Source organism: Arthrobacter woluwensis (assembly GCF_900105345.1).
GTDB classification, from domain to species: Bacteria; Actinomycetota; Actinomycetes; order Actinomycetales; family Micrococcaceae; genus Arthrobacter_E; species Arthrobacter_E woluwensis.
This window is the reverse complement of the sequence record NZ_FNSN01000003.1, coordinates 170,705-228,375: the sequence shown is the minus strand read 5'-3', so window position 1 is coordinate 228,375 and position 57,671 is coordinate 170,705. Positions and strand designations below refer to the sequence as shown.

Below are 57,671 nucleotides of genomic sequence, written 5' to 3'. Positions count from 1 at the left end.
TAGGTGATGCACCCCATAAGAGTAGGACATTTAGCATAGAAATGCCTGATCGGACAGTAAATGTGGCTGGTGCTCGAGGCAATGTTCATGCTCAGGGAAATTCGCAAGTTGTGCTGATTGGCACCTCGACAAGTAAGGGCTGTCCATTGGCGCGGACAAAGATCCGCCGAGCGTTCGCGGCCGCCTTTTGCGCCCGCCTGGCGCCTTCCTTCATCCCCGTCAATCCTCGCCGCCGGGCGGGTGGCCGACCGTGATGCGGTGTGCGGTGACAAGACATTCGATGCGGACCTTACAAATGTCCTACATGTGCTGGTAGCTTAACCGCTGAGGGCCTCTCGACAGGATGTGACAGGGGGATCCGCGCGTCGCGGCTCGCGGCGCGATTGATGGCCCGGACGGAAGGTCGCTTTCTCAGGGAAAGCGGCGTGCGGAAGGGAGACCAAATGGGCCGGATCTTCGGCCAGCGCCTTCGTGCGCAACGCATCAGTAAAGGGCTTACTCAGGAAGAGCTGGGCGGGTCCGAGTGTTCGCACAGCTACATATCTCTTCTTGAACGGGGAGCCCGAGAACCGTCCTCCGACATCGTTCTCGGGCTTGCGCGGCGTCTGGGAATGGCTGCCGAAGACCTGGAACAGTGGATGATTCAGCCCACGGTCCAGGACCAGGAGTACTCGCTCGCGGCCCTTCACGCGTGGTGCGCGTGGGACGCGCGCGACTACGAGATGGCGGCGCACCATGCTTTGGTGGCAGCGCAGTTCGCACGGGAAAGCCACCGTGACGCAACGGTGTGCGAGATGAACCTGCTGAGAGCGGAATGTCTGGCACGGCTGGGCCGCTACGAGCAGGGGCGGAATCTTGTGGAGATGCTTCTCGCTGACGGACTCGTGGCGAGCAACGTGGGGTTGCGATCCGAAGTATTACAGCTTTCGGCGCGGATGGCCCTGGCTCAGGAAGAGTTTCACGAAGCGGTGGCACATGCCCAGGAAGGCGCGTCGGGGAGTGCCGCATTGCCGGACGACTCCATGGTTCGGCACGCTGCGTGTCATCTCCACATCCGTGCATTGCTCAGCGAGGGCCATAAAGAAGCCGCCTGGCGCGGATGTGAAGTGGCGTCCCGGTCTCATTCGGCCGGCGTCCCGTCGCACGAGCGAGGGCGTTTGGCCTGGGTGATGGGAGATGTCGCGTTTGCGCGGGGATGCCCGGAGCGAGGAATCGAGCACCATGAGCAGGCGGCCAGGTTGCTGTTGCCCCAGGTCGATCTGGAGGAGTGGGTCGCCTTCAACATCAGTTCGGCCCGGGCCCGGCTCGAGGCGGGCATTGCGGACGAGGCCACCCGCGTCTGTCTCGACCGTGCAGTGGCGGCCCAGGAGGTCCTTGGATTGGGCCAGGAAAACGACCGGGAGTTCGCCTTTCTAGACGGTTTGTGGATGTATACCCGGCGCTGCTACGACCAGGCGTTGGAAGCCCTCGCCGTCTTCACGCAGCACCCTCGACGCATGAGTCGTCTCTCCACCGAAGCACTCTTTCTCCGCGGGCGTATACAGCTGAGCCTTGCTTTACCCCAGCAGGCCCTGACGGATCTGGCTCTTGCGCAGGAGGGCTATTTCCGTCAGCGCGACCTCCGGGGAGCCCAAACGGTCGCCGATCTGATCCTGGAGATCTCCCGCACACGGTACGAGGACGCGCCCCCGGTTCTCGCTCACAGCGCGGCGAGCTGACACCCGGCGGTTCTGAGGTCAGGGCCGCCGGGCGTCACAGGCCGCCGGGCCTCACGGGTTGAGAGTGCCGCCGGTCTCCTGGAGGTAGCAGCTGCCGCACAGGGACTCGTACTGGACCTCTTCGCCGTCGATGGCGACCTGGCCGCCGTCGAACACGAAGTGACCACCGACGATCCGGGTGTTGAAGACCGCCTTGCGCCCGCAGCGGCAGATGGTCTTGAGCTCTTCGAGCGAGTGGGCGATCTCGAGGAGCCGCGCGGCGCCCGGGAAGGCCTGGGTGCGGAAGTCCGTCCGGATGCCGTACGCCAGCACGGGGATGTCGTCCAGGACGGCGATCCGGAAGAGGCCGTCCGCCTGCTCGGGGGTGAGGAACTGCGCTTCATCCACCAGGAGGCAGGCCACCGGGGCCATGTCGACGTGCTCCAGAAGCGCCTCGGGGTCGTCGCCGGCAGCATGCTGGCGGACCAGGGAGCGGACGTCGGCGTCGTGCGGGATCAGGAAGTCGACCTCCCGCTCCACGCCGAGGCGGGAGACGATCGAGGTGTCGCCCTTCGTGTCGATCCCCGGCTTGGCCAGCAGGACCCGCTGCCCGCGCTCCTCGTAATTGAAGGCCACCTGCAGCAGGGCGGTGGACTTCCCCGAATTCATGGCGCCGTAGCGGAAGTAGAGCTTGGCCACTGTCAGCGGCCCTCGGTCCGGGGCGCGGCGGACGCGCGGCAAGAGAAGGACATGGTTGATAAGTCTAGTGCCGCCGGAAGCCCGGTGACTCAGGCGCTGACGTACACCTTGCGCAGGGTCTCGTGCACGGTCCAGACGGTGCGCTGGCCCTCCCTCAGGCGCACGAGGTCTCCGGGCGCGACGTCCAGCGTGTGCGTGACCGTGCCGTCCTCGTCCTGGAAGTCGATGCGCGCCGAACCGCTGAGGACCACGAACACCTCTTCGGCTTCCACATCCGTGGCGATACCGGGGGTCATCTCCCAGATGCCCACCCCCGAGTCGCCGAGGTCCTCGAGTTCCAGGACCGCCGCCGTCGGTGAGCCGCTCAGGACCTGCTCGGCCGGCAGGGGTTCGTGGGCGAGCCCGGCGGTGGGGACGTGGCGCAGCGCTGCTGCGGGGGATGTGGTTCCCATGGTTCTCCTGCTCGGGTGACGTGCGATGACTGTCCGCATACTATACCGAGCGGTCCAGTATGCGGAAGGGCCTCCGTCGGGCGGCGGGGGGTGCCGGAGGCGGGCCGCGGGTGCAGAATAGCGGAAGGGTCGCCGGCTGGGGGATCCTGCGACGCGGCAAGGAGGCAGGCATGAGGATCGCGATCGCCGGAGGCGGCGGCACCGTGGGCGAGCGTGTCACGCGGGCCGTGCGGAAGCGGGGGCACGAGGCCGTGGTGCTGTCGCGCACGGCCGGCGTGGACGTCCGTGACCCCGGCGCCGTCCGCCGGGCGCTGGAGGGGGTGGACGCCGTCGTCGACGTACTGAACATCAGCACCTTGAACACCGACCGCGCCACGGAGTTCTTCACCGCCGCCACTACGGCGTTGCTGGATGCGGAGAGGACCGCCGGCGTCGGGCACCATGTGGCGCTGTCGATCGTCGGGGTGGACCGCGCGCCGCACGGGTATTACGCGGCCAAGCTGGCCCAGGAGCGTCTGGTGGAGTCCGGCGGCGTCCCGTGGAGCATCCAGCGCGCCACGCAGTTCCACGACTTCGCCCGGCAGATGTACGACGGCGCTCGGCTGGGTCCGCTGCACCTGGCGCCCCGCGGGCGGGTCCAGCCCGTGGGCGCCGAGGAGGTCGCGCACCGTCTGGTGGATCTCGCCGAAGCCGGTCCCGCCGGGCGGGTGGCTGACCTCGCCGGACCGCAGGAAGAGAGTCTGGATCGGATGGTGCGGGCCTATGCACGTGCACAGGGTGCGGGTGGCTGGATCCCCGCCATCTCATTGCCCGGCGGGCTCGGCCGGGCGCAGCGGGACGGGTTGCTGCTGCCCGGTCCCGAAGCGATCCTCGGCCGCCAGACCTTCGACGCGTGGCTGAGCGGGAGTGATCCGGATTGATGCCCCGTGGAGTATGTGATGAACAACACATACTCTTCTCGGGATGTCTATGCACCGGCGGCGAGTACAGAGATTCCAACGATCGTTGTTCATCTGCACATGGGATGCGTGTGACCTGTTTTCTAGGCTTGAAGACAAGCTTTCAGAGAACTAGCAAGACAACGAGGGGTTTCAACGATGAAGCGCATCGCCTTGGTCCACGAACGTGCCGTCTCCACCGCGGAGACCGGCGCTCACTGCCCGGCCTCGGGCCACTGGTTCCCGGAGGGCGATCCCTCCAAGGAGCAGTTCATCCCCGAAGGGCACGTGCTTCCCATGGTGGATGGCCGCCCCGCCGTGTGGGTGCGGCGTTCGAGCCGCGCCGCCCAGATGGCCTGACATCGCGGACTCGAGGGAATTCCCTCCGCATCGCCCGATGCACTCGCAGGATGCCGCCGGACCGAGAGTCCGGCGGCATCCTGCGTTTCTCAGGGTCTCCGGGGAGGTCAGCTCCGCGGGGTGTCCAGATCACTCAGCCTGAGTTCCTTCGTCTCACGAGCGCAGGCCACCGCGATGATCGAGATGACCCCGCCGCGCGAGATGACAGTTGGCGCCCTCATCCGGCTCGGGTGAGGGCGCCAACTGTCATCTCGCGGAGAGGGGGTGGCTCAGTGCCAGAACCCCAGGGAGAACTCGGCGATCAGGGTCGCGAACAGGAAGGACGCCGTGATGGCCACGAGGCCCACCGGAATGATCCGCCAGCCGATCTTGCGCAGCAGTCCGATGTCCTTGCCGAGGGACAAGCCGGCGAGCGTCAGCACGATCGTGGTGATGGAGAGGAAGTCCACCGCGCCGACCGTGCTGTGCATGAAGGCGGCCAGCGGAGGGATGAGCGGGCTCGACGCCAGGGCTCCCAGGGTGGTCAGCCAGATGACGGCCTGCACCTTGTTGCGGGTGAGCTTGGCCAGGCCGTACGCGGCGAGGAGCATGGCGATGATGACCAGGTAGCCCACGACCGTCAGGACGCTGAAACCCTTGCCGGCGGCGAGATCCGCCATGGTGGCCGTGACGAGCCCCAGTCCTCCGACGATCGGCAGCGCGACCCGGGAGGGGACGGCGGTGTGAGCCGTCGCGTCGGCGACCTCGCTGCGGAAAGTGGCGTTGCCGGCGTCGTCGGTCACGGGAGTGGTGACGGGGGAGGCTGCGACGGCGGCAGGGGTGCGGGTGAGCAGGCGGTAGACGCGGTCCGCGAGCGGCAGTGCGATGTACATGCCGACGTAGACGCCGAGCAGGCTCGTGATCATGTTGGACACGGCCGCCATGCCGAGGATGGCCGTCTTGTCATCCGGGTAGGCGCCGATGATGCTCGCCGCCGAGGCCGCCATCATGGAGCCGGATCCCACGCCCGCTCCCATGGCGAGGGCCAGCGGGTCGAAGATCTTCCAGTTCGCCACGAGGGACGAGATCAGGCTGATGTAGACGGCGCCGAACACCGTGCCGAAGACGTACATGGCCAGCACGCCGCGGTACTCGTCCGAGTTGGGCCCGAAGCGCTCGGAGACCATGGCGAACGCGGGCTCGCGGTCCAGGGAGAACGTGGCGCCCACGGTCGCGCGGCCCATCTTGAGCAGCACGGCGAGCGGCAGCGCCAGCATGATGGTCCCGAGCAGGTGTCCTACCTCCTGCAGGAGCAGCGCCGGTCCGGCCTTCAGCATGGTGGGGATGTTGGGCCCGATGTCCACGGACAGGCGGGCACAGAGCACCAGGACGGCGACGCCGGACAGCGCGGCCGCGAGGCGCTGGTACTTGACGGGCAGCGGCTTGATCTTCTGCACGGAGATGACCAGGCCCATGAGCAGGCCCCACACCATGGGGAAGATCAGGAGCGCGCCGACGCCGATGCTGACCTTGAGCGGGCCGATGAGCTGTGCCGTGATGGCGACGGCGAGGGCCATGGCCGCGAGGGGGAGGGCCTTGGTCCGGGTGGTCTGGGGAGAGGTGGTGGTGGTCATGCGATGGCCTCAGTCGTGACGGGGTGGTAGGCGGCCGCGGTGAAGCGCGCCTTCTGCTCGGGGTCCGACGCCGCGGCGGCCACGGTGGAGGCCATCGCATAGGCGGCGTCGAACATGGCCTCGTAGGCCTGGGGGGTGTTCGCGGCGGCGGTGAAGCCGGCGGAGTGGATCGGGGAGCTCGCCCCGGGAATGGAGAACATGGGGTGGATGCTGGGGATCACCTGGCTGATGTTGCCCATGTCCGTGGAGCCGCCGCCGGAGGAGTCCTTGGCGGGGGTGACGTCGTGCCCGCGGGAGCCGAACGCTTCGCTCCAGTGGGCGGAGAGCTGGGGGTCCTGGAACAGCGGCTCGTAGAGCGGTTCGATGTCCTCGATGCTCAGATCCGTGCCCGTCGCCAGGGCCGCGCCCTCGAAGCAGTTCTGCACGCGGGAGACGAGCGATTCGTACTCGGGGAGCGTGAAGGCGCGGCACTCGAAGTCGACGACCGCGTGGTCCGGGATGATGTTGGTGGCCACGCCGGCCTCGCGGACGAAGAGCGCCACCCGGTGGTCGTCGGGAAGCTGCTGACGCAGGAGGCCGATGGCCACCTGGCTCAGCACCGCGCCGTCGGCGGCGTTGATGCCACGGTGCGGCATTGCGGCGGCGTGCGCGGCCTGGCCGGTGAAGGTGGCGCGGAAGCGGCCCACGGCCTGGGAGCTGGTGCCGAGCGGGTTGGCGGTGCGGCCCTCCGGTCCGGGATGGGCCATGAGCGAGAGGCCTACGCCGTCGAACGCGCCGGCGTCCAGCAGGAGGGACTTGCCGCCGCCGTGCTCCTCGGCCGGGGTGCCGATGGCCTTGAGCGTGATGCCCAGCTCGTCGACGAAGGGCGCGAGGGCCAGGGCCGCGCCGACGGTGGAACCCGCGATCAGGTTGTGGCCGCAGGCGTGGCCGACCTCCGGGAGGCAGTCGTACTCGACGCAGATGGCCACGACGAGGTCGCCGGAGCCGAGGGTGGCGCTGAACGCGGTGTCGAGACCGCCCGTGCCTCGTTCGACGTCGAAGCCGGCGTTTTCCAGCACCTCGGTGATGGCGGCGGCGGCCTGGAACTCCTCGAAGGAGAGTTCCGGATGGGCGTGGATGAACCGGGCCATCTCCAGGACGGCGGGGCGTGCGGCGCTGAGGGCCTGGTCGATTTTTTCGCTGAAGGGGGCTGCGGAAGGCATGGTGCTCCTGAGGCAGGGGGTATGGAGGGGTCACCCGGGTACGGGTCGGAGGCCGGGGGCGTGAGCGCGGGGCCGGCGGTGAAGGCGGGGAAGTGAAGTGTCGTGCGGGAAAGGGCTGGGCGGGGACGCCGGACTCAGGTGGTGTAGAGGTCCAGGTCCTGCCAGAACTGCGAGGTTCTTTCGATGCCGGCTTTGACGCGCTCGGGTTCGCGCGCTTCCATGCCGGCGAGCAGGCCGTACGCCACGGATGTGGAGGCGGTGGCCGACTGGAAGGCATAGACGCCTTCGGACGGGACGAGCAGCAGGTGGTGGCTCGCCTTGGCAAGATCGGTGGACTTGAGGTCCGTGACGGCCACCACCGTGGCGCCCGCCTGATGGGCGAGCTGGGCGGCGACCGTGAGGTGCTTGAGGGGGCGCCACAGGTGGAACACCACCAGGACGTCCCCGGGTCCGAGCGAGCTGACGAGCGAGGCCAGGTGCACTCCGGCGCGGCCTTCGAACGTCACGGGATAGCCCATGGTCGCGGCCAGGTGGGAGAACACGACGGCGGCTCCCGAGTAGGAGCCCTGCGCGACGACGGCGATGCGGCGGGCGCCGCAGAGGGCGGCCACGGCGTCGTCGGCGGCCTGGGGGTCCACGCTCTCCATGGCGAGCCGGAGGTTCTCCGCGTCGTGGGCCAGCGAATCGTGGATGGGTGAGCGGACCTCCACGCGGTGCGACAGCGGCGCGGTGTTGGCGATGTGCACGAGGTACCGGGCGCGGAGTTCGCGCTGGAGATCCGGCCAGCCGCGGTAGCCGAGCGCCTGGGCGGTCCGGACCACGCTGGAGCTGTTGACTCCGGCGCGGTTGGCCACCTCGGTGACGTCGCCGTAGGACGCGAGTTTCGGGTTGACCGTCAGCGCGTCCACCACGCGGGCCTGGGCCTTGGTGAGCTTGAGGGGCGGGATGGCGTCGCCGAGCCATTGCTGTCCGACGACGGCGGTGGCGTCCTCGGATTCCGGGGTGCCGGTGGGCTGGGTCTGAGTCATCGCCACCTCCTTCGCGCTTGTGATGCTCGTCTCATTTGCAATTGTATGTGCAGATTGCCGCTTCTGCACAAGTTTTTGCAGAACAAGATGGACGGCTTGTTTCGAGGCGGCAGAGAGTGGCGGTGAAGGGCCGCCGGGTCTCAGGATCCGGACAGATCGTGCCAGAGCAGTGCGACCGTGAGGGAGGCCCGCGATTCCGGGTCGTCCAGAGGAAGTCCGAGGAGACTCTGCAGGCTTTTCACGTGAGCGTACAGGGCCTGGCGGCTCACGTTCCGCGCCTTGGCCAGGGACGTCATGTTGCCGCTGTGCGCCAGGTAGTCCCGCAGCAGCCGGAGGGTGTGCGCTTGCCCAGGGTCCAGTAAGGGTCCGAGTTCCGCCTGAGCGAAGGATTTCACCCGGGAGTCGTCCTGGAGGAGGGCGAGGAGGCCGCGGAGCCGGATGTCCGCGAACCGATAGAAGGGCAGATGGCGCGAGCCCAGGGTGGCCGCCGTCTCGGCCACCTGATCGGCGGCATCCAGGCCGCGGGCCGCGGCGACCAGGGACCGTTCCGCCCGGCCTGCTCCCAGCGTCCAGCGGAAACCCGCGAGCTGGGGCGCCGCGGCCAGCCGGTGCAGCGCGGAGTCCTCCAGTTCCAGGGCCGCGAGCGGGAGGAGGATCGCCACGGACCCGGCGTGCAGACTCGACGCGAGCACCGACTGCCGCGTGCTCTGCGCCCAGGCCTGGAGAGCGTCGAGGAAGGCGCGCTCGCGGAGCTGCACCTCCGTGGCGTCGGGGGTGTCCGGGGCCGACGCCGCCTCCGCGGTCGCGGCGCGCGTCCCGCTTGTCCCGTCCGTTCCGGCCTTCCCCTCGGCCTCCAGGCGGGCGACCAGCGGCACGTAGGCCGCTCCCCGGGACAGCCCGAGGGCGGAGGCCCGTGCCAGCGCTTCCTGCTCGTCCGGCGGCGTCGCCTGGCGGAGGTCCTGGATGAGGCCTGAGCGTGCCTGGAAGAGCACCTCCCGTCGATCTCGGCCGGCCATGCGGGCCATGGTGAGCGCCTGGCCGGCTCGTTCGAGGACCTGGAAGGCGTCGGCGAAGTCCCGGCCCGAGCCGTCCCCGTCCGGGCCGCCCGCTTCCTCCGACGCGGAGTCCGGGACGAGCTCGGGCGCCACGAGCCGGCCCCAGCGCTGCCCCGTGAGGCCCACCGGCGTCTGCAGCCAGCGGTCCCCGCCCGTGCCGAATCCCGTCTGGTTGCGGTACCCGACGAAACGGGACCGCTCGGCCCAGCCGTCCAGCAGCCGTGCCGGGTCGCGGTCGCGTGCCGAGTAGCTGAGCACCAGGTGGGCCGGATCCTCGAAGACCACGGGACTGTCCAGGAGGGCCGCGGTGGCTTCCACGATCCTGCTCTCGCCGGCGTTCTCCAGGCTCAGGGCCGTGAACACCTCATGGACGTGGCGGGCTCGTTCGAGGCGCCGGACCTGGTGGTCCATCAGGGCGCGGTGAGCCTCCTCGGTCACCTGGACGAAGCGCACGCGGCGGGTGAGGAGGATCAGCGGGCAGTTCACGGCTTCGGCGGCGGCGCGGAGGTGCGCCGCCGCGCGCGAGTCGGGGGCGCCGTCGTCGTCCACCAGTTCGACCGCGACGGCGGCCGCCCCCGCCGCCTGGTACCGCTCCAGGAAGGTGCGGGTCAGGTCCGCCGAACGACGGAAGGCGAGGCCGGTGGTGAGCACGAGCTCGCCGCCCTCGAGCAGTGAGCTGGCCTCCGCCTCCTCGGCGATGTGCACCCAGCGGACCGGGGAGTCGAGGCCCGCCTCGCCCGCCAGCACCTCCGGCGCGCCGGCCTGCAGGGCATCCAGGTCCAGGGCGTCCCGCACGGTGAGGGGCCGCTGAAAAGGGAAGGAGGCCGGGATCATGGACACAGTGTATGTTTTTCCGCTGAATGCGCGACAGTATGTCTCGTGTGCGAGGTGGGTTCCCGGCGCAGGATGATCCCAGGACATTCCCTGAAAGGACCACCATGCAGAACATCACGCACTGGATCAACGGCAAGCCGGTCGAGGTCGACGGCAGCCGCTTCGGCGACGTCACCAACCCCGCCACGGGCAAGATCACCGGCCGCGTCGCGCTCGCGAGCAAGGCCACCACCGACGAGGCCGTGGCCGCCGCGGCCGCCGCCTTCCCGGGCTGGCGCGACACCTCCCTGGCCCGCCGTGTACAGGTGCTCTTCGCCTTCCGCGAGCTCCTGAACGCCCGCAAGTCCGAACTGGCCGCGATCATCACGGCCGAGCACGGCAAGGTCCTCGAGGACGCCCTGGGGGAGATCGCCCGAGGCCAGGAAGTCGTGGAGTTTGCCTGCGGCATCCCGCACCTGCTCAAGGGCGGCTACACCGAGAGCGCCTCCACCAAGGTGGACGTCCACTCCCTGCGGCAGCCCCTGGGTGTCGCCGCGATCATCTCCCCCTTCAACTTCCCGGCGATGGTGCCCATGTGGTTCTTCCCGGTCGCGATCGCCGCCGGCAACACCGTGGTGATCAAGCCCAGCGAGAAGGATCCGACCGCCGCCAACTGGCTCGCCTCCCTCTGGAAGGAAGCCGGGCTTCCGGACGGCGTGTTCAACGTCCTGCACGGTGACAAGGAAGCTGTCGATGCCCTGCTGGACTCCCCGGAGGTCTCGGCCGTCTCCTTCGTCGGCTCCACCCCGATCGCCCGCTACGTCTACGAGCGCGGCACCGCCACCGGCAAGCGCGTCCAGGCCCTCGGCGGCGCGAAGAACCACATGCTCGTCCTGCCGGACGCCGATCTGAACCTCGCCGCCGACGCCGCGGTGAACGCCGGCTTCGGCGCCGCCGGTGAACGCTGCATGGCCATCTCCGCCGTGGTCGCCGTGGACGCGATCGCGGACGAACTCGTGGCCAAGATCGCCGAGCGCACCCGTACCCTGCGGATCGGCGACGGCACCCGCGGCTGCGACATGGGACCGCTCATCACCGCGGCCCACCGCGACAAGGTGGCCGGCTACATCGACGCCGGCATCGAACAGGGCGCCACCGTGGTCCTGGACGGCCGCCACCCCAGCCCCGACGCGGAGGGCGACGGCTTCTTCCTCAACCCGACCCTCTTCGACAACGTCACCCCGGACATGACCATCTACCAGGATGAGATCTTCGGCCCCGTCCTGTCCGTAGTCCGCGTCCCCGGCTTCGACGAGGGCCTGGACCTCATCAACTCCAACCCCTACGGCAACGGCACGGCCATCTTCACCAACGACGGCGGGGCGGCGCGCCGCTTCGAGAACGAGGTCACCGTGGGCATGGTCGGCATCAACGTGCCGATCCCCGTGCCGATGGCCTACTACTCCTTCGGCGGCTGGAAGAACTCCCTCTTCGGTGACACCCACGCCTACGGGGCCGACGGCGTGCACTTCTTCACCCGCGGCAAGGTGGTGACCACGCGCTGGCAGGACCCCAGCCACGGCGGGCTCAACCTCGGTTTCCCCACCAACTCCTGAGCCGTCCCGGGCTCCCCGCGGCTGCGGGGAGCCCGGCGGCCGGGTGGCGGCCCGCCCGGGTGGGCGCGCCGTCGTCGTGCATTCCCTTCAGATTCACCCTCACACGCAAAGGACCCTCTCATGAGCCTCGAGACGCTCCCCGGCACGGAGACCATCCCACCCACCGCCGAAGAGATCGAAGCCGGACGCCGCGCCCACGAACTGGACCGCGCACACGTCTTCCACTCCTGGTCCGCCCAGGACACCCTCAACCCCCTGACGATCCTCAAGGCGGCGGGCTCCGAGATCTGGGACGGGGAGGGCAGGCGCCTGATCGACCTCTCCAGCCAGCTGGTCAACACGAACATCGGGCATCAGCACCCCCGCGTGGTGGCCGCCATCCACGCCCAGGCCGGCAAGCTCTGCACCATCGCGCCGCAGCACGTGAACGAAGCCCGTTCCGAGGCGGCCCGGCTCGTCACCGAGCTGGCGCCCGAGGGTCTGAACCACGTGTTCTTCACCAACGGCGGTGCGGACGCCAATGAACACGCCATCCGCATGGCCCGCCTGCACACCGGCCGCCGCAAGGTGTTCTCGGCCTACCGCAGCTACCACGGCGGCACGGAGCTGGCCGTCAACGTCACCGGCGACCCGCGCCGTTTCCCCAACGACGCCGGCGACTCGGGCGTGGTGCACTTCCTCCCCGCCTACCTCTACCGCTCCTACTTCGGCTCCACGACCGAGGCCGAGGAGACCGAGCGCGCACTCCGGCACCTGGAGGACATGATCCTTCTGGAAGGCGCCGCGAATGTCGCCGCCGTCATCCTGGAGTCAGTCCCCGGCACGGCGGGCATCTACGGGCCGCCCGCGGGATATCTGGAAGGCGTGCGGGAACTGACCCGCAAGCACGGGATCCTGTTCATCGCGGATGAGGTCATGGCCGGATTCGGCCGCACCGGGGAATGGTTCGCGATCGACCGCTGGGGCATCACCCCGGACCTCATCACCTTCGCCAAGGGCGTCAACTCGGGCTACGTTCCGCTCGGTGGCGTGATCATCTCCGACGAGGTGTTCGGCACCTTCCGCCAGCGCGTGTACCCGGGCGGCCTGACCTACTCCGGTCACCCCCTGGCCTGCGCCGCGGCCGTGGCGACCATCGAGACCATGCGGGAAGAGGGCATGGTGGAGAACGCCCGTCGTCTGGGCGAGGAGATCATCGGCCCGGCTCTGGAAGCGTTCAAGGAGAAGCACCCGAGCGTGGGCGACGTCCGTGGCTCCGGCGTCTTCTGGGCGATCGAGCTGGTGTGGGACCGCGAGACCCGTGAGCCTCTGGCGGCCTACGGTGGATCCAGCCCCGAGATGAACGCCGTGATCGCGGAGATCAAGGCCGGGGGCGTGCTGCCCTTCGCCAACTTCAACCGCATCCACGTGGTCCCCGCGCTCAACATCCCGGACGAGCAGCTGCGGGAGGCGCTCGCCGTCATCGACCGCGCGCTGGACGTCGCCGATGCCGCGGTGGCCGCCCGCGCGTGACCGCCGGGTCTCCCACGCGCCTCCGGGCCTGCTGAGTAGGCTGGAGCCGAACGTTCGACGGCGCGCGGGAGCCGATGCGGCCCCCGACGGGAAGGGATGGACCGCATGAGGATTCTGCTGGTGGGTGCCGGTGGGCACGTGGGACGTGCGGCTCTGGAGGCGCTCCAGGGCCGGCATGAGGTGCTGGAGGCGTCCCGGAAGGGCGACATCCCCGTGGATCTGCGGGATGAGTCGTCCATCCGCGCGATGTACGAGAAAGCGGGAACGGTCGATGCCGTGATCTGCTGCACGGGCTCGGTGCCCTTCAAGCCGCTGGGGGAGCTGTCCGCCGAGGACTTCCGGTCAGGCTTCGAGGACAAGGTGCTCGGGCAGGTCAATGTCGTCCGTCTGGGGATGGACCGCGTGGCAGACCGCGGTTCCTTCACCCTCACTAGCGGTGTTCTGGCCCGCGAGGCGATCCTCACGGGCGCCGCGGCGTCCCTCGCCAACGGGGCCCTGGAGTCGTTCGTCCTGGCGGCCGCTCCGGAACTGCCCCGTGGCCTGCGCATCAATGCGGTGAGTCCGAGTGTCCTGGAGGCTGCTCCGGGGTACTTCGACTCCTTCCCCGGTTTCACCCGGATCCCGTCCGACGTACTGGGTCAGGCGTATGTGAAGTCCGTGGAAGGGATTCAGACGGGGCAGGTGTACGAACTCGGCTGAGCCGGGGACCGTCGACGACGGCGGGCGGCCCGGCGGCCGGTCCCCCGGGTGCTCCAGCGGTCGCCCCGCTCGGGGTCTCCGGGTCGGCTGCTGACTCCGGCGCCTCTGACTCGGCCCCCTCAGACCCCTCTGACTCCGCCCCCTCTGAGTCCGTGGCCGCGTCGTCGTGCGGGGCAGCCTCCGCGGCGCCGTCGACGGGCGACCCGGTGACCAGCCCGTCGTCGTGGACCTCGAGCCCGTCCCCGAGGGGCAGCGCCAGCTGACCGCTGACCCCGGCGCGGGAGGTTCCGGCCGGGCGAGCGCCGAGTTCCTGCAGGGTGCGGACCAGCGCCGCGCGCGCATCCTGGCCGCTGTCGGGGCCGCACAGGGCATCGAGCGCTCCGGCTTCGGCGAGCTTCCTGACGGTCGCGCGGGAGAGGCCGGCCCGGGTGAACAGTTCGTCCACCGTGCGGTAGGGCCGGGCATCCATCAGGCGTTTCCGCTCGGCGGCCGACACCCCCGGCACGTCACGCAGGCCCGGGCGCAGCCCGCTGCCGCCTGGTCCGCTGGTCCCGGGTGCGAATCCGTCGGATGTCGCCCGGTCACCCTCCACCTCGCACTCCTCGGAACTCCGGTTCACATCGAGGGGCAGCACGGGAATCCCCAGGCGTCTGGCTTCGGCTCGGAGCAGGTGACGCGGTGCTCCGTCCGTCGGAGAGTCCCAGCACGCGGCGATGAACGCCGCAGGATGGCGGGTCCTGAGCCAGGCCACGTGGTGCGCGGCCATCGCCCCCGCGGGATCGGTGAAAGGAGTCGTCCCCTGCTCGGCTCCGGTGACTGCAAAGGCCGTCTCCCCGGGTTCCATCTGTTCCGCGGTGAGACCGGCCGAGGTCTCCTCGGTCCGAAGTTCCTGGGATGCCGGTTCCCGGTGCGTCAGTTTCCGGAGGGTTCGGGCGATGACGGTCTGCGTCGCCGATTCCCGCAGCGTGACCCGCAGCGCTCCCCAGTGGGCCAGGTCATCGGGTGCGTACTGGCTGAGTGGCAAGCCCGAGCCGCCCGGCTGGGTCGGGATGCGGTGCAGGAGCGACGGGTCTCCGAAGAGCAGCCCGGAGCTCCGCCGGGAGAGTCCGCCGGGAAGCGTGCCGGAGGGGTCGGAACTCCCGAGCAGCGACTCCACCGCGTCTCCGGGCAGTACGGGGGTGTGGGGCAGCGCGGGGGCCCCGGGCAGCGCCCTGGCCTCGGACTGCGCCCTGGCCTCGGACTGCGCCTTCGCGGCGGGCGCAGAGCCCAGGAGGCACACACGGCCCTTGCCGAAGCGCCGCGCCAAGGCCCGGTGAACCTCCCGCAGCCTGCCCGATTCCAGATCCAGCTCGATCCCCGGGAAGGGCGGGAGCTGCTCGGCGCCGTCGGAGCCCGCGCTCGCGTCGAGGAAGTCGGCACACGCCATTCCGTGGTCGAGTGGATTGACGGGCGTGATGCCCAGCAGATGGGCGGCAAGGCTCGCCGTCGCGGCGCCCCGGCCCTGCACCCGGATGCCGAGGCCGCTGATCGTCTGAGCGACGTCAGCGGCGGCGAGCAGAAACGACGCGGCGCCGCGGGATTCGACGACGGCGAGCTCGTGGTCCAGACGTGCGCGCAGTTCCGGCGTCGTCGCCTCATTCCGGCCCTCCCCGCTGCGCTCCAGGGCATCCCGGCATCGTGCGGCGAGTTCCGCGTCGGGGGACTGCGTGAGTCCGAGGACCGTCGGCTCGGGCAGTGACCATGAGCCCCAGCCCAGATCAAGGGCGGGATCGAGCCGGCAGGCCTCCGCCAGCTGCTCCGTGTCCTGGAGGAGGTGGGCCAGATCGTTCACCCGGAGATCGGCCGCATGACCGATCTCCCGGGCAGTCTGCTCCATGCCACGGAGGTCCTTGAGGTAGGCCTGGGCTCCTGCGACCTGCGCATGACCCGTACGGGTGGGAGGGGCTTCGCTGCTGGAATGAGCTGCGCTGCTGGAATGGCCTGCGCTGCTGGAATGATCGGCGCTGAGGGGTCGAGGTCCCGCACCACTGGTGGCGAGGCGGATCTCCGCCGCCGGGCGAGGGGGCGCGACGAGATGACGGACCGCATTGCTCAGAATCGCCGGCACGTGGTGCTCCCGGGCCAGTTTGAGCATCCGTGCCGCATGTGCGGTGGTGAACATGTGGCCCTGGGGTTCGTGATGGCTGACGACTTCCGCGGCGATCGTCCCGGTGGGCATGGCCGCGAGCCATTCCTTGAACAGGGTGCGGGGCCGGAGGTAGCGGGGCCCATGCATGGCCAGGCCGACGTCCGACTCCGGTCCGATCAGGACCGTCAGCACCGGCGAACCAGTCGCGGGGTCCACGGAACGGGAGGCCAGTTCCTGGCGCGTCACGCCCACCGGGACGGTGTTCCCCGCGCGGCCTGGGGTGTGCGCGTGAGCATCCGTGACCAGGCGGCAGAGCGCCGGATACCCGGAGCCCCCGCCCCGCGCCAGGACCACCACTCGGCCGGAGACGTGCCCCCGGCCGCCGTCGCCGTCCGGCTCGAGCACGGCGAGGTCCACGCCGAGAAGGGGGTACAGTCCGTGCGAGCGACAGGCGACGACGTGCTCGACGGCGCCGTACAGCCCGTCACGGTCGGTGCAGGCCAGGGCTGTCGCGCCGTGCCTGGCCGCGGCCTCCGCCAGCTCGTTGGGGGTGGCCGTGCCGTGCCCAGGGGTGAAGGCCGTGGCGACGTGCAGATGGGTGAAGCTCATGGCTGGTGGGTTCCGCCCGCGGCTCAGACCGTCTGCGTGAAGTCCGCGTAGAGAACGGTGCCGGATCGCTCCCCGGCATCCGCGGAGTCCTCACGGTCCAGCAACGGCGCATCGTGGACCTTGATCAGGCGCCACTGGTCCGGTTCGGTGTAGTGGGCGAGGTCCAGCGTCAATTCCTGGCCGTTCAGGTCCCTCACCAGCTGGACCCGCCAGATCTCGTAATCCACCAGGTCCCCGCTGTGTCCGCAGCCCGCCCGGCTGTCCTCGGCCCATCGGGCCTTGCGGGTGTACCAGCGGCTGGGGATCTGGCATACCCGGTACTCCCGCCCGTCATAGGACACGAAGGCCGGAATGTTCCCCGTGGAGCAGATGACGTTCAGGCGCTGGGTGAAGGAGCCCATGGTGTACCTCCGTGGTGGACCGGGACGGACGATGCGCCCTGGCCCCAGAGGCGCACCTTCGAATGTATGTTCGAATGAAGCCAGTCTACGTCAGCCCCACTGACATTAATTCCCGCACCCCGGACGTCACCCCGTCCGCCTCGGACACGTCAGCCGATCGTGAAACCGCCGTTGCTGTGCAGCAGCTGTCCATTGATCCAGGAGCCCGCGTCCGAGAACAGGAAACGCACCAGGTTCGCCGTGTCCTGGGCGGTTCCGAGCCGTCCCGCCGCGGTCTCCCTGAGGCACCATGCGCGCACCTCGTCACTCATCCATCCCGTGTCGACAGGGCCGGGATTGATGACATTGGCCCGCACGCCGCGGTCCGCGAGCTCGGTGGCCGCCGCGATCACGATGCGGTCCAGGGCCCCCTTGCTGGCGCCGTAGGGGAGGTTGTAGGCCACGTGATCACTCGTCAGCGCGACGATCCTGGCCTCCGCCCGCCCGGGTTCCTCGACCACCGGCAGCCGGTCGGCGAACGCTTTGATGAGAAGCCAGGAGGCCCGTGCGTTGACGGCGAAGTGCCGGTCCCAGCTCTCCAGCCCGGTGTCGAGAAAGGCGCTGTCCACCGACTCGCAGTGGGACATCACCAGCCCTGTCAGCGGGCCGAGCCGGTCGGCTGCATCCCCGATGAGGGCTGACGGCGTCTCCGGGTCGGCGAGGTCCCCGGGAAGCAGCTCGACGGCGGCGCCCAGCGCACGGCACTCCTCGGCGACGGCGGCCGGGGCGTCGGCGTCGCGCTCCAATCCGAGCCGCTCGTTGTAGGGGGTCCAGTAGTTGAGGGCCAGATCCCACCCTTCTTCGGCCAGGGCGACGGCCAAGGCGGCACCGATCGACTGCCGCCGTCCGACGCCGGTGACCAGGGCGATGGGACGCTGTTCTCTGTTCATGCCCCGACTCTAGGGGGCGCCCCGCGCGGTGGCCACCCTTGGATTCCGGAGATACGGCTCTGTCGTCCTGAGCGGGTCTTTCGCTTCGTCAGTCCGACGGTTCCGAGAGCGACGCGATCAGTTCCTCGACCCGCGCCCGGATCTCGTCGCGGATCGGCCGGACGGCGTCCACCCCTTGACCGGCCGGGTCCTCCAGCACCCAGTCCTCGTAGCGCTTGCCGGGGAAATAGGGGCAGCTGTCACCGCATCCCATGGTGATGACGACGTCGGAATCCCGGACGGCTTCGGTGGTGAGGACTTTCGGGATCTCCGCCGAGAGGTCGATCCCGATCTCCGACATGGCCTCGACAGCAGCGGGGTTGACGGCGTCAGCCGGCTGAGAGCCCGCGGAGCGCACCTCGATGGCGCCCCGCGAGAGATGGGTCAGGAAGGCCGCTGCCATCTGGGACCGCCCCGCGTTGTGGACACAGACGAAGAGCACGGACGGACGGGCGGCGCTCGCAGGCGAGGTCATGACGGGATTCCTTGATGTCGGGACGGGAGGTCTGGGTGGTGGGGAGAGTGCGGACGACGACGGCGGAGGCCGGGTGCCTCAGAACAGTGACCCCGACTCCCGCAGCAGGGCGGGGGAGTTGTTGCGGACGTTCCCCACCGCGGGATCCGCGCGGTCCAGAACCCAGTGCGACGCCTGCTCGTGCCCTCCGGCCCGGACGGCCTCGAGTAATCCCGCGCCGTCGTGTTCGGAGGGGTTGAGCCACTCGGCCAGCGAATCCCGGCCCAGCGCGAGGGGCAGGCGATCATGGAGCCGGCCGAGTTCCGCCAGTACGGGCACCTCATGGTCGGGTGCAGGTGCAGCCATCGTCAGGATGGAGGTGGACAGCAGCCAGGCGTCGGGCGCCCCTTCCTCCTTGCCCGGATCCCTCCACCATTCGTAGAGCCCGGCGAAGGCCAGCAGGCTCCCATCCGCAGGGTGGACGTAAAAGGGCTGTTTAGCCGCCCCCGTTCCTTTGAGCCATTCGAAATACCCCTCGGCGGGCACCGCGCACCGACGGGCCTTGAGCGCCGAACGGAAGGTCGGCTTCTCGGCGGCGGTCTCACTGCGCGCATTGAAGGAACGGACGCCCACGGATTCATCCTTGGCCCAGCGTGGAACCAGACCCCAGTGAGCGATGTGCAGTCGGCGCCGGAGTTCGCCGTCGACCAACCGCTCCAGCACGATGGGCACATCGCTGGTGGGTGGGATGTTCCATGACGGAGGAAACGGCCGGTCCTCAGCGAAATGGTCGGCCTCGAACTCCGCGGCGAGGTCCTCCGCGCTCTGAGCCATGACATAGCGTCCGCACATAGGCCCAGCATAGGTCCGCCCCGGAGGAACTGCGCTCGCCGGCTTCTGCAGGTGGTCGGACTCCGTGCCGGACGGCCCGCAGCCACCGCAGCGTCCCCGATTTGTGCTCGGTCCGGCGGATGTGTAGAGTAGATCGGGTTGCCGGGCCGGTTGTGCTGGTTCTGGTGGCGGTCTTCGATTCTCATTCCTTTGATTTCATTCACCATTTTCGGGTGCTTTTTTGTGGTGCCTTTGGTGTTTGTTTTTGTGAATTCGAATTCTGGTTGGATGGTTTATCCGGCCGGGGAGCGGATTTGCGAAAGGGAAAGCTGATGGGTTAGGATTGAAGGGTTGCGGCGGGAAAGCCTGGAGGAATTGCTCCGGTGAGTATCGCAGAGCAGTCTGTTGTTTGAGAACTCAATAGTGTGTCATGTTTTTTTGATACCAATGTTTTTTTGGTAATCACTGATTTCACCGCCCCTGTGGTGGATTGGTGTTTGCTGGGTTTTGAATTTCTTTTTGGAGAGTTTGATCCTGGCTCAGGATGAACGCTGGCGGCGTGCTTAACACATGCAAGTCGAACGATGAAGCCTAGCTTGCTGGGTGGATTAGTGGCGAACGGGTGAGTAACACGTGAGTAACCTGCCCTTGACTCTGGGATAAGCCTGGGAAACTGGGTCTAATACCGGATACGACCATTGCCCGCATGGGTTGGTGGTGGAAAGCTTTTGTGGTTTTGGATGGACTCGCGGCCTATCAGCTTGTTGGTGAGGTAATGGCTCACCAAGGCGACGACGGGTAGCCGGCCTGAGAGGGTGACCGGCCACACTGGGACTGAGACACGGCCCAGACTCCTACGGGAGGCAGCAGTGGGGAATATTGCACAATGGGCGAAAGCCTGATGCAGCGACGCCGCGTGAGGGATGACGGCCTTCGGGTTGTAAACCTCTTTCAGTAGGGAAGAAGCGAAAGTGACGGTACCTGCAGAAGAAGCGCCGGCTAACTACGTGCCAGCAGCCGCGGTAATACGTAGGGCGCAAGCGTTATCCGGAATTATTGGGCGTAAAGAGCTCGTAGGCGGTTTGTCGCGTCTGCTGTGAAAGGCCAGGGCTCAACCCTGGTTCTGCAGTGGGTACGGGCAGACTTGAGTGATGTAGGGGAGACTGGAATTCCTGGTGTAGCGGTGAAATGCGCAGATATCAGGAGGAACACCGATGGCGAAGGCAGGTCTCTGGGCATTAACTGACGCTGAGGAGCGAAAGCATGGGGAGCGAACAGGATTAGATACCCTGGTAGTCCATGCCGTAAACGTTGGGCACTAGGTGTGGGGGACATTCCACGTTTTCCGCGCCGTAGCTAACGCATTAAGTGCCCCGCCTGGGGAGTACGGCCGCAAGGCTAAAACTCAAAGGAATTGACGGGGGCCCGCACAAGCGGCGGAGCATGCGGATTAATTCGATGCAACGCGAAGAACCTTACCAAGGCTTGACATGGACTGGATCGCATCAGAGATGGTGTTTCCCTTCGGGGCTGGTTCACAGGTGGTGCATGGTTGTCGTCAGCTCGTGTCGTGAGATGTTGGGTTAAGTCCCGCAACGAGCGCAACCCTCGTTCCATGTTGCCAGCGCGTAATGGCGGGGACTCATGGGAGACTGCCGGGGTCAACTCGGAGGAAGGTGGGGACGACGTCAAATCATCATGCCCCTTATGTCTTGGGCTTCACGCATGCTACAATGGCCGGTACAAAGGGTTGCGATACTGTGAGGTGGAGCTAATCCCAAAAAGCCGGTCTCAGTTCGGATTGGGGTCTGCAACTCGACCCCATGAAGTTGGAGTCGCTAGTAATCGCAGATCAGCAACGCTGCGGTGAATACGTTCCCGGGCCTTGTACACACCGCCCGTCAAGTCACGAAAGTTGGTAACACCCGAAGCCGGTGGCCTAACCCCTTGTGGGAGGGAGCTGTCGAAGGTGGGACTGGCGATTGGGACTAAGTCGTAACAAGGTAGCCGTACCGGAAGGTGCGGCTGGATCACCTCCTTTCTAAGGAGCAAACGAGATCATGGCCGCTTCCTGCATGGGTTGTGGTGGTGGTTGAGTGTAGAACCCGCCTGCCAGGGCGTTCGTTCCTGGGGTGTGGTGCTCATGGGTGGAATATCGAAAAAACACATCCTCGTGATGGTTGGTGGGTTCCTGTGAAACAAGGGGGCTTGCCGGCTGGGGGTGCGGTTCCTGTACGGGTGCTGTGATGCTGCGTTTTAGTACGCCGGCCGGTGACGGTTGGTTGGAACGGGTGTGGTGTTGTGGTGGTGCAGGGGTTGTTGACACACTGTTGGGTCCTGAAGCAACAGGCCCGTCGCATGTCTCCTTTGGGGGTGTGTGGTGGTTGTTGTTTCGTTTGGTTGCCCTGCTTCTGGAAGGCGTGCCCGGTTGGGTGTGTTGGATGGGGGTGTGGGGTTGTTGTTTGAGAACTGCATAGTGGACGCGAGCATCTTATAAGGCGAGCGTCATGGCCTGGGTGGCCTCCTTTTGGGGGGTTGTGTGGGTTGTGGTGTTTGTCTTGGTTTTTGTGTGGCCAAGTTTTTAAGGGCGCACGGTGAATGCCTTGGCATTAGGAGCCGATGAAGGACGTGGGAATCTGCGAAAAGCCTGGGGGAGTTGATAACCGAACTTTGATCCCAGGATGTCCGAATGGGGAAACCCGGCTGCCTGTTATGGGTAGTCACCCGCAGCTGAACGCATAGGCTGTGTGGAGGGAACGCGGGGAAGTGAAACATCTCAGTACCCGCAGGAAGAGAAAACAACATGTGATTCCGTGAGTAGTGGCGAGCGAAAGCGGATCAGGCTAAACCGGTCCATGTGTGATAGCCAGTGGGCGTTGCATGGTCGGGGTTGTGGGGTTGTTCCGTACCAGGGTCACTGACCTGGTCGGGTGTGAATGTGCTGGCGTAGATGAACGGCCTGGGATGGTCGACCATAGAGGGTGAGAGTCCCGTAATTGTCGCGTTGATGCACCGCTCGAGGGATGATTCCCGAGTAGCACGGGGCCCGAGAAATCCCGTGTGAATCTGTCAGGACCACCTGATAAGCCTAAATACTACCTAATGACCGATAGCGGACCAGTACCGTGAGGGAAAGGTGAAAAGTACCCCGGGAGGGGAGTGAAATAGTACCTGAAACCGTGTGCCTACAATCCGTCAGAGCAGGCTTGTACCTGTGATGGCGTGCCTTTTGAAGAATGAGCCTGCGAGTTAGTGTTACGTCGCGAGGTTAACCCGTGTGGGGAAGCCGTAGCGAAAGCGAGTCTGAATAGGGCGTTTGAGTGGCGTGATCTAGACCCGAAGCGAAGTGATCTACCCATGGCCAGGTTGAAGCGACGGTAAGACGTCGTGGAGGACCGAACCCACTTCAGTTGAAAATGGAGGGGATGAGCTGTGGGTAGGGGTGAAAGGCCAATCAAACTTCGTGATAGCTGGTTCTCCCCGAAATGCATTTAGGTGCAGCGTTGCGTGTTTCTTGCCGGAGGTAGAGCTACTGGATGGCCGATGGGCCCTACAAGGTTACTGACGTCAGCCAAACTCCGAATGCCGGTAAGTGAGAGCGCAGCAGTGAGACCGTGGGGGATAAGCTTCATGGTCGAGAGGGAAACAGCCCAGACCACCGACTAAGGCCCCTAAGCGTGTGCTAAGTGGGAAAGGATGTGGAGTTGCTTAGACAACCAGGAGGTTGGCTTAGAAGCAGCCACCCTTGAAAGAGTGCGTAATAGCTCACTGGTCAAGTGATTCCGCGCCGACAATGTAGCGGGGCTCAAGTACACCGCCGAAGTCGTGGATTTCAGATAGTAGACAAGCCTTCGTGGTTCAGTCGTCTGGAGTGGTAGGGGAGCGTCGTGTGGACGGTGAAGCCGCGGTGTAAACCAGTGGTGGAGACCACACGAGTGAGAATGCAGGCATGAGTAGCGAAAGACGGGTGAGAAACCCGTCCGCCGGATGATCAAGGGTTCCAGGGTCAAGCTAATCTGCCCTGGGTGAGTCGGGACCTAAGGCGAGGCCGACAGGCGTAGTCGATGGACAACGGGTTGATATTCCCGTACCGGCGAAGAACCGCCCATACTGAGCCCGGGATACTAACCACCCAATCCGCCTCCAGGAGCCTTCGGGCAAGTGGTGTGTGGTGAGGCTGGGAACTGATCGGGGGAGGTAAGCGTATTAACAGGTGTGACGCAGGAAGGTAGCTGAGCCGGGCGATGGTAGTCCCGGTCTAAGCAGGTAGGCCGTTCCCTAGGCAAATCCGGGGAACATGAAGGCTGAGACGTGATGGGACCCCACCTTGTGGGGGATTCAGTGATCCTATGCTGCCGAGAAAAGCATCGACGCGAGGTTCCAGCCGCCCGTACCCGAAACCGACACAGGTGATCAGGTAGAGAATACTAAGGCGATCGAGAGAATCATGGTTAAGGAACTCGGCAAAATGCCCCCGTAACTTCGGGAGAAGGGGGGCCCGGACTGTGAAGAGGACTTGCTCCTCGGAGCGGATAAGGGCCGCAGAGACCAGGGGGAAGCGACTGTTTACTAAAAACACAGGTCCGTGCGAAGTCGCAAGACGATGTATACGGACTGACTCCTGCCCGGTGCTGGAAGGTTAAGAGGACCGGTCAACACTTTGGTGTGAAGCCGGGAATTTAAGCCCCAGTAAACGGCGGTGGTAACTATAACCATCCTAAGGTAGCGAAATTCCTTGTCGGGTAAGTTCCGACCTGCACGAATGGAGTAACGACTTCCCTACTGTCTCAACCATGAACTCGGCGAAATTGCACTACGAGTAAAGATGCTCGTTACGCGCAGCAGGACGGAAAGACCCCGAGACCTTTACTATAGTTTGGTATTGGTGTTCGGAGTGGCTTGTGTAGGATAGGTGGGAGACTGTGAAGCGGACACGCCAGTGTTCGTGGAGTCATCGTTGAAATACCACTCTGGTCACTTTGGACATCTAACTTCGGCCCATGATCTGGGTCAGGGACAGTGCCTGATGGGTAGTTTAACTGGGGCGGTTGCCTCCTAAAAAGTAACGGAGGCGCCCAAAGGTTCCCTCAGCCTGGTTGGCAATCAGGTGTCGAGTGTAAGTGCACAAGGGAGCTTGACTGTGAGAGAGACATCTCGAGCAGGGACGAAAGTCGGGACTAGTGATCCGGCGGTACATTGTGGAATGGCCGTCGCTCAACGGATAAAAGGTACCTCGGGGATAACAGGCTGATCTTGCCCAAGAGTCCATATCGACGGCATGGTTTGGCACCTCGATGTCGGCTCGTCGCATCCTGGGGCTGGAGTAGGTCCCAAGGGTTGGGCTGTTCGCCCATTAAAGCGGTACGCGAGCTGGGTTTAGAACGTCGTGAGACAGTTCGGTCCCTATCCGCTGCGCGCGCAGGAAATTTGAGAAGGGCTGTCCTTAGTACGAGAGGACCGGGACGGACGAACCTCTGGTGTGTCAGTTGTACTGCCAAGTGCACCGCTGATTGGCTACGTTCGGATGGGATAACCGCTGAAAGCATCTAAGCGGGAAGCCCGCTTCAAGATAAGATTTCCATGACCCTTCGGGGTCGAGAGGCTCCCAGCAGACCACTGGGTTGATAGGCCGGACGTGGAAGCAGGGACTAACGACCTGTGAAGCTGACCGGTACTAATAAGCCGACAACCTGACCACACACCACACCCCCCGGGTGTGGGTGAAAGAACTGTGCTACGCGTCCACCATGCGGTCCCCAAACAACAAACCCACCAGTTTGACCCGAGGGAACCAGATAATTGAATAAGCAACACCACCACCCCCACAAGGGATCCACTGGTTGGTGTTGCGTGTCACGGAAACGATCCAGTGACCCTTACAAACCAACCCCCACCCCCTGGTGGGGAGTTTGAAAGAGTTACGGCGGTCATAGCGTGGGGGAAACGCCCGGTCCCATTCCGAACCCGGAAGCTAAGACCCACAGCGCCGATGGTACTGCACTCGCGAGGGTGTGGGAGAGTAGGACACCGCCGGACACAACCACCCAGGATGGCCCGAGCAACGACGCCCGGGCCATCACTGCACCACCAACAAAACAGCCCCCACCACCAACACGAGCACGGGGGCTGTTCGCCTTTAACCGGCATCCCAGCACGCCACCAACTACCACCCCACAAGCCGCCCCAACGTGGACCGACCGAGCTCGGCCATCGACGGATTCGACTCCCGGTAGTACCAGACGAGGCCGATCGCCTGCTCGAAAGCCCAGCCCGCTCCTCGCTCCCACTCCTCGTCGCCGACGCCGAGCCGCTCACGTAAGCGCCGGCGTCGTCGTTCATCCAGCAGGTGCCAGGCAGCGACCAGGTCGAGTGCGGGATCGGCCGGGCCGAATCCGCCGGTGTCGAGGACTCCGCTCAGGCGTTCGCCGTCGACCAGAATATTCGCCGGAATCAGGTCCCCGTGGTTCATCACGTCGGCGCCGGCCGGCGACAGGGTACGGAAGTGCTCCCATAGCTTCCTGAGCGGCCCGACGTCCAGCAATCCGTGGCTCTGCCGGAGGCATTCTTCGACCCATCCGTCGTGTTCTTGCAGGACACCGCCTCGTCCCGTCCCGGCGAAGGTTCTCCCGCCGGTGGAGTGGAGTCTCAGCGCGGTGATGAGATCCGCGAGGTCTTCGGCGAAGCCGTCCGAGCTCTCATGGCTGTGCGGCGAGGGGGTGACGCCCGGGAGCCAGCTCTGCAGGCTCCACCCGCTGGGGCAGGTCACCGACGGTTCCGCGATGCCGAGAGGGCGTGGACCGGGGAAGGGCGACGCCTGGAGGAACTCCTCCATGGCACTCGCCTCATGCGCCGGCGTCGGGTCAGGGCCGTTCACATCATGAGCCAGCAGCGGGAAGCGGGCTGCCGCCTCCTCTCCGACGCGGAAGATCGCGTTGACCGTCCCGGAGGTGTCGAGCCGGCGAATGACGTGACCGCGATACTCCGGAAACCGCTGGGCGATGAGGAACGCGGCGTCCTCCTCGCTGAGGACGAGCTGGTTCTCATGCATCATCACGGACATCCCTCCTCAACGCGGCGGGAGCGGCCTCCCTTCGTCAGCCAACCACGATACGTCCGCCCTCTCAACTGTTGCACTGCGCAACAAAAGAGGCGTAAGCTATGGTGCATAGCGCAACTAGTGATGGAGGTCGACATGTTCGACTCGCTCCTCGTCCTACGCCTCGCGGCGGGAGACGTCATCAGGATTCCTCTCACGTCCGTCCCCGGCCAGGAAACCTTCTCCACCTTCGTGAAGGAGGCCGGTCCCTGTCCGGACGGCATCGCGATCGACGGAGACACCGTGTATTGGACGACCATGGGCGTTCCATCGGTGGTCCCGGGCCTCAGCGGCGAGGAAGGCCTCGACTACGGCAGCCGCAATGGTGGGATCAGTGGGGCCGCACTGGCGGACGGACGTTCTTTCGCCGTCGTCGAGCCCGGTGGGATCACCACCGGCAAGCAGCTGTGCGCCGACGGCGCGGGTCGCCTCTACTGGAGCGATCGCGAGGGATGCCGGATCTCCTCTGCCCGCACCGACGGTTCGGATCTGCAGGACCTGGTGATCAACGCGCCGGACGGGTCCAAGGACCAGGAGTGCGTCGGGGTGGCGGTCGATGTGGAAGCCGGTTCCTTGTACTGGACCCAGAAGGGCCCCGCGAAGGGTGGACACGGCCGGATTTTCCGTGCGGGCCTCACTCTGGCGGAGGGCGAGGACGTCCGGTCGCGCAGCGACCTCGAGCTTCTCTGGCAGGACCTGCCGGAACCGATCGACCTGGAGATCCATGACGGATTCCTCTACTGGACCGACCGCGGCGCCGAACCGGCCGGCAACACCCTCAACCGGGCGCCGTTGCCGGCGCCCGGAGCGAAGGGCGCCGAGCCCGAGATCCTCGCGCGGGGCTTCCGAGAGGCTATCGGCCTGGCGATCGACGGCGACGCGGGCGTCGCGTACGTCTCCGAGCTGGGCGGTCGCATCGTCGCCGTCGAGCTCCACCCCGCCGGGGAGGCAGCCGCGCCGCGCGTGGTCGCGGATCTCGGCACCCCACTCTCAGGCCTGGCCGGCCTGAACAGCACTCACGAACAGCAGGACTGAGGACCACTCATGGCATACGACTTCACTTTCGATCAGATCCGCAACCGTCCCGTCACGGTCATCGGCGGGGGCACCCTGGGCCGCAGGATCGCCTTGATGATGGCTTCCCGCGGCGGAACCGTCCGGATCTCCGATCCCCAGCAGGCAGTGGCGGAAGCCGCCGTGCAGTACGTCGCCGAGACCCTGCCCGGAGTCCTGTCCGAACGCGGCTCCGGTGAAGCGGGCACCGTCGTGGCCGCCAACGGCCTGGCGGACGCGCTCGAGGACGCCTGGCTGGTCATCGAAGCGGTTCCGGAACGACTCGAGATCAAAATTCCGCTCTGGGGAGAAGTGGACCGGCTCGCGCCGGACGACGCGATCTTCGCCACGAACTCCTCCTCGTACGCCTCACGTCTGATGGATGAGCGGATCCGGGACAAGTCGCGATTCTGCAATCTGCACTTCTACATGCCACCCGCGTCCAATGCGGCCGACGTGATGTCCGACGGCGAGACCGACCGTGCCGTGCTCGACACCCTTCTGAGGGTGCTGCCGGAGTTCGACGTGCACCCGTTCGAGGCCCGCAAGGAGAGCACGGGGTTCATCTTCAACCGGGTATGGGCCGCGATCAAGCGCGAATCCCTCGCCGTGGTGGCCGAGGGCGTGGCCCGCCCCGAGGATGTGGACGCGATGTTCCGGCTCAACTGGCACATGCCCGTGGGCCCGTTCCAGATGATGGACGGAGTGGGTCTGGACGTGGTCCTCGACATCGAGGAGCACTACGCGCAGGAGAACCCGCACCTGGCGGAGGGGCCGCGGACCCTCCTGCGTGAGTACGTGGAGGCGGGCAAACTGGGCCGCAAGACCGGCGAGGGCTTCTACCGCTACGACTCCTGAGACACCGCCGGACGGGGGTCCCCCACGCCCGGATGTGTCTGATTTGGACCGGAAACCGGGTGAGATCGAGCAAAAAACACCGAAAACACGCGGGATTTGCGACTCTGGGCCGTCAGGACTGGTAAGTTTCAGAACAGTGGTTCCCGCGCGAACCGCGTGGTAATTCCAAGTAGTCGATACGTCCAGGAGGACACCCATGGCTAAGAACCGTAGCGACGTCGTCGCCGAAGTTGCCAAGAAGGCTGACGTCAGCCAGGCTTCCGTCAACAACGTGCTGGATGCCCTGTTCGAGGTTTTCGAAGCTTCCGTCGCCGCCGGCGAGAAGATCACCATCCCGGGCTGGCTCGCCGTTGAGCGCACCGACCGTGCTGCTCGCACCGGCCGCAACCCGCAGACCGGCGAGACCATTCAGATCCCGGCCGGCCACAGCGTCAAGCTGACCGCAGGCTCCAAGCTGAAGGCTGCTGCTTCCAAGAAGTAAGCTCCTTCGCTTCCTGAGGGCACCGGCATCCGCCGGTGCCCTCAGCTGTTTAAGCCCGGGCACCTGGTGACGTCGTCACGGAGGAGGAAAGCGCGATGCGGAGAAACGAAGCACGAACCGACGGTGAGGTCGTCGCGGCGTCCTATGACGCGGTGGCCGGCCTGTACATCGAGCTCTTCGGGGACGAGGAGCTCGCGGACCCTCGGGATCTGGAGACGATCACGGCGTGGGCCGCGACGTGCGACGGTCCTGTGCTCGACGCCGGCTGCGGACCGGGGCACTGGACTGCGGCCCTGGCGCGGCGAGGGGTGGAGGTCGCGGGCGTCGATCTCTCGGCGGAGTTCCTGGAGCACGCACGACGCCTGTACCCGGCCCTGTCCTTCCAGTCGGCCGATGTCCGCAGGCTCCCGTCGAGGGACGGCTCGTGGGCGGGGGTGCTGGCATGGTTCTCGCTCATTCATCTCGATCCTGTGGACGTGCGCGCTGTCCTCGCCGAGGTGCATCGTGTGCTCGCTCCCGGAGGAAGAATCCTGATCGGCTTCTTCGCGGGTGAAGGTGACGAACCGCTGCCCTTTGCGCATCAGGTGGCGCCGGCGTGGTCGTGGCCGGGTGAATGGGTCGAGGAACAGCTGGTCCTCGCGGGGTTCAGGCCGAGGGGCGCCACGGTACGGGGCGCCAGCGGAACGCAGCGGGCACTGGGTCATTGCGAGGCCGTCAGGGTGCCCTGAGGCACCGTCTGGGGCAGGGCTTGCGGAGTCCTCCAGAAGTGTGTAGAGTAGATCGGGTTGCCGGGCCGGTTGTGCTGGTTCTGGTGGCGGTCTTCGATTCTCATTCCTTTGATTTCATTCACCATTTTCGGGTGCTTTTTTGTGGTGCCTTTGGTGTTTGTTTTTGTGAATTCGAATTCTGGTTGGATGGTTTATCCGGCCGGGGAGCGGATTTGCGAAAGGGAAAGCTGATGGGTTAGGATTGAAGGGTTGCGGCGGGAAAGCCTGGAGGAATTGCTCCGGTGAGTATCGCAGAGCAGTCTGTTGTTTGAGAACTCAATAGTGTGTCATGTTTTTTTGATACCAATGTTTTTTTGGTAATCACTGATTTCACCGCCCCTGTGGTGGATTGGTGTTTGCTGGGTTTTGAATTTCTTTTTGGAGAGTTTGATCCTGGCTCAGGATGAACGCTGGCGGCGTGCTTAACACATGCAAGTCGAACGATGAAGCCTAGCTTGCTGGGTGGATTAGTGGCGAACGGGTGAGTAACACGTGAGTAACCTGCCCTTGACTCTGGGATAAGCCTGGGAAACTGGGTCTAATACCGGATACGACCATTGCCCGCATGGGTTGGTGGTGGAAAGCTTTTGTGGTTTTGGATGGACTCGCGGCCTATCAGCTTGTTGGTGAGGTAATGGCTCACCAAGGCGACGACGGGTAGCCGGCCTGAGAGGGTGACCGGCCACACTGGGACTGAGACACGGCCCAGACTCCTACGGGAGGCAGCAGTGGGGAATATTGCACAATGGGCGAAAGCCTGATGCAGCGACGCCGCGTGAGGGATGACGGCCTTCGGGTTGTAAACCTCTTTCAGTAGGGAAGAAGCGAAAGTGACGGTACCTGCAGAAGAAGCGCCGGCTAACTACGTGCCAGCAGCCGCGGTAATACGTAGGGCGCAAGCGTTATCCGGAATTATTGGGCGTAAAGAGCTCGTAGGCGGTTTGTCGCGTCTGCTGTGAAAGGCCAGGGCTCAACCCTGGTTCTGCAGTGGGTACGGGCAGACTTGAGTGATGTAGGGGAGACTGGAATTCCTGGTGTAGCGGTGAAATGCGCAGATATCAGGAGGAACACCGATGGCGAAGGCAGGTCTCTGGGCATTAACTGACGCTGAGGAGCGAAAGCATGGGGAGCGAACAGGATTAGATACCCTGGTAGTCCATGCCGTAAACGTTGGGCACTAGGTGTGGGGGACATTCCACGTTTTCCGCGCCGTAGCTAACGCATTAAGTGCCCCGCCTGGGGAGTACGGCCGCAAGGCTAAAACTCAAAGGAATTGACGGGGGCCCGCACAAGCGGCGGAGCATGCGGATTAATTCGATGCAACGCGAAGAACCTTACCAAGGCTTGACATGGACTGGATCGCATCAGAGATGGTGTTTCCCTTCGGGGCTGGTTCACAGGTGGTGCATGGTTGTCGTCAGCTCGTGTCGTGAGATGTTGGGTTAAGTCCCGCAACGAGCGCAACCCTCGTTCCATGTTGCCAGCGCGTAATGGCGGGGACTCATGGGAGACTGCCGGGGTCAACTCGGAGGAAGGTGGGGACGACGTCAAATCATCATGCCCCTTATGTCTTGGGCTTCACGCATGCTACAATGGCCGGTACAAAGGGTTGCGATACTGTGAGGTGGAGCTAATCCCAAAAAGCCGGTCTCAGTTCGGATTGGGGTCTGCAACTCGACCCCATGAAGTTGGAGTCGCTAGTAATCGCAGATCAGCAACGCTGCGGTGAATACGTTCCCGGGCCTTGTACACACCGCCCGTCAAGTCACGAAAGTTGGTAACACCCGAAGCCGGTGGCCTAACCCCTTGTGGGAGGGAGCTGTCGAAGGTGGGACTGGCGATTGGGACTAAGTCGTAACAAGGTAGCCGTACCGGAAGGTGCGGCTGGATCACCTCCTTTCTAAGGAGCAAACGAGATCATGGCCGCTTCCTGCATGGGTTGTGGTGGTGGTTGAGTGTAGAACCCGCCTGCCAGGGCGTTCGTTCCTGGGGTGTGGTGCTCATGGGTGGAATATCGAAAAAACACATCCTCGTGATGGTTGGTGGGTTCCTGTGAAACAAGGGGGCTTGCCGGCTGGGGGTGCGGTTCCTGTACGGGTGCTGTGATGCTGCGTTTTAGTACGCCGGCCGGTGACGGTTGGTTGGAACGGGTGTGGTGTTGTGGTGGTGCAGGGGTTGTTGACACACTGTTGGGTCCTGAAGCAACAGGCCCGTCGCATGTCTCCTTTGGGGGTGTGTGGTGGTTGTTGTTTCGTTTGGTTGCCCTGCTTCTGGAAGGCGTGCCCGGTTGGGTGTGTTGGATGGGGGTGTGGGGTTGTTGTTTGAGAACTGCATAGTGGACGCGAGCATCTTATAAGGCGAGCGTCATGGCCTGGGTGGCCTCCTTTTGGGGGGTTGTGTGGGTTGTGGTGTTTGTCTTGGTTTTTGTGTGGCCAAGTTTTTAAGGGCGCACGGTGAATGCCTTGGCATTAGGAGCCGATGAAGGACGTGGGAATCTGCGAAAAGCCTGGGGGAGTTGATAACCGAACTTTGATCCCAGGATGTCCGAATGGGGAAACCCGGCTGCCTGTTATGGGTAGTCACCCGCAGCTGAACGCATAGGCTGTGTGGAGGGAACGCGGGGAAGTGAAACATCTCAGTACCCGCAGGAAGAGAAAACAACATGTGATTCCGTGAGTAGTGGCGAGCGAAAGCGGATCAGGCTAAACCGGTCCATGTGTGATAGCCAGTGGGCGTTGCATGGTCGGGGTTGTGGGGTTGTTCCGTACCAGGGTCACTGACCTGGTCGGGTGTGAATGTGCTGGCGTAGATGAACGGCCTGGGATGGTCGACCATAGAGGGTGAGAGTCCCGTAATTGTCGCGTTGATGCACCGCTCGAGGGATGATTCCCGAGTAGCACGGGGCCCGAGAAATCCCGTGTGAATCTGTCAGGACCACCTGATAAGCCTAAATACTACCTAATGACCGATAGCGGACCAGTACCGTGAGGGAAAGGTGAAAAGTACCCCGGGAGGGGAGTGAAATAGTACCTGAAACCGTGTGCCTACAATCCGTCAGAGCAGGCTTGTACCTGTGATGGCGTGCCTTTTGAAGAATGAGCCTGCGAGTTAGTGTTACGTCGCGAGGTTAACCCGTGTGGGGAAGCCGTAGCGAAAGCGAGTCTGAATAGGGCGTTTGAGTGGCGTGATCTAGACCCGAAGCGAAGTGATCTACCCATGGCCAGGTTGAAGCGACGGTAAGACGTCGTGGAGGACCGAACCCACTTCAGTTGAAAATGGAGGGGATGAGCTGTGGGTAGGGGTGAAAGGCCAATCAAACTTCGTGATAGCTGGTTCTCCCCGAAATGCATTTAGGTGCAGCGTTGCGTGTTTCTTGCCGGAGGTAGAGCTACTGGATGGCCGATGGGCCCTACAAGGTTACTGACGTCAGCCAAACTCCGAATGCCGGTAAGTGAGAGCGCAGCAGTGAGACCGTGGGGGATAAGCTTCATGGTCGAGAGGGAAACAGCCCAGACCACCGACTAAGGCCCCTAAGCGTGTGCTAAGTGGGAAAGGATGTGGAGTTGCTTAGACAACCAGGAGGTTGGCTTAGAAGCAGCCACCCTTGAAAGAGTGCGTAATAGCTCACTGGTCAAGTGATTCCGCGCCGACAATGTAGCGGGGCTCAAGTACACCGCCGAAGTCGTGGATTTCAGATAGTAGACAAGCCTTCGTGGTTCAGTCGTCTGGAGTGGTAGGGGAGCGTCGTGTGGACGGTGAAGCCGCGGTGTAAACCAGTGGTGGAGACCACACGAGTGAGAATGCAGGCATGAGTAGCGAAAGACGGGTGAGAAACCCGTCCGCCGGATGATCAAGGGTTCCAGGGTCAAGCTAATCTGCCCTGGGTGAGTCGGGACCTAAGGCGAGGCCGACAGGCGTAGTCGATGGACAACGGGTTGATATTCCCGTACCGGCGAAGAACCGCCCATACTGAGCCCGGGATACTAACCACCCAATCCGCCTCCAGGAGCCTTCGGGCAAGTGGTGTGTGGTGAGGCTGGGAACTGATCGGGGGAGGTAAGCGTATTAACAGGTGTGACGCAGGAAGGTAGCTGAGCCGGGCGATGGTAGTCCCGGTCTAAGCAGGTAGGCCGTTCCCTAGGCAAATCCGGGGAACATGAAGGCTGAGACGTGATGGGACCCCACCTTGTGGGGGATTCAGTGATCCTATGCTGCCGAGAAAAGCATCGACGCGAGGTTCCAGCCGCCCGTACCCGAAACCGACACAGGTGATCAGGTAGAGAATACTAAGGCGATCGAGAGAATCATGGTTAAGGAACTCGGCAAAATGCCCCCGTAACTTCGGGAGAAGGGGGGCCCGGACTGTGAAGAGGACTTGCTCCTCGGAGCGGATAAGGGCCGCAGAGACCAGGGGGAAGCGACTGTTTACTAAAAACACAGGTCCGTGCGAAGTCGCAAGACGATGTATACGGACTGACTCCTGCCCGGTGCTGGAAGGTTAAGAGGACCGGTCAACACTTTGGTGTGAAGCCGGGAATTTAAGCCCCAGTAAACGGCGGTGGTAACTATAACCATCCTAAGGTAGCGAAATTCCTTGTCGGGTAAGTTCCGACCTGCACGAATGGAGTAACGACTTCCCTACTGTCTCAACCATGAACTCGGCGAAATTGCACTACGAGTAAAGATGCTCGTTACGCGCAGCAGGACGGAAAGACCCCGAGACCTTTACTATAGTTTGGTATTGGTGTTCGGAGTGGCTTGTGTAGGATAGGTGGGAGACTGTGAAGCGGACACGCCAGTGTTCGTGGAGTCATCGTTGAAATACCACTCTGGTCACTTTGGACATCTAACTTCGGCCCATGATCTGGGTCAGGGACAGTGCCTGATGGGTAGTTTAACTGGGGCGGTTGCCTCCTAAAAAGTAACGGAGGCGCCCAAAGGTTCCCTCAGCCTGGTTGGCAATCAGGTGTCGAGTGTAAGTGCACAAGGGAGCTTGACTGTGAGAGAGACATCTCGAGCAGGGACGAAAGTCGGGACTAGTGATCCGGCGGTACATTGTGGAATGGCCGTCGCTCAACGGATAAAAGGTACCTCGGGGATAACAGGCTGATCTTGCCCAAGAGTCCATATCGACGGCATGGTTTGGCACCTCGATGTCGGCTCGTCGCATCCTGGGGCTGGAGTAGGTCCCAAGGGTTGGGCTGTTCGCCCATTAAAGCGGTACGCGAGCTGGGTTTAGAACGTCGTGAGACAGTTCGGTCCCTATCCGCTGCGCGCGCAGGAAATTTGAGAAGGGCTGTCCTTAGTACGAGAGGACCGGGACGGACGAACCTCTGGTGTGTCAGTTGTACTGCCAAGTGCACCGCTGATTGGCTACGTTCGGATGGGATAACCGCTGAAAGCATCTAAGCGGGAAGCCCGCTTCAAGATAAGATTTCCATGACCCTTCGGGGTCGAGAGGCTCCCAGCAGACCACTGGGTTGATAGGCCGGACGTGGAAGCAGGGACTAACGACCTGTGAAGCTGACCGGTACTAATAAGCCGACAACCTGACCACACACCACACCCCCCCGGGTGTGGGTGAAAGAACTGTGCTACGCGTCCACCATGCGGTCCCCAAACAACAAACCCACCAGTTTGACCCGAGGGAACCAGATAATTGAATAAGCAACACCACCACCCCCACAAGGGATCCACTGGTTGGTGTTGCGTGTCACGGAAACGATCCAGTGACCCTTACAAACCAACCCCCACCCCCTGGTGGGGAGTTTGAAAGAGTTACGGCGGTCATAGCGTGGGGGAAACGCCCGGTCCCATTCCGAACCCGGAAGCTAAGACCCACAGCGCCGATGGTACTGCACTCGCGAGGGTGTGGGAGAGTAGGACACCGCCGGACACAACCACCCAGGATGGCCCGAGCAACGACGCCCGGGCCATCACTGCACCACCAACAAAACAGCCCCCACCACCAACACGAGCACGGGGGCTGTTCGCCTTTAACCACCCACCCGGGCCGGGGCCCACACCCACCCCCCACCCCAAAACCACAGCCCCCACACCCACAGGGGCTGTCCGCGTTTAACCGGCCACCCAGCAGACTGATCACACCCCCACCCCACCGGACCAGCAGAGGGGTGGAGCCCGCCCCCACAAGAGACGGGCACCACCGATCCGGCACCACGCCGGATGACACGACGGAACAGCCGAGGTCAGCCCGGCATCACACCGGTGCGGACGCGCCCCAGAACGGCGCCAGGCTCTCGGCGAGGCGTTTGCCCTGCTCGAATCCGGCCCGCGCCGCGTCCGGACGCAAGCCGATGTTCATGGCATTGGCGCCGAAGAGGTCCTCCGCCTCCGCCTCAGGTGAGATGACCTCCACCGTGCTGCCGGCGTCGCGCAGTTCCTTGACCTGCGCATCAAGGTGCTGGCCCCACTCCAGGGGAGTGCGAGTGCGGCCGCCGAACGGGGAGAGGACCAGAACCCGGGCATGGCCTGCGGCGAGGTCGGCGTTCTCATTGCGCCGGTAGCCGCCGTCGATGTATCGCTTGTCCCCGACGGGACAAGCGAAGCCGCTGGAACAACTGGCGGCCACGGCGTCGGCAAGGGACACGCCGCTGTCACGGGTGAAGACGGTGGGCTCGCCGGTGCTCGCGTCCACGGCGGTCAGCAGGATCCGTTGTTCCGGCCACTGCTGGCTCGGCAGGCGCGACGCGACCGTCTCCCGCCAGCGGGCGTGGACGTCCCGGTCGGAGGAAGCCGGAAGCTCCAGCGCGCCGGCACCCATCCGGCGTCGCATGTCGGCGGCGTCGTGGGAAGCGGAGATGATGCTGTCCGTGCGCTCCAGGTGATTGATGGTGGATCCTGCCAGCCCGCGACGACCCGCTTCCGGCGGCTGAGGCCGGCGGACGGGAAGCGGTGTCAGGGAGGCCTCGTAGAGCTCGGCCGGATCCGCTCCGGTCAGTTGCGCGGCGGCCGTGGCGCCGGCGGAGGTGCCGATGATCAGATCGGCGTCGGTGACGGTGAGGCCCGCGTCGGCCAGGCCGGCGATCACGCCGAGGAGCCAGGCGTTGCCGGTGGACCCGCCCCCTCCGAGTACGAGCGCGCGGCCGCCCGAAGGGTTGGAGGCGCGGGTGGCTGCGGGAGAATCAGAAGAAATGTCGTGATGCATGGGAGTCGCCTTTCGCGAAATGCCTGTGTGGCGCTCCCAGGGGCGGCTGCGTCAGCCGCGGAATCGTGGGCGGAGGGGAGCGCCCATTGCGGATACTGCGTACATGGGTCTCACCTCCTGTGATTCGTTCACGATCAGTGGAATCGTCGCATACCGACGACGGTGAAGCAACAGACGCGACTCAGCCGTGCCGGGTCTCCGCCAGCGCCACGAGCCCGAAGGCTCCCAGGGCCGTCCCCGTCACGCGGTCGATGACCTTGCGGAACCGGGGGCCGTCCAGCCAGCGCCGGAAGTAGTGTGCCGCCGTGATGATGAGCGTGAACCAGAGTGCCGCTTCCAGATTGCTGATGACGGAGAGCATGAGGCCCATCCAGAGGGGAGCGATGGTCGGGACGAGGAACTGGGGGATCACGGCCAGGCAGAACATCCCGTACTTGGGGTTCAGGATGTTGGACAGGAACCCTTTAACCCAGGTCTTCCCGAGGTGTTCGGGCGCCACGGTGGCCGGCCCGCCGGTGGTGTCGACGCTGCCCTCGCCCGTGCGGAAGGATGCACGCCAGAACGAGAAGGCGAGCCAGAGCATGTACCCGGCTCCGATGATGCGGAGGATGTCGTAGGCGACGGTCGAGACGGCCAGCAGCGCGGACACACCCGTGGCCGCGGCCACGCCCCAGATGAACGCGCCCGTGATCATGCCCAGCGCCGCGGTGTACGCGTGACGGCGGCTCCGGCCCAGGGCGTAGCGGAGGACGAGCGCGGTGTCCGTCCCCGGAAGAATCGTGATCAGGACGGACAGGGCGGCGAAGCCCAGCAGGGACTGTTCAAGGGTCACCCGGTCATCTTAAGGCGCTGGTCGGTTTCCGCGCCCTTGATGACCTTCGGCGCCGCAATCGGGGCGCGGACAGCGAATACGGGCGCACGCCTCGCCCCGGGACCGGAGAGGGCCCGGGACAGTACCTGACCGCCACCTGTGAACCAGGCGCCCCGATTCGACCCGCCCTCGCGCGCGCGGGACAATGGAGGCATGCCAGCAACCACCAGGAACCAGGTCTCCTCGCGCCCCGGACGACCCGCGCGCGGGCAAGGGACGAACGGGGAGGCCGCCCACGGTCCCGCCCCCCAGACCACGAGGACCGGACTGGGACCGGGCTGGCAGTTCGCGGCCCTCGCCGTGGCGGTCGTGACGCTCGTGCTGGGGCTCCTGTTCACCGGTGCTGCCGGCGTGCGTCAGCTGTCCGACCCCGGCGCTCTCGTGCGCTGGGGCCTGCCGGTGGCCAAGACCGTCCACAACCTCAGCCTGGCCGTGACGGTCGCGGCGCTGGCGTTCGCCGTCGTCGTGCTGCCGCAGGGGATCCGCGCCCCGCGGCGCGGTGGTGAGACGAAGGACGTGCCGGAGCATCCGGCCTTCACCCGGACCATGCTGCTGGCGGGCGTTGCCGGAAGCCTCTGGACGGTTTCCGCCATCGCCGTGCTGGTGCTGACCTACGCGAACGTGTCCGGACAGGCGCTCAGCGGCGACACCGAGTACACCAAGGCCCTGGTCTTCTTCATGAGCGACTTCCCGCTGGGCCGCGGCTGGCTCTTCGTGGTGATCGTCGCGGCGCTCGTCGCGACGGCCAGCTTCGGCCTGCGCAACACGACGGCGCTCGCGTTCACACTGCTCCTGGCACTCCTCGGCATGGTGCCGCCGGCGCTCAACGGCCACGCGGCCAGCTCCAACGACCACGCGGGCGCCGTGAACTCGATCGGCCTGCACGTGCTGGGGGCTTCGCTCTGGGTGGGTGGCATCGCCGTCCTGGCCCTCATCTCCGGCCTGCTGGCCCGGCCGGCCTCGGGCACCCCGCGCCGCGACATCACCGCGGCCACCCTCAAGCGCTTCTCCGCGCTGGCGCTCTTCTGCTTCCTGCTCGTCACGGCGTCCGGCATCATCAGCGCCTCCATCCGCATCACCAGCTGGCACAACCTCTTCTATTCTCCGTACGGCCAGCTGGTGCTGGTGAAGACCTTCTGCGCCCTGGTCCTCGGGGCGATCGGCTACATGCACCGCTCGTGGATCATCCCGCGGCTGGGCGACGACGACGGCGCGGCCTCCCGAGGCAAGGCCGCCGCGGTCCCGTCGAAGGGTTCCCTGACCGCCCAGCGTGTGCTGTGGCAGGTCATCGGGGTGGAACTGCTGGTCATGGCCGCGACGAGTGCGGTCGCCGTCGCGCTGTCCTCCTCGGCTCCGCCGTCCGAGACCAAATACTCCGAGGACGCCAGCCCGGCGTTCATCCTCAGCGGCTACGAGCTCCCCCCGGAGCTGACCCCGGAACGCTGGCTCACCGTCTGGCGTCTCGACTGGCTGTGGGTGGCCGTGGCCGTCTTCGGTGCCGTGGCCTACGCCCTGGGTGTCATCAAGGTCGTCCGCCGTGGCGACCGGTGGCCCGTCATGCGGGCGGTGTCCTGGTTCATCGGCCTGGCGGCCCTGACGTACATCATCTCCGGCGCCCCCGGGGTGTACGGACACGTCATGTTCTCCATCCACATGGTGGAGCACATGGCCCTGACCATGGTCGCGCCGATCTTCCTGGTGATCGGCTCACCCATCACCCTGGCGCTCCGCGCGCTCGCCCCGCGAACCGACGGCAGCCGCGGTCTGCGCGAATGGATCCTGGCGTTCGTGCACTCCCGGTTCTCCCAGGTGGTGACGCATCCACTCTTCGCGGCCGCGAATTTCGCCGGGTCGATCGTGCTGTTCTACTACTCGGACTTCTTCGGCTTCGCCATGCGGGACCACGTGGGCCACGAGCTGATGAACCTGCACTTCCTGCTGACCGGGTACATCTTCGCGCTGACCATGATCGGCCAGGACCCGCTGCCGCGCCGCGCGCCGTTCCCGATGCGGCTCCTGCTGCTCCTGGCGACCATGGCCTTCCATGCCTTCTTCGGCGTCTCCATCATGGGCGGCACGAGCCTGCTCGCCGCGGACTACTTCGGCAATCTGGGCCGTGCCTGGGGTCCGAGCGCGATCGTGGACCAGCAGCACGGCGGCGCGATCGCGTGGGGCATCGGCGAGGTTCCCACCGTCCTGCTCGCGATCGGGGTGGCCATCATGTGGTCCCGCTCGGATGAAAGGGAGACCCGTCGGAAGGACCGGGCGGCGGACAGGAATAACGACGCCGAGCTGACCGCTTACAACGACATGTTCACCCGTCTGGCCCGGAGGGACGGTTCACCCACCGGACGCACTGCGCCCACCGCCGGCGCGGCCTCTACGCTGGAACCCGGCACGCCGGAACCGAAGGAGAAAGAATGACCACCGAGAACGCGACCTCTGTGCGCAGCGCCACCCGCGTCCGCGCTTCCGAGCTGGTGGGCCGCAACTGGCTCAACACCGGTGGAGAACAGCTCTCCCTCGAGAAACTCCGCGGCAAGATCGTGCTGCTGGACTTCTGGACCTTCTGCTGCATCAACTGCCTGCACGTCCTGGACGAGCTGCGCCCCCTCGAGGAGCAGTACAGCGACGTCCTCGTGACGGTCGGCGTCCACTCGCCCAAGTTCGAGCACGAGGCCGACCCCGTGGCGATCGCGGCCGCGGTGGAGCGCTACGAGATCCACCACCCGGTCCTCGACGACCCCGAGCTGGACACCTGGAAGGCCTACACAGCCCGCGCCTGGCCGACCCTGGTGGTCGTCGACCCCGAGGGTTACGTGGTGGCGCACCTCTCCGGCGAGGGCCATGCGGACGGCCTGGCCGTGCTGATCCCGGAACTCATCGCCGAGCACGAGGACAAGGGCACCCTGCACCGCGGTGACGGCCCGTACGTGGCGCCGGAGGCGACCTCCGGGACGCTCCGCTTCCCGGGCAAGGCCCTGCTGCTGCCCGCCGGGCGCGGTTCCGAGCAGGAGTCCTGGCTCGTCTCCGACACCGGTCATCACCGCGTCCTGGAGCTCGCCGACGACTTCGACACCATCCTGTCCGCGTATGGCGACGGGACCAAGGGACATGTCGACGGCGGGGCTGAGGGCGCCCGCTTCAACGAACCCCAGGGACTCACCCTCCTGCCCGCCGAGCTGGCGGCGCGGGTCGGGTACGACGTCGTCGTGGCGGACTCGGTCAACCACCGACTGCGGGGCATCAGCCTCGCCACCGGTGAGGTCACCACGCTCGCCGGCAGCGGCGTGCAGCGGCTGCTGGAAGCGGGCCCTGCCCGGGTGGACGACGACGGCGCCGGCTACGGCGGTCCGCTCGGCGCGGATCCCCTGCAGGTGGCTCTCAGTTCACCGTGGGACGTCCTCTGGTCCGAGTCGCTGCAGACCGTGGTGATCGCCATGGCGGGCGTGCACCAGATCTTCGCGTTCTCCCCGGAGACCGGCGAGGTGTCCATCCTGGCCGGCAACGGTCTGGAGGGCCTGCTCGACGGCGCGGCCGACTCCGCGTGGTTCGCCCAGTCCTCCGGCCTGGCCGAAGGACCGGACGGTTCCATCTGGGTGGCCGACTCGGAGACGTCCGCGCTGCGGCGCCTCGTGCCCACAGGGGACGCCGGCCGCGTGACCGTGGGGACGGCCATCGGCAAGGGCCTCTTCGACTTCGGGTTCCGCGACGGCGAAGCCTCCGAGGCGCGGCTCCAGCACCCGCTGGGTGTCACCGTGCTGCCCGACGGCTCCGTGGCGATCGCGGACACCTACAACGGCGCCGTGCGCCGCTACGACCCGGCGACCGGCGTCGTGTCCACCCTGACGCGTGGCCTCGCCGAGCCCAGCGACGTGGTCCTCGACCCCCGGGGCGCCGAGCCGCTGCTCGTGGTGGTGGAGGCCAACAAGCATCAGCTGATCTACGTGCCGATCCCGGCCGAGGCGCAGCAGGTGGATGAGGGCGCCTCGCAGACCCAGCGTCCGACGTCGCCCGTGGCGCCGGGGTCCTTCGACCTCTCGGTCCGCTTCACCGCGCCCACCGGCCAGAAGCTGGACTACCGCTGGGGCGACCCGACTCAGCTCAAGATCTCCTCGACCCCGGCGGAGCTCCTGGTCTCGGGCGGTGGCACGGGCGAAGGCCTGAACCGCACGCTCGAGCTGTCCTCCGAGGTCACCGAGGGCATCCTGCACATCACCGCCCGTGCGGCGGCCTGCGACGGCGCCGAAGGCCCCGACGGCGAGATCCCCGATCACGCCGCCTGCCACCTGTACCAGCAGGACTGGGGCATCCCCGTGGTCCTGAGCGCCGACGGCGACACGGAACTGGTCCTGGACCTGCGCGGCATGGACTGAGCCCGGCCCGCTCCGGACGCGAAAGCACAGATGGTGCCCCTTCCCAGCGCGGGAAGGGGCACCATCTGTGCTTTCGCGGGTGGCGGTGGCGGGACTCAGTAGTCGACGACGGGCGTGACGGTCACCTTGTCCGCCGTGAAGCTGAGCGTCACGGTGAAACTGAAGGGATGCACCTGGTCCAGCGGGCCGTCGACGCCGGTGAAGAGATCGACGGCTTTCGCGTTCAGCTTCGCCTTGCCGCCGAGCGGTGTGACCACCCAGCGGCCGTTGTACGGCTGGATCTCGACCTTGGGGTACTCGACGATGCTCCAGCGGATCGACCCGGGCGTGACCCGTTCGAGTCCCGCGTGGTAGAACGGGCAGTCCGGCTGGAGCCGCTGCTCGTGGTTGGCCTCGGCGGCACAGTCGTCCAGGTACTTGTGCACCTGGGTGGACACGGCGTCGGCCAGGCTCTTGGTGGCCTCGGTGCTGAGATTGACGGTCTGACTGCTGCTGGGTCCGGAGACGGAGACCCGCTGGGCCGGGGCGGCGAAGTACGGGGAGCTGTAGCTCGCCTCGTAGGTGCCCGGGAAGAACACCGGGAACTGGCCGTGGCCCTTCGGGGTGTTCACCGTGACCCCGTTGACCGTGGCGAGATTGGAGTTCACCACGTTCACGGTGACGGTGGGCAGGCTCGCCGGGACGAGCTGCCAGCGCGTGAAGAACAGCCACTCGTGACCGGCGGGTTCCACGAGGAACCTGGTGCTGTTCTGGACGCCTTCCAGGGAGTACGTGACCGGGACGGACATCCTCCCGTCCGACTGCCGTTCCGGGCTCCCCACGGTGAGGTCTTCGAACTTCTCCACCGACGCCTTGAGGCCGGCCCCGTTGAGGAGGCTGGGGTTCCCGGCCGGCACCTGGGCGCGGACCAGGCCGAGGGCCTTGCCGCCGTCGCCGTCCTTGAGCGCCGAAAGGTAGGCGCGCACCGGTTCCTGCGCGCCCGCCGGGCCGGAGTTCACCACGACGATGGTGACGATGGCAGCGGCGGCCACCAGCATGATGCCGGCAAGCCAGGATGCGGCCACCTTGATGGTGGTCTGTGTCCACGTCACGCTGCTCTGAACCTCATCTCGCGTCCGGTCGTCCTTCCTGTCCTTCGCCCGGGCTGCGGGGCACACCGGGTCAGCGGCGCCTGCTCCTCGACGATGTGCCGAAGATGCTGCGACCGAGGTCGCGGCCCAACTGGGTGCCGAGCGACCGCACCATGGAGCGGAGTCCGCCGCCGAGCGCGGAGCCCAGGCCTCCCATGATGTCACCCATCGGGTTCTGCGCGGGTTCCGGCGCCGGCGCGGGCGGCGCCGGCGCGGGCGGCGCCGGAGTGCTCGGCGCGGGTGCCGGAGCCGGGGCCTGGGACGGGGCACCCGGCACCGAGTGTCCGAGGATCTCCGCTTCGATCCGGCGGGCCTCCTCGTCCACGGAGCCCTGGTTCACAGCGCCCTGGTCCGCGGAGCCGGGGCCCGCAGGCGCCTGGCCGGGCTGTGCCGCACCGCCGGCCGGCGCGTTCTGCAGTTTCTCGAAAGCGGACTGGCGGTCCGTGGCCTGGCTGTACTTGGAGGCCAGGGACGAGGCCTGGATGACCTGGTTCATGGTCGCGTCGTCCGCCGGGCCCATGAGCGATTCCGGCGCACGGAGACGGGTGAGCGCCACCGGGGTGGGCGCACCCTTCTCATTCATGACGGTGATGACGGCCTCGCCGATCCCGGCCGAGGTGAGGACCTTGTCCAGCTCGTAGTCGCTGACGGGGAAGGTGGACACCGTGGCCTTGAGCGCCTTGGCGTCATCCGGGGTGAAGGCGCGCAGCGCGTGCTGCACGCGGTTCGCCAGCTGGCCGAGGACATCCGCGGGGACGTCCTTCGGGGTCTGGGTCACGAAGAAGATGCCCACGCCCTTGGAACGGATGAGGCGCACGGTCTGCGTGATGGCCTGGAGGAACGCCTTGGAGGCGCCCGTGAAGAGCAGGTGGGCCTCATCGAAGAAGAACACGAGCTTGGGCTTGTCCAGATCGCCCGCCTCCGGGAGCGTCTCGAACAGCTCCGACAGCAGCCACATGAGGAAGGTGGAGAACAGGGCGGGCTTGTCCTGCAGGGTGGGCAGCTCGAGGGCGCTGATGATGCCACGGCCGTCCGGCGCCGTGCGCAGAAGCTCGGAGGGGTCGAACTCGGGGAGCCCGAAGAACTGCTCCATGCCCTGGGCCTCCAGCGCCACGATCTCGCGCAGGATGACCCCGGCGGTCGCCTTGGACAGGCCGCCGAGCTGGGCCAGGGCCTCTTTGCCCTCGTCCGAGGTGAGGTACTGGATGACCGCCCGGAGATCCTTGAGATCATCCAGTTCCAGCTGGTTCTGGTCCGCGAAATGGAAGATCAGCTGGAGGCTCGACTCCTGAGTGTCATTGAGGTCCATGACGCGTGAGAGCAGGATCGGGCCGAAGCTCGTGATGGAGGCCCGCACGGGGATGCCCTTGCCGTTGCCGCCCAGCGCGAGGTACTCGACCGGGAACGTCGCGGCCTTCCATTCCTGGCCGAGTTCGGCGGTGCGTGCCAGGAGCTTGTCCCCGCCCGCGCCGGGAGTGGCCAGGCCGGACAGGTCGCCTTTGATGTCGGCCAGGAAGACCGGCACACCGGCGGCGGACAGCTGTTCCGCCATCATGTGCAGCGTGACCGTCTTGCCCGTGCCCGTGGCGCCCGCCACGAGCCCGTGCCGGTTCATCATGCCGAGGGGCAGACGGACCGGGGCGTCCTGATGGACGGCGTCGTCCACGATCGCCGCGCCCAGCTCGATCACGGGGCCGGAGAAGGTGTAGCCCTCGCGGATCGTCTGGACTTTGTCCTCGGTGCTCTTGGAGTCAGTGCTCTTGCTGGCCATGGCCATAGCTTAGCGGGAGGGGGTGTCAATGCTCTTGAAGCCGCAGGCCCCGCCGGGAATCCGGAGGGTGGCGGGCGTGCCGGATCTTCTGTCGGACCCTTGTCGTAGGCTCGTGGCATGACTCACACCCCCGAGGACATCAAGACCACCCTGCACCGTTATCTCCGGGCGCGGCGCGCGGGACTGCTGGCGAAACTGGACGGGCTCGGCGAGTACGACCTCCGCCGTCCGATGACCCGCAGCGGTACCAATCTCCTGGGCCTGGTGAAGCACGTCGCCAGCGTCCAGGCCGAGTACTTCGGTCTCGTCTTCGACAGACCTTTCGGGCACCCCATGCCCTGGGGCGCCCCGGATGCCGAGGACAACGCGGACCTGTGGGTGCCGGAGACGGAATCGGTGCAGAGCATCCTGGAGCTGCACCACGCCTCCGCAGCCCACAGTGACGCCACCATCGACGCGCTGGATCTCGACGCGCCCGGCGTGGTGCCCTGGTGGAAGCCGGAAACCCGGAACGTCACCCTTCACCAGATCCTCGTCCACGTGGACCTGGAGACGGCTCATCATGCGGGTCACGCGGACATCGTGCGCGAGCTGATCGACGGGAGCATCGGCTACACCGCCGGCCCTCCGAACCTTCCCGCCTTCGACGACGCCCGCTGGTCCGCCTACCGCGGCCGGATCGAGGACGCGGCCCGCGCCGCTGCCGCCGCCGCAGGGGAGGGCGTCCATGAGTGAGGAGCCGGGGATGCTCGCCGCGTACGACTCACAGCTGAGGCTCGACGCCGAAGCGCAGGGAGCGCTGGCTCGTCGCCTGCTGCACTGGTACCCCCGGGAGGGCCTGCTGACGGAGGCGGCCTCCGCGCCGGAGGGCCCAGCGCACGGTCCGTTCCTGCCCGTGATGACGGCCGTCTTCGCCGGTGAGTCGGGGTTCATCAGCCATGGAGCGGTCGGTCAGGGGGAGAACGCCGCGCTGCTCCGGGACGAGCTCACCCGTCCGGGGCGCCTGGCCGCTCTGGTGGAGGCCGGAGTCTCCGCCGTTCTGGACCTGGCCGGCGAACGCGCGAGCGTGGAGGACGGGTCCTCGTCGGGTCCGGGCATGCCTGGCGCCGCCGGGGACGGTGCCGTCGGAGGGCGCCCCGGTGATCAGCCCTCCGGTCCGCAGGACGGGGCGGCCCGGCCGAGTGGTTCCGCGACGTCCGCCGCTCCGGTGCGGACACCGCGCAGGCCGCTGTCCACGCTCGAGTGGAAGACCCGCAGTCATGACGGTCTCCTCGGACTGGCCGCCGCGCTCCGGGCCGCCGGTTTCACGGAGGGTGAGGAGGAATCGGTGATGATCGGAGACGCCGCCGCGCTCGCCGTCGACGTTTCTCTTCCCGACGGCGTCAGCCTGCAGCGGGTCCGGTCCCTCGAGGACGCGCTGGCTCTGTGCGTCGCGGCGGAGGACGCCTTCGGCGGCAGTGCCGCCGATGCCCCGCGTCGCGCCGCTGATCTGATGGGCCGGCTTGGCCGGGGGAACGGCACCGAGGCCTGGATGGCGGTGGTGGGCGGCGAGGTGGTGTCCGGAGGACGGCTGGAACCGGTTCCCGGGACGGACTTCGCCGGGATCTGGGGTGGGTTCACGCTCGAGGAGTGGCGCGGGCAGGGGATCTACCGGGCCGTGACCGCTCAGCGGGCCCGTGCGGCGCTGGCGCAGGGCATCTCCCTGATCAACAGCGATTCGACCGACTATTCACGGCCGATCCTCGAGCGGTACGGTTTCGTCCGGGTCACCGGCACCACGCCGTTCGAGCGCGAGTTCTAGGAGGGTCGCGCGTCCGAGCGGCGCGGGGCCGGCTCCGCGAGGGAACAGGTGGTGCCCGGATCCGCAGCGGATCCGGGCACCACCTGTTCCCTCGCGCTGAGGGGCACGCTTAAAGGGAGGGGGAGAGCGGCTTGGTGAAGGCCAGGTGCTTGATCTCCTCCGGGTCCGCGTCGAGGTCGAAGAGGGGCGTGTACCCCGTGGCCAGGTACAGTGCCTTCGCCTCGGGCTGCCGGGGGCCCGTGGTCAGATAGACCCGCGAGTAGCCGCGCTCCCCGGCCACTCGTTCGAGTTCCACCAGGACCCGCCGGGCGAGCCCTTTGCGGCGATGCGCGGAGTGCGTCCAGATCCTTTTGAATTCGGCCGTCTCCTGGTCGTAGCGGCGGAACGCCCCGCCGGCCACGGTCTCCCCGCCCTCCTGCAGGATCAGGAGCGCACCGTGCGGGGGCTCGAACTCGCTGGCCGGATAGCGGGACAGTTCCTCCTGCGCGCCGGCCGCGGAGAAGAAGTCGCCGTACCGGGTGGAGTATTCGACAGCGAGCTCCTCCAGGAGCGGTTTCACCCGGGCGTCGTCCAGGGCCACCTGGACGACGGTCACGTCGAGAAGCCCGGCGGGGGACGGCACGCTCTGCGAGGGCACTGCCTGTGAGGGGACAGCCTGCGAGGGCGCGCAGGGGGCGGATTCGGTCAGGGAGTTCGCAGTGATGCTCATGGGATCTTCCGTCTCTGAGGGATCGTGCTCTGAGGGATCGTGGTCAAGGGGGCAGGCGTGGCCGGGATGCGGTGCGCGCGGCTCAGGCGCGCAGCCGTTCGGGGGCCGGCGCCGTGCCGGTGGCGGCAAGGCCGTCGGCGACGTCGTTGAGGGCCTTGAGAAGCCGACGCGCCAGGGCGTCGTTCTCGCGGAACGGGGCGGCGTTGGTGCGCGGTCGCGCGAACGCGGCCGACCCCCACGCCGACGTCCACGGTCCGACGGCGAACAGGTGGCGCCGCTCCGCGCCGTCGGGCCCCAGGATGCGCTGCTGTGCATCCACGGCCAGCCGGCCGGAACTGCTGACCCCGGCCCGCGTGAGGACCTGCTTCTCCCGTCCCAGGCCGCTGCTGCCCAATTGCCAGAGGGCCGGGTTGCGGGACCCCTCGACGGTCGGTTCCGGCAGGCGGGCTTCCACGAAGACGGAGGCGCTGACGGTGTCGTCGCTGCCCGGGAGGGAGGCGACAAAACGGCCACTCGCCTCGTCCGGCGCGATCACGGCCCCGGGCCCGAGGAAGCGCAGGAACCCGCCGCGGTGCAGCGCGAGCATCTCCTCGAGCCGGTGCGGGGGCGGACCGGAGTCGATGAAGGAGAAGAACCCGTGCCACCACTCGTTGATCTCGGCCAGCGCCGACGCGCTCAGTCGCTCCACGGGCACGAGCGTGCCCAGGGAGAAGTAGGCGTACAGGAAGCCGGTGAAGAGCGCTGTCTGCTCGCTGTGGGCGCTGTCGCCGCGGAGCCGGAGATCCTCCTCGACGTGCCGGAGCACCGCGGCCTCGCGGGCGGCCAGTCCGCCGGGCTCCGGGCCCTGTCCCGGGCCCAGAGGCCGGTCGACCTGGTCGAAGTCCAGGCGGTACGCCGGATCCGGGATGAAGTCGGCCAGCAGACGCCGTTGTTCGGCGGAACCCCAGGCCACCGTGTCCAGCCGGCGCTCGAAGGCATCCCACGGCCCGTCGACGCGTTCCGGTGAAGCCGCGAACAGCTCCGCGTAATAGGCATGGGCCACGTCCTTGGCCACCAGAGGCCAGAGATGCTCCCGGAACCCGATCTCGTCGACGGTGCTGAGCAGCGCGCCCACGGCCTCCTGGGTGAGGTAGCGGGTGCCGCTCGGCGCCGGACCCCGGAGGGGGACCTGCGGCTTCGCGTGATACGGCACCCCGCGGCGGGAGCCCGCCCACAGGCGGGGCTCCCGGCCCGAGGGTGCGTAGTCGAAGCCACCCTCTGCCCGGGGGATGAAGCGTCCGCCACGGCCCTCGAACAGCAGGACCACGAGGTCAACGAAAGCCAGTCCCATGCCGGACACCAGCACATCCTGACCTGATGCGATGCCCGAATAGTCGGCGTCGGCGGTGTAGGCCGGCGGGAGGTACAGGCCGCCGTGCCGTTCGGCGAAGGAGGTGAGGGTGCGCTCGCGGGCGTCCGGGCGGGCGTCGCTGTGCCCCAGCGAGTAGAGCACGACGTCGGCGTCCAGCACCGGCCCGGAGCCCAGCTGCACACGGTAGCCGGCGTCGTCGTGGTGGACGGCGGTGGCGGTGTCGCGGTGCACGGTGACCCGGGCGCGCGGAGCCAACCGGAGCACGGCCCGGTGGAGGAACCAGCGGGCATAGGCGCCGAAGAGCCGTCGGCTGGGGAAGGACCCGGTACGCAGGGCCGCGGCTTCGGCGAGCAGTGCCGGGTCCTCCAGCGCGGGGTCGGCGGGGTGGCCGTCGTCGTCCAGCTCCCCAGCGGTCAGGAGTTCCGCCCAGGCCAGCAGGTCAGGACCCTCGGCCCGTGGTCCCGCGCAATGCACGGTGGCGTCCGTGAACAGGGTGATGTCCTGGGCCATGGAGTTGAGCAGCAGACCGGCGTACTGGCTGTGCCGCCAGACGCGGCCCGACCCCGGTTCCTGCGGATCCACGAGGTGCAGGTCCACCGGGCTGCGGAGGAGCTCGGGCGCGCTCGCGGCCAGCCGCTCCAGGACTCCGGCCACGCGCGGACCCGCCCCGATCATGACGAGCGTGGGCCTGCGGTGACTCATGGCTTCCTCCTGGGACGCGGGCCGGGGAACGGCTGCGGGAACGGTCTGGTGGAACCTGACCCTAGGAGCGCGGACGCCCCGGAATCCAGCCCTGCCGTCACGCCCCGACGCCGGGGTTCACGGCTCGTCACGGAGCGTCGTGGGGAGCCGCATATGGCCCCGTGTGACCCGGAAAGACGCGCCGTGAACGGGGGTGCCGGAATGTGAATCGTCCCCTTGAACGCGCCCCGCGGCGGTCCATAGATTGGCACCCAATCCCACTGGAACTGATCACTGAGGACTTCCCATGAGTGTCATCACCAACACCCCGGCAGGGCCCCCCGAGGGGGTGCTCGGCCAGCCCGCCGAACCGCAGAAGGCGACCCCCTCGACGGGCTTCCCCACGACCTTCGACGACGGAACGGAACACCGCCACTCGCTCGGCCTCCTGCCCGCGGACGCCGGAACGGACCGTGCCACCGCGGACGGCGCGACGCCGGCCCTCCCCGCCGGCGCCGACCTCCGGGTCGTCCCGGCGCGGCACCCCTGGCGCTGGGTGGGCACGGTGCTCGTCACGATCCTCGTGGCGGCGATCGCCTACTCACTGGCCACCAACCCGCGCTGGGAGTGGGGCGTGGTGGCCCAGTGGTTCACCGCGCAGTCGGTGGTCAACGGCCTGCTGGAGACCCTCAAACTGACCGTGATCGCCGGAACCCTCGGTTTCCTGCTCGGCTTCGTCCTGGCTCTCATGCGGCTCTCCGCCTCGCCGCTCCTCGTGGGCGTGGCCTGGACGTTCTCCTGGATCTTCCGCTCGACCCCTCTGCTGGTCCAGCTGCTGCTCTGGTACAACCTGGGATATCTGTACGAGAAGATCAGCCTCGGCATCCCGTTCACGGACGTCCGGTTCTTCGAAGCCTCCACCACCACGCTGATCAGCCAGTTCGCGGCCGCGGTCCTCGGCCTGAGCCTCAACCAGGCCGCCTACTCGGCCGAGATCATCCGCGGCGGGATCCTCTCCGTGGACGCGGGGCAGCTCGAGGCGGCCGCGGCCCTCGGCATCCCGGCCTGGCGGAGGAACACCCGGATCGTGCTCCCGCAGGCCATGCGGGCCATCCTGCCCAATGCGTTCAACGAGATCATCGGCCTCGTCAAGGGCACCTCCGTGGTCTACGTCCTCGCCTACTCGGAGCTGTTCTACACCGTGCAGGTCATTTACAACCGGACCCAGCAGGTGCTGCCGCTGCTGCTGGTGGCGACCCTCTGGTACGTCGTCATCACCTCGGTGCTGAGCGTCGCCCAGTACTACATCGAACGCCACTATTCGCGGGGTTCGGTGCGCAATCTGCCGCCGACCCCCTGGCAGCGCATCCGAGCCAACCTGAACCCGGGACGCCGCCCTGCGCCGCAGCCCGCGGCCCAGATTTCGACTGACCAGCCCGCCGCCCGGAAGGACCTCCCATGAGCACCGTCGCAGCAGCCCCGGCCGTCCCGGCCACGGCGAAGCAGGCCGCACCGGGGGACGCCGCCCCCGGGACCGTGGGCCGAGTCGACATCGTCAACGCCCACAAGAGTTTCGGCCACGTCGAGGTCCTCAAGGGCGTCGACCTGACGGTCCGGCCCGGCGAAGTGACCGTGATCGTCGGGCCGTCCGGTTCCGGCAAGTCCACCCTCCTGCGGACCATCAACCACCTGGAGACCCTGAACTCCGGCTACATCGCGATCGACGGCGAACCGGTCGGGTACCGCCTCAAGGGCAATCGCCTGCTGGAGCGCAAGGAGAAGGACATCCTGGCGAAGCGGACCGGCATCGGTTTCGTCTTCCAGAACTTCAACCTCTTCCCGCACCTGACCGTGCTGGAGAACGTGATCGAGGCGCCCATCGTGGCACAGGGCCGGAGCCGCGAGGAGGCGACGGCCAAGGCGAAGGTCCTCCTGGACCGCGTCGGCCTGGCGGACAAGGCCCAGGCGTACCCGCGGCAGCTCTCGGGAGGCCAGCAGCAGCGCGTCGCGATCGCCCGGGCACTGGCCCTGGAACCCCGGCTTGTCCTGTTCGACGAGCCCACCTCCGCCCTGGACCCTGAACTGGTCAACGAGGTGCTGGACGTCATCCGCGATCTCGCCCGCACCGGCACCACGCTGATCGTGGTCACGCACGAGATGGGCTTCGCCCGGGACGTCGCGGACACCGTGGTCTTCATGGACCAGGGCCGCATCGTCGAATCCGGCCCGCCCGCCCAGCTCTTCGGCAACCCGCAGCAGGAACGCACCAGAGCGTTCCTCTCCAAAGTCATCGAACCTGCTTTCAACATCTAAGGACCACCATGCTTCACCGCACCGCGCCGAAGCGCGCGCTGGCTCTCGCGGCACTTGCCGCCGTCGTCGTCCCCACGCTCGCCGCGTGCTCCGACCCCGGGGCCAACGCGGCCTCGGGCCCCACCACCGCCGCCCGCAACGGCCTCACCTACAACACCTCGCCGCAGCAGGACCGGATCCGGGTGCAGAAGGACGCGGCCGCCGCCGCGAAGGTCCCCGCCGCCGTGTCCAAGGACGGGAAGCTGACCGTCGCCACGAGCGCCGGTTCCATCCCTCTGTCCTTCCACGCCACGGACGACAAGACGCCGGTCGGCAGCGAGCTGGACATCGCCCAGCTCGTGGCGGACAAGCTCGGTCTGGAACTGGACGTGAAGGTCACGTCGTGGGAGAGCTGGCCGCTCAAGACCCAGTCCGGGGAGGTGGAGACCGTGTTCTCGAACGTCGGGATCAACGGGGAGCGCGTGAAGCTCTTCGACTTCTCCAGCTACCGCGCCGCGTACATGGGGTTCGAGGCGAAGAAGGACTCCACGCTGGAGATCAAGGGCTCGGATGACATCTCCGGCAAGAAGATCTCCGTGGGATCCGGCACCAACCAGGAGAAGATCCTGCTCGCCTGGAACAAGGAGCTCGAGGCCAAGGGCAAGGCCCCCGCGCAGCTCGAGTACTACGCCAACGAGGCCGACACCATCCTCGCCCTGTCCTCCGGCCGCACCGATCTGAACCTCGGCCCCTACCCGTCCGCCGTGTACCGGGCGAACACCCGTGACGATCTCAAGGTCGTGGGCAAGGTCAACGCCGGCTGGCCGGCCACCACGCTCGTGGCGGCGGTCGCCAAGCGCGGCAACGGCCTGGCCGACGCCGTCACCGCGGCGCTGAACTCGAGCATCAAGGACGGCAGCTACGCCAAGGTCCTCGCCCGCTGGGGTCTGTCTGAAGAGGCCCTGCCGGACTCCGAGACCATCACGGCGGAGAACTACGGATCCACCCCGGGAGCGAAGAAGTGAAATTCCAGGTCCTGGACATCATCCCGCATCTGAAGAACCCGCTGACCGGGGAGATCGTGTCCCCGTCCGAGCGGCTGAGCCAGGTGATGGAGACCGCACGGCGGGCCGAGGAGCTCGGCTTCGACTCCTTCTCCGTGGGGGAGCGGCACGCGGGCGAGTTCATCTCCTCCTCACCCACCACGGTGCTGGCTGCGATCGCCGCCGTCACGAGCCACATCCGCCTGCAGAGCGGCGTCACGGTTCTCTCGGTGCTGGACCCGGTCCGCGTCGCCGAGGACTACGCCACGATCGACCAGCTCTCCGCCGGCCGCCTCGAGCTGGTGATCGGCAAGGGCAACGAGGTGCTGCAGTACCCGCTCTTCGGTCTGTCCCTGGACGACCAGTGGGAGCTGCTCGCCGAGAAGTACGGTCTGCTGCACCGCCTCTGGCGGGAGGAGGGCGTCACCTGGGAGGGCCGCTTCCGTCCCGCGCTCACCGACCCGACCACGACGACGCCGCGCCCCTTCGCCGGGGCGCCGCGCGTCTGGCACGGCTCGGCGACGTCGTTGACCAGTGCGGCGCTCGCCGCCCAGTACGGCGACCCGCTCTTCACCGCGAACGCCATCCAGCCGCGGGAGAACTACAAGGTCCTGATCGATCACTACCGCGAGGAGTACGCCCGGCACGGACACGATCCGCGTTTCGCGTACCTGGGGTCGGGCAGCGGCGCGGGCGGGGTCTTCCTGGCCGACACCACGCAGGAGGCCAAGGCCCAGTTCGGGCCGGTCTACGAAGCACTCACCGCGCACCGGAACGTCCCGGGCAACAATTCGCCGTACCGGGACATCGACCACGCGGTGGCCGAAGGTCCGGCGCTCGTGGGCAGTCCGGAGCAGGTGGTGGACAAGATCCTGTCCTACCACGAGCTCTACGGCCACGATCTGCAGTCCATCTCCCTGCCCACCACCCTGCCGTTCGACCAGCAGCTTGACCTGCTGGAACGTTTCGCCACCGAGGTCATCCCGGCCGTCCGCGCGGCGGCCCCGACCACCTTGTGGGAGGAGGCGGACCCGTATGGCGGCCGTCCCGCCGTCGCGGGGGCGCACGAACCGGACGCCGCCGCCCGCATCACCGAACTCAACGACCAGCACAGGAGCCAGCATGCCTTCGTCAGTTGACAGCACCACGGCCGACAACGCCACGGCCGTGACCGGCCAGGCCGCCACGGCGGCCCCGGAGCCCGGCGCTTTCCAGGCCGAGTGGGATGCCTGGCACGCCCGTCACGAGGAGCAGCGGGCCGCGCCCCACGGGTTCCTCGCGGTCACCGGACTGCACTTCCTGGATGACGCGCCCCAGCGGATCCCGGGCATCCCCGGCCTCTGGAACGCGGTCGAGGACACCGTGACCATCACGCTGTCCGCCGTCGAACGTCTCAGCTGGGACGGTCGCGAGCTGAACCCGGACGGCACGGGCAGCACCACCGTCCTCGGCCCCATCGCCGAGCGGGACGCGGTGCTCCTGGACCACGGTCGCGTGCAGATCGAGGTCGCCCGCCGGGGAGGTTTCCTGGTGGTCCGCCCCCGCGACCCCGGCTACTCGCTCCGCGCCGGATACCCGGGCACGCCCGCTTACCCCGCGTCTGAGGAGTTCGCCGTGACGGCGCAGGTCGAGTACTTCGAGCAGCCGCAGGCCGTCACGGTGGGGGCCGTGGTGGAGGGGATCGAGCATGTCTATGAGTCGCCCGCCCGCCTGCGGTTCACCCTGGGAGGCCAGGAGCACGTGCTGACCGCCTTCAACGGCTACGCACCCGGCACTCTGAATGTGCTGTTCACGGACCTGACCAGCGGTGACACCACGTACCCGGCCAACCGCTCCCTCGTGGTCACCCCAGCCGAGGACGGGACCGCCGTCCTGGATTTCAACCGGACGGTGAACCTGCCGTGCGCCTACACGGACTTCGCCACGTGCCCCCTGCCGCCCGCGGGGAACCGTCTGCCGGTGGCCGTCGAGGCGGGGGAGAAGCTGCCGGTCGAGCGGGCCACCGCGGAGACCCCGCAGGCCGCCGGGACTTCCGAGAAGGAGGCCGCAGCATGAGCGGGTTCCTCATCCTCGAAGCGGACGGCGCCGGATCGCACCCGGCCGCCTGGCGCGCGAGTCGCACGGCGCCCGCAGCGGTCCTGGGCCCCGAGCGGCTCCGGGACGTGGCGCTCGCCGCGGAATCGGCGGGCTTCCACGCCTTGAGCTATGCGGACGGCCCCCTGCCGGAGGGCGCCGACGCGCAGGCCCGGCTCAACGCCCTGCAGCGTGCTGCGTTCGTGGGGCCGCTGACCCATGCGATCGGGCTCCTGCCCGAGGTCGACACCGTCTACACCGAGCCGTTCCATGTGGCGACGCAGCTGGCCAGCCTCGACTACGTGTCGCAGGGCCGTGGCGGCTGGCTGCTCGCGGCGAGCGACGACGCGCGGGAGGCCGCCGCCGTCGGGCGTTCCGTCGCGGACGGTGACCGGCGCCGTGCCGAGGCGGGCGCGTCCGTCGAGGCGAACCGCCGGCTGTGGGACTCCTGGGAGGACGACGCGGTCATCAAGGATGTCGCCTCGGGCCGCTACCTCGACGCCGACCGTCTCCACTACGCCGACTTCCAGGCGGACCTGGGCGACGGTGAGGGCTACTTCGTGAAGGGCCCATCCATCATTCCGCGCCCCCTGCAGGGTCAGCTGCCCGTCGTGGCACCGGCCGACCTGGTCTCGGGGGACGGCCCGCTGTCGCCGCGCGAGGTGGACGCCGTCCTGGTGAGCGCACCCTCGCTCGAGAACCTCCGCACCCGGCTGGCCGGGGCGCGGGAGGAGTTCGGTCTCCGGTCCGAGGGCGGTCCCGCCCTGATCGCCGCGCTGGACGTGGTGCTCGACGCGCGGGGCCTGAGCGCCGCCGACCGCCTGGCAGCGCTGGACGCGGCCACGCCGTGGTCCAGCGAGCGTGCGCGGTTCGCCGGGGCGGCCGAGGAGCTTGCGGAGACCCTCGCGGAGCTCCTGGGCCTCGCCGACGGAGTCCGCCTGCACCCGGCCGTCCTCGACACGGACCTGCCGGAACTGTCCGCGCTGACCCTCCCGCTGCTGCGCTCGCGGAACCTCCTGCGCCCGACGGCGCCGGGAGACGCCTTCCGCGCCGTGCTCGGGCTGGAGCGCGCGGTCAATCGCTATTCGACGGAGGCCGCGCGCAGCGTCGCGGCCGGGACCGGGGCACAGGCATGAGCGGCGACAGCACGCAGGGACACAGCACGCAGAGACACACCGCGGCGGACTTCCGGCCGAGCGGGCAGATCCAGTTCGGGATCTTCTTCCAGGGCGTCAATTCGGGTACCGTGTGGAAGACGCCCGAGGCGGGTTCGCAGACCGACTTCGAGTCGTTCCGCCGGATCGCCCAGACCGCCGAACGCGGCCTGTTCGCGGCGTTCTTCCTGGGGGAGGGCCTGCGCCTGCGGGAGCACCTCGGCCGTGTCCACGAACTGGATGTGGCGGGCCGTCCCGACGCCCAGACCATGCTCGCCGCGCTGGCCGGTGTCACGGACAAGATCGGCCTCGTCGCCACGCAGAACACCACGTACAACGACCCTGCGGACCTGGCGCACCGCCTCGCGTCGCTGGATCTGATCTCGGGTGGCCGGGCCGCGTGGAACATCGTGACCACGGACAACGCGTGGACGGGACAGAACTTCCGGCGCGGGGGATACCTGGACCACGCCGACCGGTACACGCACGCGGAGGCGTTCGTGAAGGTGGCCAAGGAGATCTGGGATTCCTGGGACGACGGCGTGATCGCGGAGAGCGGTGCGGCCGAGTCGTGGGCGTCCGGTTCGGGTGAGGGAGGCGCCTTCGCGCGCCGGGTCCGGCATGAGGGGCAGCACTACTCGGTGGACGTCGTCCCGCGGCTGCCGCGCAGCGCGCAGCACCGCCCGGTGCTGTTCCAAGCGGGGGACTCCCCGGAAGGCCGGGATTTCGCGGCGCGTCAGGCGGACGTGATCTTCTCCGCCCATCCGCAGCTGGAGGATGCACGGTCCTTCCGGGCGGATCTGGTGGAGCGCACGGTGGCGGCGGGCCGTCACCCCAACGAGCTCCAGATCTTCCCCGCGAGTGAGTTCATCCTGGCGCCCACGGAGGCCGAAGCGCTGGAGAAGAAGGCCTGGGTCCGGTCTCAGCAGATCGGACCCCAGCAGGCGATCGCGTTCCTGGAGCAGTTCTGGGGCACGAGCCTGTCCGGCTACGACCCCGATGGCCCTCTGCCGGAGATCGACCCGGTGGTGGAGGAGACGAGCGAGACGCGCGGCAGCGGGTTCCACGGGGCCCGGGCCCGGCAGCTGGCCGATCAGTGGCGGGCGGAGGCCAAGGACAAGGGGCTGTCCATCCGGCAGTTCGTCACGGCCCAGTCTGCTCGCCGAGACGCGACCTTCACGGGCTCGTACCAGTCGGTGGCGGATCACCTGGCCGAGTATGCGCGGGACGGCGTGGTGGACGGGTTCAACATCTCCCCGTGGCTCATCCCGACCGGCCTGGACGAGATCGTGAACCACCTGGTCCCGGCGCTGCAGCAACGCGGCGTGTATCCGACCGAGTACCGCGGGAGCACGCTCCGCGAGCATCTGGGCCTCCCGGTGCCCGTGCGCGACTGACGCGCTGCAGAAGCGGCTGATGCCGCCGTCGTCGTCCCGGAAGAGACGACGACGGCGGCATCGCGCGTTCCGGGACACGGCTTTCTACGTGGGGGTCGGCTGCGCTCCGTCGACCGGGGTTTCGCCGGTTTCCGGTGTGGTGCGGCGACTGGACGCCGGATTCGGGCCACGCAGGATCCTTGAGACCAGATCGTGGAAATCCTTGCTCTTCCGGGGGAGGAACCGATGGTGCCGGGCCTCTTCGCGACGGCTTGCCTCCGCCAGGCGCTTGAATTCCTGGAGGTCCTCCAGAACGCTGAGCTGATCGAGACGGAAGAGCGATCCTGAGGTTTCGGACATGCGGGCAGGGTCCCAGAGGATCGTGAAGTCGACGCGGGTCCGTCGGTGACTCACCTGCACGAACGTGATCTCGCCCTGGTGGCTGGGCTCTTCCGCGCACGACCATCGGATGACGTGGCCCGGCCGATGCTGCCGGACACGTGCGACGAACTGGCGTCGTCGGCCGATCTCGGTGGTGAAGCAGA

General features: G+C 66.8%; 41 protein-coding genes and 6 rRNA genes (2 of these 47 running past the window's edge). 27 read left to right on the top strand and 20 right to left on the bottom strand.

The window, feature by feature from the left end; translation table 11 throughout:
* A protein-coding gene (locus BLV63_RS01670; RefSeq protein ID WP_074783932.1) for a FadR/GntR family transcriptional regulator crosses the window boundary here: on the bottom strand, positions 1–30 show its 5' portion. Its footprint begins 666 nt before the window's first position; 30 of the gene's 696 nt are visible here — the first part of the coding sequence; it begins with the start codon at positions 28–30; its stop codon lies off the left edge, out of view.
* 413 nt (positions 31–443) lie between these two features.
* Between BLV63_RS01670 and BLV63_RS01665 the strand changes: the two genes are divergently transcribed.
* Positions 444–1,718 carry a helix-turn-helix domain-containing protein gene (locus BLV63_RS01665; RefSeq protein ID WP_066213210.1) on the top strand — a complete coding sequence of 425 codons (1,275 nt, stop codon included), beginning with the start codon at positions 444–446 and terminating at the stop codon, positions 1,716–1,718.
* A gap of 51 nt (positions 1,719–1,769) precedes the next feature.
* Here BLV63_RS01665 and BLV63_RS01660 read toward each other — a convergent pair whose 3' ends face one another.
* Positions 1,770–2,396, bottom strand: a complete 627-nt coding sequence (locus BLV63_RS01660) for a thymidine kinase (RefSeq protein ID WP_066213207.1) — start codon at positions 2,394–2,396, stop codon at positions 1,770–1,772.
* A gap of 89 nt (positions 2,397–2,485) precedes the next feature.
* The gene (locus BLV63_RS01655) at positions 2,486–2,848 is read right to left on the bottom strand and encodes a cupin domain-containing protein (RefSeq protein ID WP_066213204.1); all 363 of its coding nucleotides are present in this window, start codon (positions 2,846–2,848) and stop codon (positions 2,486–2,488) included.
* Between the two features lie 170 nt (positions 2,849–3,018).
* Here BLV63_RS01655 and BLV63_RS01650 point away from each other — a divergent pair, with 170 nt between their 5' ends.
* Both BLV63_RS01650 and BLV63_RS01645 read left to right on the top strand, forming a co-directional pair.
* Positions 3,019–3,768, top strand: a complete 750-nt coding sequence (locus BLV63_RS01650) for an SDR family oxidoreductase (RefSeq protein ID WP_066213201.1) — start codon at positions 3,019–3,021, stop codon at positions 3,766–3,768.
* A gap of 177 nt (positions 3,769–3,945) precedes the next feature.
* Complete coding sequence (locus BLV63_RS01645; RefSeq protein ID WP_066213198.1) at positions 3,946–4,146, top strand: hypothetical protein; 201 nt, start codon at positions 3,946–3,948, stop codon at positions 4,144–4,146.
* A gap of 269 nt (positions 4,147–4,415) precedes the next feature.
* Here BLV63_RS01645 and BLV63_RS01640 read toward each other — a convergent pair whose 3' ends face one another.
* The 4 genes from BLV63_RS01640 to BLV63_RS01625 form a co-directional block, all read right to left on the bottom strand.
* Positions 4,416–5,759, bottom strand: a complete 1,344-nt coding sequence (locus BLV63_RS01640; protein WP_066213193.1) for a DUF3100 domain-containing protein — start codon at positions 5,757–5,759, stop codon at positions 4,416–4,418.
* Positions 5,756–6,961, bottom strand: a complete 1,206-nt coding sequence (locus BLV63_RS01635; protein WP_066213190.1) for a M20 family metallopeptidase — start codon at positions 6,959–6,961, stop codon at positions 5,756–5,758. The genes BLV63_RS01640 and BLV63_RS01635 overlap by 4 nt, the downstream gene beginning before the upstream one ends.
* Positions 6,962–7,095: 134 nt before the next feature.
* A complete protein-coding gene (locus BLV63_RS01630; protein ID WP_066213187.1) occupies positions 7,096–7,989 on the bottom strand; it encodes a MurR/RpiR family transcriptional regulator in 894 nt (297 codons plus the stop codon).
* A gap of 140 nt (positions 7,990–8,129) precedes the next feature.
* The gene (locus BLV63_RS01625) at positions 8,130–9,878 is read right to left on the bottom strand and encodes a PucR family transcriptional regulator (protein ID WP_074784412.1); all 1,749 of its coding nucleotides are present in this window, start codon (positions 9,876–9,878) and stop codon (positions 8,130–8,132) included.
* Positions 9,879–9,982: 104 nt separating this feature from the next.
* On the opposite strand from BLV63_RS01625, the gene BLV63_RS01620 reads away from it, so the two are divergent.
* The 3 genes from BLV63_RS01620 to BLV63_RS01610 all read left to right on the top strand — a co-directional run bounded on the left by BLV63_RS01620 (position 9,983) and on the right by BLV63_RS01610 (position 13,684).
* Positions 9,983–11,473: a CoA-acylating methylmalonate-semialdehyde dehydrogenase gene (locus tag BLV63_RS01620; RefSeq protein WP_066213181.1), complete on the top strand. Its 1,491-nt coding sequence runs from the start codon at positions 9,983–9,985 to the stop codon at positions 11,471–11,473.
* 120 nt (positions 11,474–11,593) lie between these two features.
* The gene (locus tag BLV63_RS01615; RefSeq protein WP_066213178.1) at positions 11,594–12,985 is read left to right on the top strand and encodes an aspartate aminotransferase family protein; all 1,392 of its coding nucleotides are present in this window, start codon (positions 11,594–11,596) and stop codon (positions 12,983–12,985) included.
* Between the two features lie 105 nt (positions 12,986–13,090).
* The gene (locus BLV63_RS01610) at positions 13,091–13,684 is read left to right on the top strand and encodes a short chain dehydrogenase (protein ID WP_066214071.1); all 594 of its coding nucleotides are present in this window, start codon (positions 13,091–13,093) and stop codon (positions 13,682–13,684) included.
* Here BLV63_RS01610 and BLV63_RS01605 read toward each other — a convergent pair.
* The 5 genes from BLV63_RS01605 to BLV63_RS01585 all read right to left on the bottom strand — a co-directional run bounded on the left by BLV63_RS01605 (position 13,596) and on the right by BLV63_RS01585 (position 19,096).
* A complete protein-coding gene (locus BLV63_RS01605) occupies positions 13,596–16,421 on the bottom strand; it encodes a PHP domain-containing protein (protein ID WP_066213175.1) in 2,826 nt (941 codons plus the stop codon). The two genes, BLV63_RS01610 and BLV63_RS01605, sit on opposite strands and share 89 nt — an antisense overlap.
* A 23-nt stretch (positions 16,422–16,444) precedes the next feature.
* Positions 16,445–16,822: a hypothetical protein gene (locus BLV63_RS01600; protein ID WP_066213165.1), complete on the bottom strand. Its 378-nt coding sequence runs from the start codon at positions 16,820–16,822 to the stop codon at positions 16,445–16,447.
* 149 nt (positions 16,823–16,971) lie between these two features.
* Entirely contained in the window at positions 16,972–17,751 is a 780-nt protein-coding gene (locus BLV63_RS01595) for an SDR family oxidoreductase (protein ID WP_066213161.1), read from the bottom strand.
* 88 nt (positions 17,752–17,839) lie between these two features.
* Entirely contained in the window at positions 17,840–18,265 is a 426-nt protein-coding gene (locus tag BLV63_RS01590) for an arsenate reductase ArsC (RefSeq protein WP_066213158.1), read from the bottom strand.
* A 78-nt stretch (positions 18,266–18,343) separates the two neighbouring features.
* On the bottom strand, positions 18,344–19,096 hold the full coding sequence (locus tag BLV63_RS01585; RefSeq protein WP_074783930.1) for an SOS response-associated peptidase: 753 nt from the start codon (positions 19,094–19,096) through the stop codon (positions 18,344–18,346).
* 495 nt (positions 19,097–19,591) lie between these two features.
* Here BLV63_RS01585 and BLV63_RS01580 point away from each other — a divergent pair.
* The 3 genes from BLV63_RS01580 to rrf (BLV63_RS01570) all read left to right on the top strand — a co-directional run bounded on the left by BLV63_RS01580 (position 19,592) and on the right by rrf (BLV63_RS01570) (position 25,111).
* Positions 19,592–21,116: ribosomal RNA gene (locus BLV63_RS01580) — 16S ribosomal RNA — on the top strand.
* Between the two features lie 530 nt (positions 21,117–21,646).
* Positions 21,647–24,773: ribosomal RNA gene (locus BLV63_RS01575) — 23S ribosomal RNA — on the top strand.
* Between the two features lie 221 nt (positions 24,774–24,994).
* Positions 24,995–25,111: ribosomal RNA gene (rrf, locus tag BLV63_RS01570) — 5S ribosomal RNA — on the top strand.
* Together the 16S, 23S and 5S rRNA genes form the textbook arrangement of a ribosomal RNA operon.
* A 127-nt stretch (positions 25,112–25,238) precedes the next feature.
* Here rrf (BLV63_RS01570) and BLV63_RS01565 read toward each other — a convergent pair.
* Positions 25,239–26,135: a phosphotransferase gene (locus BLV63_RS01565; RefSeq protein WP_254780426.1), complete on the bottom strand. Its 897-nt coding sequence runs from the start codon at positions 26,133–26,135 to the stop codon at positions 25,239–25,241.
* A gap of 132 nt (positions 26,136–26,267) precedes the next feature.
* Here BLV63_RS01565 and BLV63_RS01560 point away from each other — a divergent pair, with 132 nt between their 5' ends.
* From BLV63_RS01560 to rrf (BLV63_RS01530), 7 genes are all read left to right on the top strand, one after another.
* On the top strand, positions 26,268–27,206 hold the full coding sequence (locus BLV63_RS01560; protein WP_066217553.1) for an SMP-30/gluconolactonase/LRE family protein: 939 nt from the start codon (positions 26,268–26,270) through the stop codon (positions 27,204–27,206).
* A 9-nt stretch (positions 27,207–27,215) separates the two neighbouring features.
* Entirely contained in the window at positions 27,216–28,082 is an 867-nt protein-coding gene (locus tag BLV63_RS01555) for a 3-hydroxyacyl-CoA dehydrogenase family protein (protein ID WP_066217551.1), read from the top strand.
* Between the two features lie 196 nt (positions 28,083–28,278).
* Entirely contained in the window at positions 28,279–28,563 is a 285-nt protein-coding gene (locus BLV63_RS01550) for an HU family DNA-binding protein (RefSeq protein ID WP_066217548.1), read from the top strand.
* Positions 28,564–28,658: 95 nt separating this feature from the next.
* A complete protein-coding gene (locus BLV63_RS01545; RefSeq protein ID WP_066217546.1) occupies positions 28,659–29,291 on the top strand; it encodes a class I SAM-dependent methyltransferase in 633 nt (210 codons plus the stop codon).
* 414 nt (positions 29,292–29,705) lie between these two features.
* Positions 29,706–31,230, top strand: a 16S ribosomal RNA gene (locus tag BLV63_RS01540).
* A 530-nt stretch (positions 31,231–31,760) separates the two neighbouring features.
* A 23S ribosomal RNA gene (locus BLV63_RS01535) occupies positions 31,761–34,887 on the top strand.
* Between the two features lie 222 nt (positions 34,888–35,109).
* A 5S ribosomal RNA gene (gene rrf, locus BLV63_RS01530) occupies positions 35,110–35,226 on the top strand.
* 324 nt (positions 35,227–35,550) lie between these two features.
* Here rrf (BLV63_RS01530) and BLV63_RS01525 read toward each other — a convergent pair.
* Both BLV63_RS01525 and BLV63_RS01520 read right to left on the bottom strand, forming a co-directional pair.
* Positions 35,551–36,498, bottom strand: a complete 948-nt coding sequence (locus BLV63_RS01525; protein WP_066216471.1) for a patatin-like phospholipase family protein — start codon at positions 36,496–36,498, stop codon at positions 35,551–35,553.
* Between the two features lie 181 nt (positions 36,499–36,679).
* Positions 36,680–37,330 carry a LysE family translocator gene (locus tag BLV63_RS01520; RefSeq protein WP_066216473.1) on the bottom strand — a complete coding sequence of 217 codons (651 nt, stop codon included), beginning with the start codon at positions 37,328–37,330 and terminating at the stop codon, positions 36,680–36,682.
* Between the two features lie 192 nt (positions 37,331–37,522).
* Here BLV63_RS01520 and BLV63_RS01515 point away from each other — a divergent pair, with 192 nt between their 5' ends.
* Both BLV63_RS01515 and BLV63_RS01510 read left to right on the top strand, forming a co-directional pair.
* Positions 37,523–39,793 (top strand): bifunctional copper resistance protein CopD/cytochrome c oxidase assembly protein, encoded by a 2,271-nt coding sequence (locus tag BLV63_RS01515; RefSeq protein WP_074783928.1) that lies wholly within the window; start codon positions 37,523–37,525, stop codon positions 39,791–39,793.
* The gene (locus tag BLV63_RS01510) at positions 39,790–41,745 is read left to right on the top strand and encodes an NHL domain-containing thioredoxin family protein (RefSeq protein ID WP_066216476.1); all 1,956 of its coding nucleotides are present in this window, start codon (positions 39,790–39,792) and stop codon (positions 41,743–41,745) included. The genes BLV63_RS01515 and BLV63_RS01510 overlap by 4 nt, the downstream gene beginning before the upstream one ends.
* 95 nt (positions 41,746–41,840) lie before the next feature.
* Here BLV63_RS01510 and BLV63_RS01505 read toward each other — a convergent pair whose 3' ends face one another.
* Positions 41,841–42,836 (bottom strand): hypothetical protein, encoded by a 996-nt coding sequence (locus tag BLV63_RS01505; protein ID WP_244907369.1) that lies wholly within the window; start codon positions 42,834–42,836, stop codon positions 41,841–41,843.
* Positions 42,837–42,906: 70 nt separating this feature from the next.
* Complete coding sequence (locus BLV63_RS01500; protein ID WP_066216478.1) at positions 42,907–44,652, bottom strand: helicase HerA-like domain-containing protein; 1,746 nt, start codon at positions 44,650–44,652, stop codon at positions 42,907–42,909.
* Between the two features lie 111 nt (positions 44,653–44,763).
* On the opposite strand from BLV63_RS01500, the gene BLV63_RS01495 reads away from it, so the two are divergent.
* Together BLV63_RS01495 and BLV63_RS01490 are read left to right on the top strand one after the other, a co-directional pair.
* Positions 44,764–45,381, top strand: a complete 618-nt coding sequence (locus tag BLV63_RS01495; protein ID WP_066216480.1) for a DinB family protein — start codon at positions 44,764–44,766, stop codon at positions 45,379–45,381.
* The gene (locus BLV63_RS01490) at positions 45,374–46,447 is read left to right on the top strand and encodes a hypothetical protein (RefSeq protein WP_139244621.1); all 1,074 of its coding nucleotides are present in this window, start codon (positions 45,374–45,376) and stop codon (positions 46,445–46,447) included. The genes BLV63_RS01495 and BLV63_RS01490 overlap by 8 nt, the downstream gene beginning before the upstream one ends.
* A 109-nt stretch (positions 46,448–46,556) precedes the next feature.
* Here the strand turns inward: BLV63_RS01490 and BLV63_RS01485 are convergent, their stop codons facing one another.
* On the bottom strand, positions 46,557–47,156 hold the full coding sequence (locus BLV63_RS01485) for a GNAT family N-acetyltransferase (RefSeq protein ID WP_082724281.1): 600 nt from the start codon (positions 47,154–47,156) through the stop codon (positions 46,557–46,559).
* Positions 47,157–47,238: 82 nt separating this feature from the next.
* Positions 47,239–49,209 carry an FAD/NAD(P)-binding protein gene (locus BLV63_RS01480; RefSeq protein ID WP_066216488.1) on the bottom strand — a complete coding sequence of 657 codons (1,971 nt, stop codon included), beginning with the start codon at positions 49,207–49,209 and terminating at the stop codon, positions 47,239–47,241.
* Between the two features lie 286 nt (positions 49,210–49,495).
* Here BLV63_RS01480 and BLV63_RS01475 point away from each other — a divergent pair, with 286 nt between their 5' ends.
* The 7 genes from BLV63_RS01475 to BLV63_RS01445 are packed head-to-tail and all read left to right on the top strand — an operon-like array spanning position 49,496 to position 57,147.
* Complete coding sequence (locus BLV63_RS01475; protein ID WP_254780424.1) at positions 49,496–50,650, top strand: amino acid ABC transporter permease; 1,155 nt, start codon at positions 49,496–49,498, stop codon at positions 50,648–50,650.
* A complete protein-coding gene (locus tag BLV63_RS01470) occupies positions 50,647–51,501 on the top strand; it encodes an amino acid ABC transporter ATP-binding protein (protein ID WP_066216495.1) in 855 nt (284 codons plus the stop codon). Before BLV63_RS01475 ends, BLV63_RS01470 begins: the two co-directional genes overlap by 4 nt.
* A gap of 8 nt (positions 51,502–51,509) precedes the next feature.
* Positions 51,510–52,505: an ABC transporter substrate-binding protein gene (locus BLV63_RS01465; RefSeq protein WP_066216498.1), complete on the top strand. Its 996-nt coding sequence runs from the start codon at positions 51,510–51,512 to the stop codon at positions 52,503–52,505.
* Positions 52,502–53,662, top strand: a complete 1,161-nt coding sequence (locus tag BLV63_RS01460; RefSeq protein WP_066216501.1) for an LLM class flavin-dependent oxidoreductase — start codon at positions 52,502–52,504, stop codon at positions 53,660–53,662. Before BLV63_RS01465 ends, BLV63_RS01460 begins: the two co-directional genes overlap by 4 nt.
* Positions 53,646–54,578 carry a DUF1684 domain-containing protein gene (locus tag BLV63_RS01455; protein ID WP_082724282.1) on the top strand — a complete coding sequence of 311 codons (933 nt, stop codon included), beginning with the start codon at positions 53,646–53,648 and terminating at the stop codon, positions 54,576–54,578. The genes BLV63_RS01460 and BLV63_RS01455 overlap by 17 nt, the downstream gene beginning before the upstream one ends.
* Positions 54,575–55,732, top strand: coding sequence for an LLM class flavin-dependent oxidoreductase (locus BLV63_RS01450; protein ID WP_066216503.1), 1,158 nt, complete (start codon positions 54,575–54,577; stop codon positions 55,730–55,732). Before BLV63_RS01455 ends, BLV63_RS01450 begins: the two co-directional genes overlap by 4 nt.
* Positions 55,729–57,147: an NtaA/DmoA family FMN-dependent monooxygenase gene (locus tag BLV63_RS01445; protein ID WP_066216505.1), complete on the top strand. Its 1,419-nt coding sequence runs from the start codon at positions 55,729–55,731 to the stop codon at positions 57,145–57,147. The genes BLV63_RS01450 and BLV63_RS01445 overlap by 4 nt, the downstream gene beginning before the upstream one ends.
* Before the next feature lie 84 nt (positions 57,148–57,231).
* On the opposite strand, the gene BLV63_RS01440 is transcribed toward BLV63_RS01445, so the two are convergent.
* Positions 57,232–57,671, bottom strand: partial view of an SRPBCC family protein gene (locus BLV63_RS01440; protein WP_066216507.1) — the 3' portion only. It continues 133 nt past the right edge of the window; only the last 440 of its 573 coding nucleotides appear in the window; its start codon lies beyond the right edge, outside the window; its stop codon occupies positions 57,232–57,234.

Bases quoted from the DNA above. Each gene is read 5' to 3' on its own strand.
- BLV63_RS01665 (WP_066213210.1), top strand. From the start codon at position 444: ATGGGCCGGATCTTCGGCCAGCGCCTTCGTGCGCAACGCATCAGTAAA.
- BLV63_RS01655 (WP_066213204.1), bottom strand. From the start codon at position 2,848: ATGGGAACCACATCCCCCGCAGCAGCGCTGCGCCACGTCCCCACCGCC.
- BLV63_RS01650 (WP_066213201.1), top strand. From the start codon at position 3,019: ATGAGGATCGCGATCGCCGGAGGCGGCGGCACCGTGGGCGAGCGTGTC.
- BLV63_RS01645 (WP_066213198.1), top strand. From the start codon at position 3,946: ATGAAGCGCATCGCCTTGGTCCACGAACGTGCCGTCTCCACCGCGGAG.
- BLV63_RS01640 (WP_066213193.1), bottom strand. From the start codon at position 5,759: ATGACCACCACCACCTCTCCCCAGACCACCCGGACCAAGGCCCTCCCC.
- BLV63_RS01635 (WP_066213190.1), bottom strand. From the start codon at position 6,961: ATGCCTTCCGCAGCCCCCTTCAGCGAAAAAATCGACCAGGCCCTCAGC.
- BLV63_RS01630 (WP_066213187.1), bottom strand. From the start codon at position 7,989: ATGACTCAGACCCAGCCCACCGGCACCCCGGAATCCGAGGACGCCACC.
- BLV63_RS01625 (WP_074784412.1), bottom strand. From the start codon at position 9,878: ATGATCCCGGCCTCCTTCCCTTTTCAGCGGCCCCTCACCGTGCGGGAC.
- BLV63_RS01620 (WP_066213181.1), top strand. From the start codon at position 9,983: ATGCAGAACATCACGCACTGGATCAACGGCAAGCCGGTCGAGGTCGAC.
- BLV63_RS01615 (WP_066213178.1), top strand. From the start codon at position 11,594: ATGAGCCTCGAGACGCTCCCCGGCACGGAGACCATCCCACCCACCGCC.
- BLV63_RS01610 (WP_066214071.1), top strand. From the start codon at position 13,091: ATGAGGATTCTGCTGGTGGGTGCCGGTGGGCACGTGGGACGTGCGGCT.
- BLV63_RS01605 (WP_066213175.1), bottom strand. From the start codon at position 16,421: ATGAGCTTCACCCATCTGCACGTCGCCACGGCCTTCACCCCTGGGCAC.
- BLV63_RS01600 (WP_066213165.1), bottom strand. From the start codon at position 16,822: ATGGGCTCCTTCACCCAGCGCCTGAACGTCATCTGCTCCACGGGGAAC.
- BLV63_RS01595 (WP_066213161.1), bottom strand. From the start codon at position 17,751: ATGAACAGAGAACAGCGTCCCATCGCCCTGGTCACCGGCGTCGGACGG.
- BLV63_RS01590 (WP_066213158.1), bottom strand. From the start codon at position 18,265: ATGACCTCGCCTGCGAGCGCCGCCCGTCCGTCCGTGCTCTTCGTCTGT.
- BLV63_RS01585 (WP_074783930.1), bottom strand. From the start codon at position 19,096: ATGTGCGGACGCTATGTCATGGCTCAGAGCGCGGAGGACCTCGCCGCG.
- BLV63_RS01565 (WP_254780426.1), bottom strand. From the start codon at position 26,135: ATGTCCGTGATGATGCATGAGAACCAGCTCGTCCTCAGCGAGGAGGAC.
- BLV63_RS01560 (WP_066217553.1), top strand. From the start codon at position 26,268: ATGTTCGACTCGCTCCTCGTCCTACGCCTCGCGGCGGGAGACGTCATC.
- BLV63_RS01555 (WP_066217551.1), top strand. From the start codon at position 27,216: ATGGCATACGACTTCACTTTCGATCAGATCCGCAACCGTCCCGTCACG.
- BLV63_RS01550 (WP_066217548.1), top strand. From the start codon at position 28,279: ATGGCTAAGAACCGTAGCGACGTCGTCGCCGAAGTTGCCAAGAAGGCT.
- BLV63_RS01545 (WP_066217546.1), top strand. From the start codon at position 28,659: ATGCGGAGAAACGAAGCACGAACCGACGGTGAGGTCGTCGCGGCGTCC.
- BLV63_RS01525 (WP_066216471.1), bottom strand. From the start codon at position 36,498: ATGCATCACGACATTTCTTCTGATTCTCCCGCAGCCACCCGCGCCTCC.
- BLV63_RS01515 (WP_074783928.1), top strand. From the start codon at position 37,523: ATGCCAGCAACCACCAGGAACCAGGTCTCCTCGCGCCCCGGACGACCC.
- BLV63_RS01510 (WP_066216476.1), top strand. From the start codon at position 39,790: ATGACCACCGAGAACGCGACCTCTGTGCGCAGCGCCACCCGCGTCCGC.
- BLV63_RS01500 (WP_066216478.1), bottom strand. From the start codon at position 44,652: ATGGCCATGGCCAGCAAGAGCACTGACTCCAAGAGCACCGAGGACAAA.
- BLV63_RS01495 (WP_066216480.1), top strand. From the start codon at position 44,764: ATGACTCACACCCCCGAGGACATCAAGACCACCCTGCACCGTTATCTC.
- BLV63_RS01490 (WP_139244621.1), top strand. From the start codon at position 45,374: ATGAGTGAGGAGCCGGGGATGCTCGCCGCGTACGACTCACAGCTGAGG.
- BLV63_RS01485 (WP_082724281.1), bottom strand. From the start codon at position 47,156: ATGAGCATCACTGCGAACTCCCTGACCGAATCCGCCCCCTGCGCGCCC.
- BLV63_RS01480 (WP_066216488.1), bottom strand. From the start codon at position 49,209: ATGAGTCACCGCAGGCCCACGCTCGTCATGATCGGGGCGGGTCCGCGC.
- BLV63_RS01475 (WP_254780424.1), top strand. From the start codon at position 49,496: ATGAGTGTCATCACCAACACCCCGGCAGGGCCCCCCGAGGGGGTGCTC.
- BLV63_RS01470 (WP_066216495.1), top strand. From the start codon at position 50,647: ATGAGCACCGTCGCAGCAGCCCCGGCCGTCCCGGCCACGGCGAAGCAG.
- BLV63_RS01465 (WP_066216498.1), top strand. From the start codon at position 51,510: ATGCTTCACCGCACCGCGCCGAAGCGCGCGCTGGCTCTCGCGGCACTT.
- BLV63_RS01455 (WP_082724282.1), top strand. From the start codon at position 53,646: ATGCCTTCGTCAGTTGACAGCACCACGGCCGACAACGCCACGGCCGTG.
- BLV63_RS01450 (WP_066216503.1), top strand. From the start codon at position 54,575: ATGAGCGGGTTCCTCATCCTCGAAGCGGACGGCGCCGGATCGCACCCG.
- BLV63_RS01445 (WP_066216505.1), top strand. From the start codon at position 55,729: ATGAGCGGCGACAGCACGCAGGGACACAGCACGCAGAGACACACCGCG.